General features: G+C 68.3%; 65 protein-coding genes, 1 tRNA gene and 1 pseudogene (2 of these 67 cut by a window edge). 37 read left to right on the forward strand and 30 right to left on the reverse strand.

The window, feature by feature from the left end:
• From ASG63_RS20140 to ASG63_RS20150, 3 genes are all read right to left on the reverse strand, one after another.
• On the reverse strand, window positions 1-243 hold the 5' portion of the coding sequence (locus tag ASG63_RS20140; RefSeq protein WP_056220791.1) for a hypothetical protein. 198 nt of this gene lie to the left of the window's left edge; 243 of the gene's 441 nt are visible here — the first part of the coding sequence; it begins with the start codon at window positions 241-243; its stop codon lies off the left edge, out of view.
• 12 nt (window positions 244-255) lie between these two features.
• Window positions 256-1,014, reverse strand: coding sequence for an SDR family oxidoreductase (locus ASG63_RS20145; protein WP_056220794.1), 759 nt, complete (start codon window positions 1,012-1,014; stop codon window positions 256-258).
• A gap of 312 nt (window positions 1,015-1,326) precedes the next feature.
• Entirely contained in the window at window positions 1,327-2,274 is a 948-nt protein-coding gene (locus tag ASG63_RS20150; protein ID WP_056221261.1) for an MBL fold metallo-hydrolase, read from the reverse strand.
• Window positions 2,275-2,629: 355 nt separating this feature from the next.
• Between ASG63_RS20150 and ASG63_RS20155 the strand changes: the two genes are divergently transcribed.
• Genes ASG63_RS20155 through ASG63_RS20165 form a run of 3 tightly spaced genes read left to right on the forward strand, consistent with a single transcriptional unit; the run spans window position 2,630 to window position 4,773 of the window.
• On the forward strand, window positions 2,630-3,409 hold the full coding sequence (locus tag ASG63_RS20155; RefSeq protein WP_056221263.1) for a DUF4394 domain-containing protein: 780 nt from the start codon (window positions 2,630-2,632) through the stop codon (window positions 3,407-3,409).
• 60 nt (window positions 3,410-3,469) lie between these two features.
• Window positions 3,470-4,009 (forward strand): sigma-70 family RNA polymerase sigma factor, encoded by a 540-nt coding sequence (locus ASG63_RS20160; protein WP_056220797.1) that lies wholly within the window; start codon window positions 3,470-3,472, stop codon window positions 4,007-4,009.
• Window positions 4,006-4,773 (forward strand): anti-sigma factor, encoded by a 768-nt coding sequence (locus ASG63_RS20165; RefSeq protein ID WP_056220800.1) that lies wholly within the window; start codon window positions 4,006-4,008, stop codon window positions 4,771-4,773. The genes ASG63_RS20160 and ASG63_RS20165 overlap by 4 nt, the downstream gene beginning before the upstream one ends.
• A gap of 210 nt (window positions 4,774-4,983) precedes the next feature.
• Here the strand turns inward: ASG63_RS20165 and gcvA are convergent, their stop codons facing one another.
• The gene (gene gcvA, locus ASG63_RS20170) at window positions 4,984-5,871 is read right to left on the reverse strand and encodes a transcriptional regulator GcvA (RefSeq protein WP_056220803.1); all 888 of its coding nucleotides are present in this window, start codon (window positions 5,869-5,871) and stop codon (window positions 4,984-4,986) included.
• Window positions 5,872-5,965: 94 nt separating this feature from the next.
• On the opposite strand from gcvA, the gene ASG63_RS20175 reads away from it, so the two are divergent.
• Window positions 5,966-6,922: a zinc-dependent alcohol dehydrogenase family protein gene (locus ASG63_RS20175; RefSeq protein WP_056220806.1), complete on the forward strand. Its 957-nt coding sequence runs from the start codon at window positions 5,966-5,968 to the stop codon at window positions 6,920-6,922.
• Window positions 6,923-7,274: 352 nt separating this feature from the next.
• Window positions 7,275-7,658 carry a nuclear transport factor 2 family protein gene (locus tag ASG63_RS20180; RefSeq protein ID WP_056221266.1) on the forward strand — a complete coding sequence of 128 codons (384 nt, stop codon included), beginning with the start codon at window positions 7,275-7,277 and terminating at the stop codon, window positions 7,656-7,658.
• 484 nt (window positions 7,659-8,142) lie between these two features.
• On the opposite strand, the gene ASG63_RS20185 is transcribed toward ASG63_RS20180, so the two are convergent.
• Window positions 8,143-8,883: an SDR family NAD(P)-dependent oxidoreductase gene (locus ASG63_RS20185; protein WP_056220809.1), complete on the reverse strand. Its 741-nt coding sequence runs from the start codon at window positions 8,881-8,883 to the stop codon at window positions 8,143-8,145.
• Window positions 8,884-8,964: 81 nt separating this feature from the next.
• Here ASG63_RS20185 and ASG63_RS20190 point away from each other — a divergent pair, with 81 nt between their 5' ends.
• A complete protein-coding gene (locus tag ASG63_RS20190; RefSeq protein ID WP_056221268.1) occupies window positions 8,965-9,636 on the forward strand; it encodes a TetR/AcrR family transcriptional regulator in 672 nt (223 codons plus the stop codon).
• Window positions 9,637-9,780: 144 nt separating this feature from the next.
• Here the strand turns inward: ASG63_RS20190 and ASG63_RS20195 are convergent, their stop codons facing one another.
• From ASG63_RS20195 to ASG63_RS20250, 12 genes are all read right to left on the reverse strand, one after another.
• Window positions 9,781-10,524, reverse strand: a complete 744-nt coding sequence (locus ASG63_RS20195) for a dienelactone hydrolase family protein (protein ID WP_056220812.1) — start codon at window positions 10,522-10,524, stop codon at window positions 9,781-9,783.
• A gap of 184 nt (window positions 10,525-10,708) precedes the next feature.
• Window positions 10,709-13,867, reverse strand: coding sequence for an efflux RND transporter permease subunit (locus ASG63_RS20200; protein ID WP_056220814.1), 3,159 nt, complete (start codon window positions 13,865-13,867; stop codon window positions 10,709-10,711).
• Complete coding sequence (locus ASG63_RS20205) at window positions 13,864-15,369, reverse strand: efflux RND transporter periplasmic adaptor subunit (RefSeq protein ID WP_056220817.1); 1,506 nt, start codon at window positions 15,367-15,369, stop codon at window positions 13,864-13,866. Before ASG63_RS20205 ends, ASG63_RS20200 begins: the two co-directional genes overlap by 4 nt.
• Entirely contained in the window at window positions 15,366-15,761 is a 396-nt protein-coding gene (locus ASG63_RS20210) for a FixH family protein (protein ID WP_056220820.1), read from the reverse strand. Before ASG63_RS20210 ends, ASG63_RS20205 begins: the two co-directional genes overlap by 4 nt.
• Window positions 15,762-15,843: 82 nt before the next feature.
• Window positions 15,844-16,239 (reverse strand): hypothetical protein, encoded by a 396-nt coding sequence (locus ASG63_RS20215; RefSeq protein ID WP_056221271.1) that lies wholly within the window; start codon window positions 16,237-16,239, stop codon window positions 15,844-15,846.
• Window positions 16,240-16,527: 288 nt separating this feature from the next.
• A complete protein-coding gene (locus tag ASG63_RS20220; protein ID WP_056220823.1) occupies window positions 16,528-17,508 on the reverse strand; it encodes an arsenic resistance protein in 981 nt (326 codons plus the stop codon).
• Window positions 17,505-17,891, reverse strand: a complete 387-nt coding sequence (locus ASG63_RS20225; protein WP_056220825.1) for an ArsR/SmtB family transcription factor — start codon at window positions 17,889-17,891, stop codon at window positions 17,505-17,507. Before ASG63_RS20225 ends, ASG63_RS20220 begins: the two co-directional genes overlap by 4 nt.
• Before the next feature lie 114 nt (window positions 17,892-18,005).
• Window positions 18,006-19,178 (reverse strand): MFS transporter, encoded by a 1,173-nt coding sequence (locus ASG63_RS20230; protein WP_056220829.1) that lies wholly within the window; start codon window positions 19,176-19,178, stop codon window positions 18,006-18,008.
• A gap of 7 nt (window positions 19,179-19,185) precedes the next feature.
• Window positions 19,186-20,481 carry an arsenic transporter gene (locus tag ASG63_RS20235; protein WP_056220832.1) on the reverse strand — a complete coding sequence of 432 codons (1,296 nt, stop codon included), beginning with the start codon at window positions 20,479-20,481 and terminating at the stop codon, window positions 19,186-19,188.
• Window positions 20,482-20,517: 36 nt separating this feature from the next.
• Window positions 20,518-20,943 (reverse strand): arsenate reductase (glutaredoxin), encoded by a 426-nt coding sequence (gene arsC / locus ASG63_RS20240; protein ID WP_056220835.1) that lies wholly within the window; start codon window positions 20,941-20,943, stop codon window positions 20,518-20,520.
• The gene (locus ASG63_RS20245) at window positions 20,943-21,470 is read right to left on the reverse strand and encodes an arsenate reductase ArsC (RefSeq protein WP_056220838.1); all 528 of its coding nucleotides are present in this window, start codon (window positions 21,468-21,470) and stop codon (window positions 20,943-20,945) included. The genes arsC and ASG63_RS20245 overlap by 1 nt, the downstream gene beginning before the upstream one ends.
• Window positions 21,463-21,822, reverse strand: coding sequence for an ArsR/SmtB family transcription factor (locus tag ASG63_RS20250; RefSeq protein ID WP_056221274.1), 360 nt, complete (start codon window positions 21,820-21,822; stop codon window positions 21,463-21,465). The genes ASG63_RS20245 and ASG63_RS20250 overlap by 8 nt, the downstream gene beginning before the upstream one ends.
• Window positions 21,823-21,872: 50 nt before the next feature.
• Between ASG63_RS20250 and arsH the strand changes: the two genes are divergently transcribed.
• Window positions 21,873-22,625, forward strand: coding sequence for an arsenical resistance protein ArsH (gene arsH / locus ASG63_RS20255; RefSeq protein ID WP_056220841.1), 753 nt, complete (start codon window positions 21,873-21,875; stop codon window positions 22,623-22,625).
• 2,059 nt (window positions 22,626-24,684) lie between these two features.
• Here the strand turns inward: arsH and ASG63_RS20260 are convergent.
• Entirely contained in the window at window positions 24,685-25,266 is a 582-nt protein-coding gene (locus tag ASG63_RS20260) for a hypothetical protein (protein ID WP_200957570.1), read from the reverse strand.
• 428 nt (window positions 25,267-25,694) lie between these two features.
• Here ASG63_RS20260 and ASG63_RS20265 point away from each other — a divergent pair, with 428 nt between their 5' ends.
• From ASG63_RS20265 to ASG63_RS25650, 13 genes and pseudogenes are all read left to right on the forward strand, one after another.
• Entirely contained in the window at window positions 25,695-27,683 is a 1,989-nt protein-coding gene (locus tag ASG63_RS20265; protein ID WP_056220844.1) for a hypothetical protein, read from the forward strand.
• Between the two features lie 289 nt (window positions 27,684-27,972).
• On the forward strand, window positions 27,973-28,179 hold the full coding sequence (locus tag ASG63_RS20270; protein WP_056220848.1) for a hypothetical protein: 207 nt from the start codon (window positions 27,973-27,975) through the stop codon (window positions 28,177-28,179).
• The gene (locus tag ASG63_RS20275; protein ID WP_056220853.1) at window positions 28,176-28,448 is read left to right on the forward strand and encodes a hypothetical protein; all 273 of its coding nucleotides are present in this window, start codon (window positions 28,176-28,178) and stop codon (window positions 28,446-28,448) included. The genes ASG63_RS20270 and ASG63_RS20275 overlap by 4 nt, the downstream gene beginning before the upstream one ends.
• Window positions 28,445-28,897, forward strand: a complete 453-nt coding sequence (locus tag ASG63_RS20280) for a hypothetical protein (RefSeq protein WP_056220855.1) — start codon at window positions 28,445-28,447, stop codon at window positions 28,895-28,897. Before ASG63_RS20275 ends, ASG63_RS20280 begins: the two co-directional genes overlap by 4 nt.
• On the forward strand, window positions 28,894-29,235 hold the full coding sequence (locus tag ASG63_RS20285; protein ID WP_056220857.1) for a hypothetical protein: 342 nt from the start codon (window positions 28,894-28,896) through the stop codon (window positions 29,233-29,235). Before ASG63_RS20280 ends, ASG63_RS20285 begins: the two co-directional genes overlap by 4 nt.
• Before the next feature lie 2 nt (window positions 29,236-29,237).
• Window positions 29,238-29,507: pseudogene (locus ASG63_RS26895) on the forward strand (glycosyl hydrolase 108 family protein); the annotation flags it as partial.
• Entirely contained in the window at window positions 29,508-30,284 is a 777-nt protein-coding gene (locus tag ASG63_RS20290; protein ID WP_056220860.1) for a hypothetical protein, read from the forward strand.
• Entirely contained in the window at window positions 30,284-30,517 is a 234-nt protein-coding gene (locus ASG63_RS20295; protein WP_056220863.1) for a hypothetical protein, read from the forward strand. The genes ASG63_RS20290 and ASG63_RS20295 overlap by 1 nt, the downstream gene beginning before the upstream one ends.
• A gap of 2 nt (window positions 30,518-30,519) precedes the next feature.
• A complete protein-coding gene (locus ASG63_RS20300) occupies window positions 30,520-31,044 on the forward strand; it encodes a hypothetical protein (protein ID WP_056220866.1) in 525 nt (174 codons plus the stop codon).
• Complete coding sequence (locus ASG63_RS20305; protein WP_056220869.1) at window positions 31,041-31,358, forward strand: hypothetical protein; 318 nt, start codon at window positions 31,041-31,043, stop codon at window positions 31,356-31,358. The genes ASG63_RS20300 and ASG63_RS20305 overlap by 4 nt, the downstream gene beginning before the upstream one ends.
• Window positions 31,355-31,576, forward strand: coding sequence for a hypothetical protein (locus ASG63_RS20310; RefSeq protein WP_056220874.1), 222 nt, complete (start codon window positions 31,355-31,357; stop codon window positions 31,574-31,576). Before ASG63_RS20305 ends, ASG63_RS20310 begins: the two co-directional genes overlap by 4 nt.
• A gap of 82 nt (window positions 31,577-31,658) precedes the next feature.
• Window positions 31,659-31,829, forward strand: coding sequence for a hypothetical protein (locus tag ASG63_RS26080; RefSeq protein ID WP_200957571.1), 171 nt, complete (start codon window positions 31,659-31,661; stop codon window positions 31,827-31,829).
• A complete protein-coding gene (locus tag ASG63_RS25650; RefSeq protein ID WP_162248659.1) occupies window positions 31,816-31,971 on the forward strand; it encodes a hypothetical protein in 156 nt (51 codons plus the stop codon). Before ASG63_RS26080 ends, ASG63_RS25650 begins: the two co-directional genes overlap by 14 nt.
• Here ASG63_RS25650 and ASG63_RS20315 read toward each other — a convergent pair.
• Window positions 31,954-32,409, reverse strand: coding sequence for a hypothetical protein (locus tag ASG63_RS20315; RefSeq protein ID WP_056220879.1), 456 nt, complete (start codon window positions 32,407-32,409; stop codon window positions 31,954-31,956). The two genes, ASG63_RS25650 and ASG63_RS20315, sit on opposite strands and share 18 nt — an antisense overlap.
• Entirely contained in the window at window positions 32,406-32,918 is a 513-nt protein-coding gene (locus tag ASG63_RS20320; RefSeq protein ID WP_056220881.1) for a hypothetical protein, read from the reverse strand. Before ASG63_RS20320 ends, ASG63_RS20315 begins: the two co-directional genes overlap by 4 nt.
• Before the next feature lie 188 nt (window positions 32,919-33,106).
• Here ASG63_RS20320 and ASG63_RS25655 point away from each other — a divergent pair, with 188 nt between their 5' ends.
• Genes ASG63_RS25655 through ASG63_RS20340 form a run of 4 tightly spaced genes read left to right on the forward strand, consistent with a single transcriptional unit; the run spans window position 33,107 to window position 34,767 of the window.
• Window positions 33,107-33,565, forward strand: coding sequence for a hypothetical protein (locus ASG63_RS25655; RefSeq protein ID WP_056220885.1), 459 nt, complete (start codon window positions 33,107-33,109; stop codon window positions 33,563-33,565).
• Window positions 33,565-33,771, forward strand: coding sequence for a hypothetical protein (locus ASG63_RS25660; protein WP_056220888.1), 207 nt, complete (start codon window positions 33,565-33,567; stop codon window positions 33,769-33,771). The genes ASG63_RS25655 and ASG63_RS25660 overlap by 1 nt, the downstream gene beginning before the upstream one ends.
• Window positions 33,755-34,126, forward strand: a complete 372-nt coding sequence (locus tag ASG63_RS20335) for a hypothetical protein (RefSeq protein WP_056220892.1) — start codon at window positions 33,755-33,757, stop codon at window positions 34,124-34,126. The genes ASG63_RS25660 and ASG63_RS20335 overlap by 17 nt, the downstream gene beginning before the upstream one ends.
• Before the next feature lie 2 nt (window positions 34,127-34,128).
• The gene (locus tag ASG63_RS20340; protein WP_156394285.1) at window positions 34,129-34,767 is read left to right on the forward strand and encodes a hypothetical protein; all 639 of its coding nucleotides are present in this window, start codon (window positions 34,129-34,131) and stop codon (window positions 34,765-34,767) included.
• On the opposite strand, the gene ASG63_RS20345 is transcribed toward ASG63_RS20340, so the two are convergent.
• The 4 genes from ASG63_RS20345 to ASG63_RS20360 form a co-directional block, all read right to left on the reverse strand.
• Window positions 34,764-34,961 carry a hypothetical protein gene (locus ASG63_RS20345; protein WP_056220898.1) on the reverse strand — a complete coding sequence of 66 codons (198 nt, stop codon included), beginning with the start codon at window positions 34,959-34,961 and terminating at the stop codon, window positions 34,764-34,766. The two genes, ASG63_RS20340 and ASG63_RS20345, sit on opposite strands and share 4 nt — an antisense overlap.
• Window positions 34,962-35,819: 858 nt before the next feature.
• Window positions 35,820-36,032 carry a hypothetical protein gene (locus ASG63_RS20350; protein WP_056220901.1) on the reverse strand — a complete coding sequence of 71 codons (213 nt, stop codon included), beginning with the start codon at window positions 36,030-36,032 and terminating at the stop codon, window positions 35,820-35,822.
• On the reverse strand, window positions 36,029-36,346 hold the full coding sequence (locus ASG63_RS25665; protein WP_156394286.1) for a hypothetical protein: 318 nt from the start codon (window positions 36,344-36,346) through the stop codon (window positions 36,029-36,031). Before ASG63_RS25665 ends, ASG63_RS20350 begins: the two co-directional genes overlap by 4 nt.
• Before the next feature lie 213 nt (window positions 36,347-36,559).
• On the reverse strand, window positions 36,560-37,396 hold the full coding sequence (locus tag ASG63_RS20360; RefSeq protein WP_056220908.1) for a hypothetical protein: 837 nt from the start codon (window positions 37,394-37,396) through the stop codon (window positions 36,560-36,562).
• A gap of 706 nt (window positions 37,397-38,102) precedes the next feature.
• On the opposite strand from ASG63_RS20360, the gene ASG63_RS20370 reads away from it, so the two are divergent.
• From ASG63_RS20370 to ASG63_RS20380, 3 genes are read left to right on the forward strand one after another with little or no spacing between them, the layout of a single operon-like run.
• The gene (locus ASG63_RS20370) at window positions 38,103-38,573 is read left to right on the forward strand and encodes a hypothetical protein (RefSeq protein WP_056220914.1); all 471 of its coding nucleotides are present in this window, start codon (window positions 38,103-38,105) and stop codon (window positions 38,571-38,573) included.
• Window positions 38,574-38,608: 35 nt separating this feature from the next.
• On the forward strand, window positions 38,609-38,905 hold the full coding sequence (locus tag ASG63_RS20375; RefSeq protein ID WP_056220918.1) for a hypothetical protein: 297 nt from the start codon (window positions 38,609-38,611) through the stop codon (window positions 38,903-38,905).
• Window positions 38,905-39,156 (forward strand): hypothetical protein, encoded by a 252-nt coding sequence (locus ASG63_RS20380; protein WP_056220921.1) that lies wholly within the window; start codon window positions 38,905-38,907, stop codon window positions 39,154-39,156. The genes ASG63_RS20375 and ASG63_RS20380 overlap by 1 nt, the downstream gene beginning before the upstream one ends.
• Here ASG63_RS20380 and ASG63_RS20385 read toward each other — a convergent pair.
• Window positions 39,125-39,496: a hypothetical protein gene (locus ASG63_RS20385; protein WP_056220925.1), complete on the reverse strand. Its 372-nt coding sequence runs from the start codon at window positions 39,494-39,496 to the stop codon at window positions 39,125-39,127. The two genes, ASG63_RS20380 and ASG63_RS20385, sit on opposite strands and share 32 nt — an antisense overlap.
• Before the next feature lie 74 nt (window positions 39,497-39,570).
• Window positions 39,571-40,425, reverse strand: coding sequence for an ArdC family protein (locus ASG63_RS20390; RefSeq protein WP_056220928.1), 855 nt, complete (start codon window positions 40,423-40,425; stop codon window positions 39,571-39,573).
• A 345-nt stretch (window positions 40,426-40,770) separates the two neighbouring features.
• Here ASG63_RS20390 and ASG63_RS20395 point away from each other — a divergent pair, with 345 nt between their 5' ends.
• Window positions 40,771-41,223, forward strand: a complete 453-nt coding sequence (locus ASG63_RS20395; protein ID WP_056220931.1) for a hypothetical protein — start codon at window positions 40,771-40,773, stop codon at window positions 41,221-41,223.
• Window positions 41,224-41,228: 5 nt separating this feature from the next.
• Here ASG63_RS20395 and ASG63_RS20400 read toward each other — a convergent pair whose 3' ends face one another.
• Together ASG63_RS20400 and ASG63_RS20405 are read right to left on the reverse strand one after the other, a co-directional pair.
• Window positions 41,229-41,492, reverse strand: a complete 264-nt coding sequence (locus ASG63_RS20400; RefSeq protein ID WP_056220934.1) for a hypothetical protein — start codon at window positions 41,490-41,492, stop codon at window positions 41,229-41,231.
• A 279-nt stretch (window positions 41,493-41,771) separates the two neighbouring features.
• Window positions 41,772-41,847 (reverse strand) — tRNA-Ile (locus tag ASG63_RS20405).
• Between the two features lie 365 nt (window positions 41,848-42,212).
• Between ASG63_RS20405 and ASG63_RS20410 the strand changes: the two genes are divergently transcribed.
• The 4 genes from ASG63_RS20410 to ASG63_RS20425 all read left to right on the forward strand — a co-directional run bounded on the left by ASG63_RS20410 (window position 42,213) and on the right by ASG63_RS20425 (window position 46,366).
• Complete coding sequence (locus tag ASG63_RS20410) at window positions 42,213-43,304, forward strand: alkene reductase (protein ID WP_056220937.1); 1,092 nt, start codon at window positions 42,213-42,215, stop codon at window positions 43,302-43,304.
• Between the two features lie 178 nt (window positions 43,305-43,482).
• A complete protein-coding gene (locus ASG63_RS20415) occupies window positions 43,483-45,381 on the forward strand; it encodes a PAS domain-containing protein (protein ID WP_056220940.1) in 1,899 nt (632 codons plus the stop codon).
• A complete protein-coding gene (locus ASG63_RS20420; RefSeq protein WP_244479987.1) occupies window positions 45,378-46,100 on the forward strand; it encodes an HAD-IA family hydrolase in 723 nt (240 codons plus the stop codon). The genes ASG63_RS20415 and ASG63_RS20420 overlap by 4 nt, the downstream gene beginning before the upstream one ends.
• Window positions 46,101-46,141: 41 nt before the next feature.
• Window positions 46,142-46,366 (forward strand): hypothetical protein, encoded by a 225-nt coding sequence (locus ASG63_RS20425; protein WP_056220943.1) that lies wholly within the window; start codon window positions 46,142-46,144, stop codon window positions 46,364-46,366.
• A gap of 5 nt (window positions 46,367-46,371) precedes the next feature.
• On the opposite strand, the gene ASG63_RS20430 is transcribed toward ASG63_RS20425, so the two are convergent.
• Window positions 46,372-48,825: a PAS domain-containing protein gene (locus ASG63_RS20430; protein WP_056220945.1), complete on the reverse strand. Its 2,454-nt coding sequence runs from the start codon at window positions 48,823-48,825 to the stop codon at window positions 46,372-46,374.
• Window positions 48,826-48,949: 124 nt separating this feature from the next.
• On the reverse strand, window positions 48,950-49,447 hold the full coding sequence (locus tag ASG63_RS20435) for an outer membrane protein assembly factor BamE (RefSeq protein ID WP_056220949.1): 498 nt from the start codon (window positions 49,445-49,447) through the stop codon (window positions 48,950-48,952).
• Between the two features lie 238 nt (window positions 49,448-49,685).
• Between ASG63_RS20435 and ASG63_RS20440 the strand changes: the two genes are divergently transcribed.
• The 5 genes from ASG63_RS20440 to ASG63_RS20460 form a co-directional block, all read left to right on the forward strand.
• Window positions 49,686-50,285: a ubiquinol-cytochrome C chaperone family protein gene (locus tag ASG63_RS20440; protein ID WP_156394300.1), complete on the forward strand. Its 600-nt coding sequence runs from the start codon at window positions 49,686-49,688 to the stop codon at window positions 50,283-50,285.
• Complete coding sequence (locus ASG63_RS20445) at window positions 50,282-50,806, forward strand: YceD family protein (RefSeq protein WP_056220951.1); 525 nt, start codon at window positions 50,282-50,284, stop codon at window positions 50,804-50,806. Before ASG63_RS20440 ends, ASG63_RS20445 begins: the two co-directional genes overlap by 4 nt.
• Window positions 50,807-50,993: 187 nt before the next feature.
• Entirely contained in the window at window positions 50,994-52,028 is a 1,035-nt protein-coding gene (plsX, locus tag ASG63_RS20450; protein WP_056220954.1) for a phosphate acyltransferase PlsX, read from the forward strand.
• Between the two features lie 28 nt (window positions 52,029-52,056).
• Window positions 52,057-53,064 (forward strand): beta-ketoacyl-ACP synthase III, encoded by a 1,008-nt coding sequence (locus tag ASG63_RS20455; protein WP_056220957.1) that lies wholly within the window; start codon window positions 52,057-52,059, stop codon window positions 53,062-53,064.
• 116 nt (window positions 53,065-53,180) lie between these two features.
• Window positions 53,181-53,473 carry the 5' portion of an integration host factor subunit alpha gene (locus ASG63_RS20460; RefSeq protein ID WP_056220962.1) on the forward strand. Its footprint extends 28 nt past the window's final position, so only the first 293 of its 321 coding nucleotides appear in the window; the start codon lies at window positions 53,181-53,183; its stop codon lies beyond the right edge, outside the window.

The following is a 53,473-nucleotide window of genomic DNA, read 5'->3' on the forward strand; positions in this document are numbered from 1 at the left end:
GATGGCATAGAGCGCCACCAGCTTGGCCGGGTCGTCGAGTTCGTGCCGGAAGGCATCGCCGAACAAGGTCGACGCCTCCCGGATGAACTCGCCATAGAGAGCTTCCCGTCGCGCGCGGTCCTGCACCAGGAGGGTTGCGCGCTCCTGGCTGTGTTGGGTCAGCCACGTGGTCGCGAAGGAGGCCATCGCGCCGATGGCCGACCCCGCAAGCGCGGAGAGCGCCGAGATGTAGGCCGCATCCATTGGCGGCAGGTCTCAGGCCGCTCGCTTCGGCTGTCCCGCCAGCCATTCGCCGTAGCGCCGCTGCGAGAGCCACGCGTCACCCGTGGGCGTCAGCCAGGGGCCTCCGAGAACCACCCCGAAATACGCGGCCGTATCGTCCGTGATGACGTCCCGGGGCTCGCCGATGCCGTCGAAGTGGCGCCTCACCAGCTCGGCCATCGGCAAACGCTCAGGGCCGGCGACTTCGATCATGCCGTTTCGGGGTGGCGCCAACGCGGCCTCCGCGACCTTCGCCGCAACGTCGGCCGACGCGATGGGCTGGATCGACGCGGAGGTCACGCGCGCGGTGCCGTCGATGATCGAAGCTCCGGCAATCGCCGCGACGAACTCGAAGAACTGCGTGGCGCGGACCAACGTCCAGCGCACACCCGCCGAGGCGATCAACTCCTCCTGAGCGAGCTTGGCGCGGAAGTAGCCGCTGTCGAGCAGGCGCTCGGTTCCGACCACCGAGAGCGCGACGTGGTGCGAAACGCCCGCGGCCTTCTCGGCCTCAGCCAAATTCTGTCCAGCGCGGACGAAGAAGTCCATTGCTGCGTCGTCGGCGAAGGAGGGTGAGTTGGCGACGTCGATTACGACATTCGCGCCCTGCAGGGCTTCCGCCAAGCCCTCGCCCGTCACAGCGTTCACCCCCGTATTGGGCGAGGCCGCGAGCACCTCGTGTCCAACGCTCCCTAGGGTGGTGACGACCTGCGAGCCAATCAGCCCGGTGCCGCCGATGACGACGATCTTCATGTGACGCTCCTTTCAAGTCCGACCCCAGCGGGCCGGTTGTAGCGATGACGAGGAGCGCACTTGTCGTGTGACATAGACGGGCGGATTCGATGCTATCGACTTCGACCCGGCGAGGGCTTGACCTTCCGGGATATTCCGGCAGTCGACGGCCCAGACTAAAAAAGCCGTTCCGGGATGAGCCTTCCGGAACGGCACGCGACCTCACGGAAGCGCGTCCTCGGAAGGAATTTCGGGGATGAACAAGTGGCGATGGGTCATCCGTGTGCCGGTGCTCGTCGAATGGAGCGCCGGGCCAGCACGGACCCCTTGCAGTCAGTAGTCCCAGAAAACGGGAATCCAGCGAAAAGCGTCGCCATCGACCGCGACCCGACCAACCGACGGGAACGGCAGGTGCGTGGCGATCAACTGCTCGCCGGTCGCCGCCAATTCTCGCAGGAGCCGAACGCGAACACGCTCTGCCTCCTCGGGATCGTGTTCGAAGCCGTTGTGCCAGTCGGGATGCTCGAACCCGACCGAGAACACGGCGTCACCGGCGAACGTCAGCCTGTCGCCGCCGGATGCCAGGCGGACCACGCTGTGTCCCGGGGTGTGGCCGCCGGTACGAAGCACGACGACCCCTGGCGCGACCTCGTGTTCCTCTTCGAAGAGATGAATTTGACTACGATACTCTCGCGCAAACCGCTGGGCTGCCGCTCGAAGTGCCTCAGGGAAACCCTCTGGCATGTTGACGTGAGTGAAATCCGGCGCCTCCCAGAACCTGACCTCGGCAGCCGCAACGTGGATCCGCAGGTCCGAGCGCAGTCGCTCTTTCACGCCATCGACGAGGAGCCCGCCGACATGGTCCATGTGCATGTGGGTAAGCACCACGTCGGTCACGGACCCTAGGTCAATGCCAACGGCGTCCAATCGCCTGACCAATTGTCCAGCCCGCGGCAGGTTCAGGTTCGGATCCAGCCCCAACCCAGCGTCTATGAGAATAGTCTGGTCTCCACTGCGAACCAGGACCACGTTCAACGACCAGTCGAACGCGTCCTGCGGCAGGAACATGTCCTTCAGCCAGACAGCCCTTACGGCCGGTTCGACGTTGTGCCCCAGCATCTTGGTCGGGAGCGGCAGCACCCCATCGCTGACGACCAGCACGTCGATTTCGCCGATCCGGACCGCGTAGCGCGAGGGCACCAGCTCCTCGCTCCCCGTACGCGAAAGGCCACTCGGTTCCGGATCGGTCCGCCCAGCGTTGGCAGGTGTCACAATAGTCATCGTCATCCCTTCTGTGATACGCGCGTGCATCTGTTTCGGCGGTCGCAAAACGCGCGTCATGCCACAGGGACGAGATTGGGTTGGCAGATGTTACATGAGCGATGGAAAATAGAATTTAGAGGCGATCTTCGCTTCCATGCATCGCCACCCCAAAATGGGCCGGCAGAAACTCGACCGTCACGGTCGCAGACCTGACCGGCAGGTCTCGACCCAACCGCGTCGTAGCCGACGGCCTGAGTGGCTCTCGAAAGCGGACGGTTGCTGGTGGGCGAAAATACTTGAGTTGGGCTGCATCCGATCCTCCGGCTCATGGCTAGCGCTCTTGATGCCGCCTTCGCGGCAGATGGAGAACGCCATGCGACTGAGCCTCATCGCCGTTACCCTGATGGCTGGCACCTGCCTTGGAACTGCCGCGCGTGCCGAGACCGTCGCGGCCCTCGTCGGCGATGCCACGCTGGCGCATGTCGACACGGCCGCGAAGACGGTCACGAAGACGGTGACGATCACCGGGATCGGCGGCAGCGTCCTCGGCATCGACGTGCGGCCGGCCGACGGCATGCTCTACGCGGTGATCTCGGATGGCAGCGTCGTCACGATCGATCCGATGTCCGGCAAGGCCACGGCCAAGTCGAAGCTCGACACGATGCTGGCCGCCGGCACCGCGGCAACGGTCGACTTCAATCCCGTCGCCGACCGCCTGCGCATCATCGGTTCGGACGGCACCAACCTTCGCGCCAATGTCGATGACGGCAAGGTGACGAAGGACGGCCAGCTCAAGTTCGCCGAAGCCGACAGCATGAAGGGTAAGACCCCGAAGGTGACGGCTGGCGCCTACACCAATGCCTTCAAGGGCACGAAGGAGACGGCCCTGTTCGACATCGACGCTGCCGGCGCGCTGCTGAAGCAGGCTCCGCCGAATGACGGCATCCTGAACACCGTCGGCATGCTCGGCATGTCGGGCGAGGCCGTGGCCTTCGACATCCTGTCCGATGGCCAGGGCGGCAACCAGGCCTGGGCGATGGCCGGCGACACGCTCTACAAGGTGGATCTCGCCACCGGTAAGGGCGAGATGGCCGCAAAGATCACGGGTGTGTCCGGCAAGGTCCGTGACATCGCCATTCTGCCCAAGATGTAGCATCGCTCCGCCACTGCAGGACCGGCCCGGCGGCCGGTCCTTCCAATCGCCGGGAGGGTCATGGAGCCGTTCGATCACGCCTCCGCGTTGGAAGGCTGCGCCCGTGGGGATCCGACGTCTCTGCGGCGTCTCTACGACCGGGAGGCCGGGTTCCTGCTCGCCGTCGCGCTCAGGATCGTGCGGCGGCGTGATGCTGCGGCCGACGTCCTGCACGATGCCATGATGGACATCTGGGAGCGCGCCGGCACCTTCGACCGCAGCCGCGGCGCGGGCCGTGCCTGGATCACCAGCATCGTGCGACACCGCGCGCTCAAGCACATCCGGGCCGTCAGCCGGGAGACGGACCTCGACGCGGCCGCGGCGACGGAGATCGCGGACGACGCGCCCGATCCGTTCGCCGCGCTGGCGACATCGCAGGACGGGAGACGCCTCCAGGGTTGCCTCGCGCAGCTTGGCGCAGACAGGCGGGCGGTGATCCTGCTCGCCTATGTCGATGGACTGTCGCAGTCCGAGATCGCCGAGCGACTGGGGGCACCGCTCGGGACCGTGAAGGCATGGGTCCGCCGCAGCCTCATCGCCTTGAAGGATTGCCTGTCATGATCCCGAGCCGGCCGGAAGACCGCGACGTCCTGGCGGGCGAATACGTCCTCGGCCTGCTTGATTCCGCAGCCATGGCGGAGGTCGAGCGGGCCCTCGGTTCGGATGAAGATCTAGCCCGCCGCATCGCCTTCTGGGAAGAGCGGCTGCTGCCGGCCTCCGCGGCCGTCGGGAAGGCCGATGTCGATCCGGCGCAATGGGCGCGGATCGAGCAGGCCCTCGCGACGCGCCGGCAGGCGCTCGGCCCGACCGCGGCGCTCGCCCTCACACCGCCGCGAGGCGGGATGTTGCGGGCGGCGTGGCGGAGCCCTGCGCTGTGGCGGGCCACCACGGGGCTCGCCACGGCCGCGGCGATCGTTCTGGCGATCCTGCCGAGCCGCGTCCCGGCGCCGGCCGAGAGCCCGACGCGGTTCTACGCGATCCTGCAGAGCCGCGACGCCTCCGGGCAGGAGAGCGGACCGGGATGGCTCATCCAAGTTGCCCAGAACGGCACCGTGCGGTCCCTGCCGCTGGCTGACGTGCAGCCGGGAAGCGGGCGCGCGTTGCAGCTTTGGACCCTGTGGGATCAGGCGCGCGGTCCGGTCTCCCTCGGCGTGCTGCCCCCGGGCGGAGCGATCCGTCTGCCGCCGGAAAGGCTGGAAGCCATCGGCGACGGGCAGCTTTTCGAGATCACCCTGGAGCCCGAGGCGGGCTCGCCCATCGGTCGCCCGACGGGCCGGATCCTGTTCATCGGCCGCGCGAAGGGGGCGGCAACGCAGGCTCTGTAACGGGGCGATCGAGGTGCTCGAAGGAGTTCGTTCGCGTTCGAGGTGAGCTCTTATAATTCACGGCCGAGATCGCTTTCGCATTCTGATCAGAAGCGAACCATTTCAAATTCACCCGATGCTATGGTGGATGGACCGGTAACGGACCAACTTAGTCGTACAGGTTGCTGCGAGTGTCACCCAAAACAGACCATGGGTAGTAGGATTGCCTGATCAAACGGCGGTGGATCGTAGCCAGTCGACCAGCTTCCCGACATCCTCTGCCCGGGCCGGATGTCGTGCATGGACGACCCAGTAGGGATGGGCGTCGAGCACCGGCCCGAAGGGTTGAACCAGCGCGCCACTTGCCAAGTCGTCAGCGGCAAGCACGAGGGACAGGAGCGCGATTCCCTGACCCGCGATCGCGGCCTGGATGACGTGACCTTCGTCGCTGAAACGAATACCCGCGCCACCGTCGACGTCGCCGATCCCGGCCTGCCGCAGCCAAGCGGCCCAAGTCGGCGTCTCGTCGGTTACGTGAGCCCACTCGAAATGCAGCAGCGGGTGGCTTGGCAGATCGCGCTCGGATCGAACAGCGAGGCGAGGATTGCAAGCGGGCGCGACCCGGTCGACTACCAGTCTGTGGACGTCGAGGCCCGGATAGGGCCCCGGCCCGTATCGGACAGCAACGTCGACCCCGTCGCAAGCGAAGTCCACCAGGCTGTCGGACGCGTGCAGACGCAGATCGTAGCCCGGATGGGCGGCGCGAAAGTCGGCCAGCCGAGGCACGAGCCACTTGGCGACGAAGGCGGTCGGCGCCGAGATCGTAAGAACGCCGGCCGGTGGTCGGCCGCGGATCTGGTCGATGGCCTCGGCGAAGGCGTCGAAGCCATCGCGTAGCACGGGCAGCAGCACGGACCCCTCTGCGGTGAGCCGGACCCTGCGCGTCTCGCGGTGGAAGAGGCGAAGCCCCAGGGTCTCTTCGAGGAGCCGGATCTGATGGCTAATGGCGGTCGCCGTGACGCCAAGCTCGTCGGCGGCACCGCGGAAGCTCAGGCGGCGCCCGGCGGCCTCGAAGGCCCGCAGCGCGGCGAGCGGGGGAAGCGATCTCCGCATCGTCATGGCTGAACGTAGCTCATCTGTCGCGTGAGGAGAACGCGTTCGTCATCCGGCACCTCGGCTGACACAAGGGCACCTGCCACAGCAGGAGGCCGACATGAAAGCGATGGTGTTGACGCGGTTTGGCGGGCCCGACAGCTTCGAACTCCGAGACCTTCCCGACCCCCGTCCGGGATCGCGGCAGATCCGCGTGGCGGTGCATGCGACCTCGATCAACCCGCTCGACTACCAGATCCGCCGCGGTGACTATGCCGACCAGGTCGAACTGCCGGCCATCATCGGGCACGACGTCTCCGGGGTCGTCGACCAGATTGGATCAGAGGTGACGGAGTTCCGTGTCGGGGATGAGGTCTATTACACGGCACGGATCTTCGGCGGGCCGGGATCGTACGCGGAATACCACGTGGCGGACGTCGACATCGTGGCGCGGAAGCCCGTCAACATTTCTCATGCCGAGGCCGCGAGCGTCAGCCTCGTCGGCGTGACCGTCTGGGAAGGGCTGGTCGAGCGCGCCCGATTGCAGGTGACCGAGACCGTCCTGATCCATGGCGGCGCCGGTGGCGTTGGAGCCATCGCCATTCAGGTCGCCAAGGCCATCGGCGCGCGGGTCCTCGCGACAGCGCGCGGCAGCGACGCGGCCCTCGTCGAACGGCTCGGTGCCTCGGCGGTCATCGATTTCGAGCGCGAGGACTACGTGGACGCCGTCAATCGCCTGACCGACGGCAGGGGCGTCGACGTCGTCCTGGATACCCTTGGGCGCGATACGCTTTCGCGTTCCCCACGCATCCTACGCGAGGATGGGCGCGTCGTCACTTTGGTTGACACCGCGACGCCCCAGAACCTCATCGACGCCTGGGGCCGGAACGCGACCTACCACTTCGTCTTCTCGCGCCAGAGCAGCAGCAAGCTCGACGCCCTCACGCGCCTCATCGAGCGAGGCTTGGTGGTGCCGCAGGTCGGCTTGGAGTTTCCCCTCGACGAAGTCGCACTCGCTCACGCGCGCTCGGAGAAGGGCCGGATCAAGGGCAAGATCGTGCTTCGGGTCAGATCATGACGCGGCAAAATTCCTATCGGAGCCTCGGACCTGAGTAGGTCGCAAGGTCCTTGTAGTCGGAGCCAAAGACGACAAGTCCGCCTCTCCCTCTCCTGAGGCGGTACCTGTACGAGGGGAAACTTCGGTACCACCACGGTCGCGCTATGCCGCAACCTGCGCGGTCGCGCTATGCCGCAACCTGCGCGGTCGCGCCTACCCAGCGGCCGTCACGCCCGGACACGTACTCGTCGTCCGGTCCAACTTGGCGAAAGCCGGGCGGAACTGAGTACCAGGCTTGGCTGGTGCAAGCGGCTGCAGCTCGGCCTACGACGATGTCTTTACGGCGTCCAAGCCCATGCTCACGGGGGAGCGCATGACCGATCTTGCAAAGAACAAGGCGAACGTAATCGCCTTCTACGAGCTGATGTTCAACGATTGCCGGCCGCGTGAGGCGATCGAGCAGTATGCCGGCGCCGACTATATCCAGCACAACCCGCATGTGGCATCCGGCAAGGATGGCTTCATCAACTATTTCGAACGGATGGCACATGAGTGGCCGGGCAAGCGGGTCGAGGTGAGGCGGGTCGTCGCCGAAGGCGATCTCGTCGTTCTTCACTGTCTCCAGCACTGGCCAGGCAACCACGATTACGCGGCCATCGACATCTTCCGGCTCGACACCGATGGCAGGATCATCGAGCACTGGGACGTGCTGCAGATCCTGCCAGAGACCTCCGCCAACGCGAACGGAATGTTCTGAGCGACTGGGATGGAGCCGCTGTGTCAGAGACAGTCTACGATGTGCTGCGCACAGTGCTCACGCTCATTCGATCATCGAGGTCGTCCCGGGCTAAGCCGGAGCTTTGGTTCGAGCCCATAGCCGTGCCGATGCGAATCGAGAGGCGGACGGGCACGATTCTAGCTCTACGTACGCACGGTGTTTCTAGCTTGAGTGTGCTGTAACCGCTGGGCCTTCGCTGGTTTGACGTCCCCGAACGAGGCGGCCTTCGTGAGATCGAAAGTAAAGGTTCGTTAAAGGCGCGAGACTGCCTGACGCCGCCCTTGGAGCCAGCGTCCGCTTTTCCATTTCGTAGAGCTGACGGACGGCCCCCGACCCATACGAGCCTTACAAAGAATTGCCTGGGCATTCCGAAAGCGGCCGTTGTTGGCAGGTCGGTGGTCGCTGAGGTGGAGCGATCGACACCGACGGCACTCCACCTCAGCGTTACACCGAAATCCTGCTCTTACGTCGTCTGTCCACCGTCCACATTTAGGATGGCCCCGGTGACATGTCGGGCTGAAGGACTCGCCAGGAAGGTGACGGCGGCGGCGACGTCTTCTGGCGTTCCATACCGGCCGAGCGGACTGAGGCTACGCTGAAAGTCGGAGAACTCGCCGTTTGCCGGGTTCATGTCGGTATCGGTGGACCCAGGTTGGACTAGATTGACCGTGATGTCGCGCGATCCAAGTTCGCGCGCGAGGCCGCGCGTGAAGGAGTGCAGGGCGGATTTCGTCATGAAGTAGATCGCACCCGTGTCGCCGACGATGCGTTCGGCACCCGCTGAGCCGATCGTCACGATGCGCCCACCTGCGGGGAGATGAGGAATGGCGGCCTGCGCCGCGAGTAGGGGTCCCCGCACGTTGACGTCGAATAGGGCATCGATCGTCTCGACGCTGACATCCGCAAACGTTGAGTAGAGAGCGATCCCGGCATTGTTGACGAGAATGTCCAAGCCCCCCAGCGCCTGGGCAGCTCCGGCAACCGCACGTTTGACAGCGAATGGATCTGCAAAATCCGCCTGGATGGCAAATGCCCTATGGCCCTTGCTTTTGATCGATTTGACGACTTCCGCGGCACGGTCTGCCGAACGCTCGTAGGTGATCGCCACGTCAGCGCCCTTCTCGGCGAGCGCGACCGCAATGGCAGCACCTATCCCGCGCGAGGCACCGGTGACGAGGGCGCGCTTTCCAACCAGTTCCTGCATTGCCGGACCTTTCTGTATCGCTCGACACAGAAATTGCTACGCATGTTGGCGATTGGGGTCAAGGGATTTATATATCGAGCGATGCAGAAACCGGATCAGAGACCAGAGCCCCCCGGAGCGCCCCAGGTTCGAGGACGCGGACGCCCTCGTGCGTTCGACCGTAAGGCGGCACTTGCCCAGGCGATGCGTCTGTTCTGGTGCAAAGGCTACGAAGCAACATCCATCACCGAACTCACGGAGGCGATGGGGATCGGATCGCCGAGCCTCTACGCCGCCTTTGGTTCGAAGGAAGCGCTCTATGCCGAGGCGCTAAGCCACTACGTCAACACCTACGAGGCGCTCGTATGGGGTCGGTTCCGGACGGCGAGGACGGCCCGCGAGGCTGTCGAGGCTTTTTTGAAGGACTCCGCCGCGGCCTTGACGGGGTCGGTCACCGACATTCCGCGCGGCTGCATGGTGACGCTGTCCTCCGTCGGGAATGAGGGCCACGCCGAACTCGGGGATCTTGTGCGCTCGGCACGCGCCGGTACGCTTGAGAGCCTGCAGGCGTGCCTGGAGAGGGCTATGGGTGCAGGCGAGCTCCCGGCCTCCACCAACGTTCGCGCTCTTTCCCGCTTCGTGCAAACCGTTCAGAACGGCATGTCGATCCTGGCCCGTGATGGCGCGAGCCGGGAAGAGTTAGACGCGGTCGCCGATATCGCGATGGCTGGCTGGGACGCCCGAGTTGCCAAATCTGTGGTCGACGACGTCTGATCTACTGGCCTCTTCCCGAAAGAAGACCGGAGACAATTCACCCATCCTGGCCATAGAGCGGTCCGGCCGATGCCGACCCGACCTCGCCGTTGAGGCCATTTCACGGCCTGCCGGTAAGCGGACGCTGGATCAGCCTCCATGTCATCACTCGCCGCCGTGCAGGGTCCGGCCGAAGAGCGCAAGCATTGCGCTCCAACCCTGCTCTGCCGCAGCAGGGTCGAAAACAGGGAAGTCCGGCATCATCCAGCCATGCGCGGCCGGATAGGTCCGCGTTGTAAACTGCACGCCAGCCTCCGTCAGAGCCCCCTCCAGCCGCTCGGCCATTGCAGGCGAGTAGCTGCCATCGTTCTCCGCCGCGCCGATGTAGACTTCCGCCTTTAGCTTGTCAGTGAACAGGTGGGGGCTCTTCGACGCATCGGTCGCAAGATTGCCCCCGTGAAAGCTTGCAGCCGCGGCGAACCGCTCGGGATAAGTTCCCGCTGTGGCCAAGGCCATGCCGCCACCCATGCAAAAGCCCACCACCCCGATCTTGTGGCCTTCAACGTCGGCACGCGTATCGAGGTAAGCCAGCATGGCCCCTGTATCTTCAGCGGCCTTCAAGGGACTTGTTGTGGCCATCAGCGGCCCGAGGACTGCGCGAAAGTCGCCCGCGAACACTTCCTTCGGCACGAACGGCCCGTAGGGTCCGTAGCGGTAGAAGAGATCCGGCAGCAGGACGATGTAGCCAGCCTCAGCCAGCTGCTGAGCCATGTCGAGCATCGCCGGCCTGATTCCACCTGCGTCCATGTAGAAGACCACCGCGGGCCACGGTCCGCCGCTTGCGGGGGTCACGACGTGTGAAGGACAATCGCCGTCGCGCGTCCGGATCGTGACTTGCTCGATCGGCATGGGATGCTCCTCAGCCGGACAATTGCAGTGCCCGCTTCGAACCCTTTACGACCGGCAGCGGACCGACCGCAAACCACCCATCCCGGTCGTTGACCTCTGCTTCGACAGCCTGGGAGCGGACCTTCCGAGGGTCTGAGAAGGATCGGGAGTGGGCCGTGGGCATGGGTTCCATCCGTCAGATTGTTCATAACGTTACAAGTCGGGCCTCGGGGTCGATGGCATTCGGTTCGGACCGCGGCAGGCCCCATCCTTTCACGAGGCCGTACACCGCCGGGATCACGACCAGTGTCAGGACGGTCGACGAGACCATGCCGCCGATCATGGGTACCGCGATCCGCTGCATAACCTCAGAGCCCGATCCGGTGCTCCACAGGATCGGCAGGAGCCCGGCCATGATGGCGACCACCGTCATCATCTTCGGACGCACCCGCTCGACCGCGCCGACCATGATTGCCCGCCTCAGGCCGTCGCGGGTGAACGTCCGCCCGTCGCGTTCGCAATCCGCGCGCACCTCGGTCAGCGCGTGATCGAGGTAGACCAGCATGATCACGCCGGTCTCGGCCGCGACGCCGGCCAGCGCGATGAAGCCGACCGCGACCGCCACCGACAGGTTGAAGCCCATCCACCACATCAGCCAGACCCCGCCGACGAGAGCGAACGGCAGCGAAAGCATGACGATCAGGGTCTCGGTCAGCCGTCGGAAGTTGAGGTACAGCAGCAGGAACACGATCAGCAGCGTCAGGGGCACCACGATCTTGAGTCGGGCGGTCGCCCGGTCGAGGTACTCGACCTGCCCGCTCCACTGCACGAAGGTTCCTTGCGGCAGGCACACCTCGTTGGCGACCGCCGCCCTGGCCTCGGCGACGTAACCCCCGAGGTCGCGACCGGCGACGTCGACGTAGATGAAGACCGCGAGCTGGCCGTTCTCGGTCCGGATCTGGGTTGGGCCGCGGTTCAACTGCACCTTGGCGACCTCGCCGAGCGGGACCGTCCCCCCGCCGGCGATCGGCACCTGCACCTCGGAGGCGATGGATCGCGGGTCGGAGCGGAAGGCGCGCGGGTAGCGCACGTTGACGGTGTAGCGCTCGCGGCCCTCGATGGTGTTGGTGACGCTCTCGCCGCCCAGCGCCATCCCGATCACGTCCTGCACGTCGCCGACGGTCAGGCCGTACCGGCCCAGCGCCTCGCGGTCGGGGGTGATGTCGAGGAAGTAGCCGCCCTGGACGCGCTCGGCATAGGCGCTCGACGTGCCCGGGACCGCCTTCACCACCGCCTCGACCTGGCGGGCGACCTTCTCCATCTCCGTCAGGTCCGTCCCCAGCACCTTGATCCCGACCGGCGTGCGGATGCCGGTCGAGAGCATGTCGATGCGGGCGCGGATTGGCTGGGTCCAGGCATTCGATACCCCGGGGAACTGGAGCGCGGCGTCCATCTCGGCCTTCAGGCTCGCCGTCGTGACCCCGGGGCGCCATTCCGCCTTCGGCTTCAGGTTGACGATGGTCTCGAACATCTCGCTCGGCGCCGGGTCGGTCGCGGTGTTGGCCCGTCCGGCCTTGCCGTAGACCGAGGCCACTTCGGGGAAGGACTTGATGATCCGGTCCTGGGTGGCGAGCAGGTCCCCGGCCTTGGTCACCGAGATGCCCGGCAGGGTGGTGGGCATGTACATCAGCGTGCCCTCGTCGAGGTCGGGCATGAACTCCGAGCCGAGACGGCTCGCCGGCCATGCCGTCGCCGCAAGGACGACCAAGGCCAGCAGGATCGTCAGCACGCGCGCCCGCAGCACTCCCGCGATGACCGGCCGGTAGATCCAGATCAGGAGTCTGTTCACCGGGTTGCGGTGCTCGGGGATGATCCGGCCGCGGACGAACAGAACCATCAGTGCCGGGACGAGGGTCAGGGACAGCACCGCCGCCGCCGCCATCGCGAACGTCTTGGTGAAGGCCAACGGTCCGAACAGGCGCCCCTCCTGGCTCTCCAGCGTGAAGATCGGCAGGAAGCTGACCGTGATGATGAGGAGCGAGAAGAACAGCGACGGCCCGACCTCGCCCGCCGCCTCGATCAGGATCTCGACCCTGGGTTTGTCCGGCGGTGCCCGTTCCAGGTGCTTGTGGGCGTTCTCGATCATCACGATGGCGGCGTCGATCATTGCGCCGACGGCGATGGCGATGCCGCCGAGGCTCATGATGTTGGCCCCGAGCCCCAGGGCCTTCATGCCGGCGAACGCCATGAGGATGCCGACCGGCAGCATCAGGATCGCGACCAGCGCGCTGCGGACGTGGAGCAGGAACACGACGCAGACGAGGGCAACGATGGTGCTCTCCTCGATCAGCGTGCCCTTGAGAGTCTCGATGGCCGCCTCGATCAGGTGCGAGCGGTCGTAGACCGGCAGGATCTCCGTGCCCTTGGGCAGGCTGGCGGCGACCTCGGAAAGGCGGGCCTTCACGTTCTCGATGACGTTCAGGGCGTTGGCCCCGAAGCGCTGCAGGACGATCCCGCCGGCGACCTCGCCGTCGCCATTCATCTCGGTGATGCCGCGGCGCTCGTCGGGGCCGAGCTCGACCTTGGCGACGTCCTTAACCCGGAGGGGCGTGCCCGCATCCGTTTTGAGGACGATGCTCTCGATGTCGGCGACGCTCTTGAGGTACCCCCGCCCCCGGACGACGAACTCGAACTCGGAGAGCTCGACGGTGCGGCCGCCGACATCGGCGTTGCTCGCACGGATCGCTTCCCGGAGCTTGGACAGGGTGATGCCCTGCGCCCGCAGCCGGTTCGGATCGACCACGACGTTGTACTGCTTGACGAAGCCGCCGACGCCCGCGACCTCGGCCACGCCCTCGGCACGGGACGCCCCGAACCGGACGACCCAGTCCTGAAGCGAGCGGAGCTCGGCCAGCGTGCGTTCCTTGGCGACCACGACGTACTGGTAGACCCAGCCGACCCCGGTCGCGTCGGGTCCCAGGGTCGGGGTCACGCCGGCCGGCAGGCGCTTGGCCACGGTGTTCAGGTATTCGAGCACCCGGCTGCGGGCCCAGTACGGGTCGGTGCCATCCTCGAAGATGACGTAGACGAACGACACCCCGAAGAACGAGAAGCCGCGCACGACCTTCGACCTCGGCACCGTCAGCATGGCGGTGGTCAGGGGGTATGTGACCTGGTCCTCGATGACCTGGGGCGCCTGCCCGGGGTACTCGGTGTAGACGATGGTCTGCACGTCCGAGAGGTCCGGGATCGCGTCGAGCGGCAGGGTTTTCAGGGCGTAGAGCCCCGCTCCCACCGCGAAAACGGTCCCGATCAGGACCAGCATCAGATTCCTCGCCGACCAAGCGATGAGACGGGAAATCATGGCGCCTTCCCCTCGGTGGCGGCCTGTTGCCCGGGATCGGGCTTGGGCTCGGAAAGCCCCTGCAGCGCCGTCTTCAGGTTGCTCTCGGCATCGATGAGGAAGTTCGCCGACGTGACCACGCGGTCGCCCGCGGCGATGCCGTCGCGGATCTCGACGTAGCCGTCGCCGCGGGTGCCGAGCCGGACCGGCCGCGGTTCGAAGCGGCCCACGCCCCTGTCGAGCAGGACGACCTGTTTCGTGCCGGTGTCGATGACCGCGTCGTCGGGCACCGCCACCACCGGCTTGTCGCTGCCGGTGGCGATCGTCACGTCGGCGAACATACCCGGGCGCAGGTCGCCGTTCGGGTTCGGCAACTCGATCCGCAGGCGGGCGGTCCGGGTCGCCATGGCGAGGTGCGGGTAGATCCGGGTCACCGTGCCGGTGAAGAGGCGATCCGGGAACGTCCGGACGCGCACCGTCGCCGTCTGGCCTTCGGCCACAGCGGCCAGGTCGCGTTCGGTCACGTCGGCCAGGACCCAGACCCTGGAATGATCGACGAGCTTGAAGAGGGTGTCGCCGGACTTGGCGCGCATGCCGTCCGAGACGTTGCGCTCGACCACGACGCCGTCGCGAGGCGCCGACCACGTGATGGTGGAAGGCACTTTTCGGGATCGCTCGATCTCGTCGATGACCTCGGGCGGGATGCCGAGGTTCTCCAGGCGACGGCGGGCGCCCTCGTAGCCGATGCCGGTGAGGTACTGCGCGGCGGCCGCGTTCATCTCCGGCGAGAACAGGCGCAGGAGCGGCTGGCCCTTGTGGACGTGGTCGCCGGTGGTGACGGCCTCGACCTTTTCGATGAAGGCGTCGGTGCGCATCGCGATGACTGAGATCCGGCGCTCGTCCTCCTCGATGGCGCCGGGCGCGCGCACCGGCATCGACAGGACGCGTCGCTCGGCGACCGTCGTCCGGACCCCGGTGCGCTGGAGCTTGCCGGGCGAGATTTTCACGGTGCCGTCGTCGGTGTCCTCCCCCTCGTAGACGGGGAGGTAGTCCATCCCCATCGAGTCCTTCTTCGGAATCGGCGAGGTGTCCGGAAGGCCCATCGGGTTGCGGTAGAACCGCACCTTGCGGGCGCTCGCGGGCATCGTGGCCTGACCCATGGCCATGTCGCCGTGCCCGGCGTCGGGCATCGCCTCCGCCTCGTCGGGTTCGTCAAAGCGCACGTCCTCGCTCGCGCGGACGGCGCGATAGTCGCGACCGTCCGCCGTGCGCCTCGGCTCGGAGGCGTAGTCCGGCTTACCGTCCGGGTCCTGGTAGTAGACGACCGGTCCCGTCGCCTTCGCCGCGACCGATGCCTGTATCGGGGAAGCCGGCAGGGGCGTGCTCGGCAGCCAGTGGGCGAACCCGGTCCGCGCCTGCTGGACGAGCGCCGGCACGGGGCTGCCCTCATGCCCCGCGCCATACCCCAGGCCTCCCGCCGCGAGCGCAGCGAGGGTCCCGGCCAGCCATGCTCTCCGGCTCACTTGGTGGCCTTGAACACCAGCTTGTTCTCGACGGTACCGGTCTCGCCCTGCACCTTGGCCCCGAGGGAGAGGCGCCAGCCGCCGGCCATCGTCAGCTTCGCCTTGAACCGGTAGAGGCCCGGCTCCGGCGACGGCAGCTGCTCGATCTTGGAGGTCATCTCCTCCATGCTGTCGGGCGCCATGTCGATGCGCTTGGCGAAGATGACGGCGTTCGGCACGGGCTTGGACGTGCGCTTGTCGACGAGGCGAACGTCGAGGATGGCCTCCCCCTGCTTGGCCTCGTCCTTCACCAGTTGGAACTCGTAGTCCTTGGTGTCGGCCCGGGCCGCGGCGGTGAGGGCGAGGCCGAGCAGCGCAGCCGTCAGGGCGCGCGAAAACGATGTCTTGGACACGGTCGTTGATCTCCTGAAAACGATGGGACCCGGGCCTTAAGGCGCGTGGGATCGACCGGCGCAGGCGCCGGCGGCATCGAATTCAGGCTCGGGGAGGCTCGGTGGGCGGCCCTTGGGACAGGCTGTCGAAGGAGGCGATGACGCCCCAGGTCGGCCCCTCGACGCCTGCGATGCGCCCTGGAAGTCCGAGGGCGACCGGCAGGCCGGTGGCGACCTTCGCCAGGCAGAGCGCCATCAAGGGGCAGCCCTTCGAGCAGTCGGGCAAGTCCGGCCGCTCCTTGGGACAGCACGGCATCTCGTCCATGGCCATCCCGGCCATGTCGTCCATGGCCTCATCGGACATCGCCATGGCGTGACCTTGAATGGCCATCGGCGCGCGCATGCCCGCGGCGGCCGCGGATGCGGTCACCGGCGCAAGGGCGAGGCTGAGTACCGCCAGGAGCGGGAGCAGCCGCCGAAGGGCGAGCCAGAAGGTCACGAACGGACGATGCCACATCGCGTGTCGGCGAGGAAGGGACAGGGACTACCTGACGAAAGCCCCACCGGCGGAGAGACCGAACCCGCGACGAGGAAGCCGAGGGAAAGGCCCCCAATGACCCATATCAGAGGCCACCCCGTGTCCTCCGATATCAGGTTGGCGAGCATGCACAGCAGGTAGAACGAGGCCCCCTAGGTCAGGATTTGGATCGAGCCAAGGGCCGAGATCACCACGAGACGGTGGCGATGCGGGATCACGGGTACGCTCCGTCGTATCATCGGGGGCGACCTAGACGGCCGGAACCGGCGACGCCGACGTTCGGCCGAGCCTGGGCATGACACGGACGTAGACGAGCTCGCTCAGGAGCTCGACCAGCGTCTGGGTGACGATGACGGCCGGCAGCAGCGGGACGGCGCCGGGGACGGCGAAGGCCAGCGGCAGGACCACCAGGGAGTTGCGGGTGGCGGCGCTGAAGGCCAACGTCCGCACCGTGGGGGCGTCGAGGCGGAACGCGCGCCCGACCGCCCAGCCCAGCAAGGGGGCCGCCACCGCGAAGGCGACGTAGACAGGAACCACCCGCAGGGCATCGTCGAGGGCGGGTCCGAGTTGGGGCAGGACGGACGCGATCACCACGAACAGGACCAGCGCCGTCGCCGGCACCGGCAGGAGCCCGAGGCCCGTAATCACCCGTTGCCCGGCCGGGCGGCGTCCGGCCCAGATCTGCACGGCCGCAGCAAGTCCGAGGGGAACCGCGATGAGCCAGATGAACGCGTGCACGAAGGGACCGACCTGGACGAACCTGGCGGCATCCTCGCCGAGGAAGACGTTCAGATAGATCGGCAGCATGAGCATCTGCGCGATCAGCAGCGCCGGGGTGGAGGCCAGCAGCACCTTGGCGTCGGCCCGTCCGAGATGGGCGAAGGTCACGACGTAGTCGATGCACGGCGTGAGAAGGACCATGAGCACGCCCAGCCGCAGCATCGGATTGGCGGGCAGGAACTGGATCAGGCCAGCCACCAGGATCGGCAGCACCACGAAGTTCGTGACGAGGAGCGCCGCCAGGAAGCGGACCCGCGTGAAGGCCCGGCCGAGTTCCGGCAACGGCACCTGCAGGAAGGTGACGAACAGCATCAGCGCCAGGGCCGGATTGATCCCGACCTCCAGGGCCGTGGTGCCGGGCAGCGTCAGGGCGATCAGCGCCGCCGCGCCGATGGCCGCGAAGTAGATCGCGATCTGGTTGCATTCGAGGGTGTCGCGCAGGCCCGTCATGCTTCCTCGCAGGCGATCTTGGATGGCTGAGCGACCTGCTGGGGCCGACCGGTGCACCGGGCGAACAGGGCGATGGCTCGGTCGCAGACCTCGCAGTGTCCCTCGCAGCAATCGCGCATCAGGAAGGCCACCAGGTCGGAAAGGGCCGGGAAGATCGCGCTGTAGATGATCGACCGCCCCTCCCGGCGGCTGACCACGAGCCCGGCGTTCTCAAGGTGGCTGAGGTGGAACGAGATGCGCGGCGCGGACGCCCCGGCGATGGCCTCGGTGATGGCACCGGCCGCCATGCCCTTCGCCCCGGCCGTGACCAGCAGGCGGATGATGCGCAGGCGGGTCTCCTGCGCGATGGCCGCGAAGCCGTCGAGCGCTTGCTTCTCTTGCACGACACTTAAACCATTATGGAATCGTTTAAGGGTCAGTAGGCTCGCGACGGGTCGGAGGCAACGACCGGATCTGGAACTGGATCACGGCGGACGTCCTAGGCAGCCTCCGCTTTCCTAGCTTCGCGGCCGGACACGCCAGAGAGATAGGGCAAGCGCAACGTTCGCCACGGCGAGCACGGTGAGCAGGGCATAGGTCGCGTCCGCGCCCGCGTGGGTCAGGACCACGGCTCCGACGGAGGGTGCAAGCGCCTGAGCCACCAGCCCCGGGCGGGCGAGCCGACCGACGAGCGCGGCGTAGCGCTCGGGACCGAACAGGGCCAGGGGGACCGTACCCCGTGCAATCGAGTAGATCCCGTTCCCGGCCCCGTAGAGGACCAGCGCCAGCCCGACCAAGGGTAGGCCGGCCGTCAGCATCGCGATCCCGAGGACCACCAGGACCATGGCGGCGGTCAGGGTCCAGAGGGGGTGATGCCGTCCCTTGCCGGCCATCTCGATGATGCGGGCGCCGACCTGGGCGGGTCCGATCAGCGCCCCGTAGGCCACGGCCGAGGAGAGCGCCACGCCTCGGGCCTGGAGCAGCGTGATGAGGTGCACCGAGACCATGGCCATCACCGTGCCGCCGAGGGTCAGCACCCCTGCCATGAGGAGGAAGGCACGACGCTCCCGACCATCGAGCCGGACGCCGGGGATCGCGCCTTCAGATCGCGTGACCGGATGTGCGGGCGGTCGGGGGATCGCGATCAGGACGAGCGGCAGCGTGACCGAGAGGTGCAGCCCGGCATAGGCGAGGCAGGTCCCGCGCCAGCCGACCCGCTCGATCAGGAAGGCCGACAGCGGCCAGCAGACCGTGCTGGCGAACCCGCCCCAAAGGGTCAGGGTCGTGATGGCGGGCCTCGCCTCGGCACCGTACAGGCGTCCAAGCGTGGCGAAGGCCGGATCGTACAGGCCAGTCCCCATGCCGAGGCCGATGAGGAGCCACCCCGCCAGGTAGATCGGCAGGTTCGGGGCCAGCCCAATGATCGTCAGGCCCAACGCCAGGGCGATGGCGGCGAAAGCCAGGACGGGCCGACCGCCGTGCTCCCCGATGAAGGCTCCCACGCGCGGCGAGGCGATGCCAGCGACGAGGAGGCCGAGGGACAGGCCCGCGATGACCCAGCCGAGGGGCCATCCAGTATCCTTCGACATCGGCGCGGCCAGCACCGACAAGAGGTAGAACGAGGAGCCCCAGGTCAGGATCTGGACGACGCCCAGGGCCGGGATCACCGGCCAGCGGCGCGTCGGGGCCATCGGCGCGCTACCGAGCCCCCAGCACGGGGAGCCACAGCGCCAGGGCAGCCAGTGTGACGAGCAGCACCGGCGGCGTGATGACCAGGCCGACCCGCATGTACTGGCCCCAGGTGATGCGCTGGCCCTTGGTGTCGAGGACGTGCAGCCAGAGCAGGGTCGCCAGACTCCCGATGGGGGTGAACTTCGGGCCGAGGTCGCAGCCGATGACGTTGGCGTAGACCATGAGCTCACGCATCAACGGCGAGAGATCCGGGGCCTGCTGGATCGAAAGCGCACCCACCAGCACGCTCGGCATGTTGTTCATGACGGAGGAGAGGATGGCGGCGGCGAACCCGGTCCCGATGGTGGCGACGAACGGACCATGGCCCGACAGCCAGACGAGCCCCTGCGCCAGGTGGTCGGTCAGGCCGGCGTTCTTCAGGCCGTAGACGACGAGGTACATGCCGAGGCTGAACAGCACGATCTGCCAGGGCGCCCCCGTCAGGACCTTCCGAATGGGGATGACGCGGCTGCGGTTGGCCAGCGCCAGCAGGACCAGTGCGCCGGCGCAGGTGACCACCGAGACCGGCACGCCGAACGGGGCCGTCACGAAGTAGGCGACCAGAAGCAGACCGAGGAGCGGGAAGGCCGCCGTGAAGACCAGCGGGTCCTTGATCGCGTGGCGAGGCGCTTCAAGCTCGGCCACGGGGTACGTGGCCGGAAGGTCGCGCCGGTAGAACAGCCACAGCACCACGAGGGTCGCGGCGAGCGAGACGAGGTTCACCGGCACCATCACGGCGGCGTAGCGGCTAAAGGAGATGTCGAAGAAGTTCGCCGAGACGATGTTGACGAGGTTCGAGATCACCAGCGGCAGGCTGGTCGAGTCCGCGACGAACCCGCAGGCGACGATGAAGGCCAGGGCGGCCGCCGGCTTGAAGTTCAGCCGGAGCAGGATGGCCAGCACGATGGGGGTGAGCAGCAGTGCCGCGCCGTCGTTGGCGAACACCGCCGCGATGGCCGCCCCGAGGAGGATCACCAGGGGGAACAGCCGGCGCCCCCGGCCGCCGCCCCAGCGGGCGATGTGGAGCGCCGCCCAGTGGAAGAAGCCCGCCTCGTCGAGCAGCAGCGAGATGATGATCAGCGCGACGAAGGTGAAGGTGGCGTCCCAGACGATGTGCCAGACCACCGGGATGTCCCCGGGATGGATGACCCCGGTGGCGAGCGCGACCGCGGCCCCGATCAGGGCGCTCCATCCGATCCCGAACCCCTTCGGCTGCCAGATGACGAAGACGAGGGTGACCACGAAGATGGCGAGGGCGAGCATCGGGACCGTTTCTTGTTCTTGGGCTTTCAGGGCGGGTCAGGCGGTGGCGACGCGCCGGCCGTGCTCGTCGACGACGCGCTCGCCGTCCTCCTTGACGAACTCGCCTTGCTGGGCCGGCAGGAGGTCGAGGACGGCCTCGGAAGGTCGGCAGAGGGCGACGCCCTTCGGGCTCACCACCAGCGGGCGGTTCAACAGGATCGGGTGTGCCTCGATGGCATCGAGAAGCCGGTCGTCTGACAGGGACGTGTCGGCGAGGCCGAGCTCGGCGTAGGGCGTCCCCTTCTCCCGCAGGAGGTCACGGACCGTGACGCCGGCGCGATCTGCGAGCTGGCGGATCAGGATACGGTTCGGCGGCGTCTTAAGGTACTCGACCACGTGCGGCTCGATGCCGGCATTGCGGATGAGGGCCAGGGTGTTGCGGGACGTGCCGCAATCCGGGTTGTGGTAGATGACGACGTCCATCACGCGACCTCCGGACGGGGCGAGGTGGCGCCCGCCTGCTGGCCGATCTCGCGAACCCTGGACGTCAGGGAGACCTGGTCGAGGCTCGCCATCGGCAGGGCGAGGAAGGCCGAGATCCGGTTCTTGAGGTAGCGCTGGGCGGTGACGAAGGCCGTCTTGCGCGCGATCTCGCTACCCTCGACCGCTGCAGGGTCCTCGATGCCCCAGTGCGCCGTCACCGGCTGGCCGGGCCAGAACGGGCAGGCCTCGCCGGCGGCGTTGTCACAGACCGTGAAGACGAAATCCATGACCGGTGCGTCGGGCTTGGCGAACTTGTCCCACGACTTCGAGTGCATGCCCTCTGTTGGATAGTTGCTCTCGCGCAGGACCTGGAGCGCCATCGGGTTCACCTCCGGCTTCGGCTGGCTGCCAGCGGAGAAGGAGCAAAAGCGACCCTTGCCGTCCTTGGCCAGCATCGCCTCGGCGAGGATCGAGCGGGCGGAGTTGCCGGTGCAGAGGAATAGGACGTTGTAGACGCGGTCAGGCATTGGCGGTGTTTCCCGTGGGTAGGCAACAGGCGGACAAGGCCGCGACGGCGGGGGCGCAGACCTCGGGTCGGCCCTGGCAGCAATCGCGCATCAGGAACTGGATTAGCTCCGACAGGTCCGGGTAGGCGGCGCTGTAGATGATCGAGCGCCCCTCCCGCCGGGAGGTGACCAGCCCCGAATGGCTGAGCTCCTTGAGGTGGAACGACAGGTTGGTGCCCGAAACGCCGACCGCCTCGGCCAGCATGCCGGCCGCCATGCCTTCCGGCCCGGCGGTGACGAGCTGGCGCACGATGCGCAGGCGATGCTCCTGGCCGAGGGCCGCGAAGGCGGCCACGGCTTGCCGTTCGTCCATCATGATGTCAATATCTCAACCATCGTTGAAACGTAGAGGAACGAAACGTCTTGGACAAGCCCCTCCAACCCTCCGCCGATGGATTGCCCAACCTCAGCCAAGGGCATTTCGTGGTCCCGACGGCAGCCGACCTGCACGTGGAGACGCCGTTCACCCACGCCCCGCGTTTCCTGATCCTGTACGGCTCGCTCCGGGAGCGCTCGTTCAGCCGCTTCCTTGCCTACGAGGCCGCACGCCTCCTGGAGGCGATGGGCGGCGAGGCGCGGATCTACGACGCGCACGGCCTGCCGCTGCCCGACGACGCCACGGCCGACCACCCCAAGGTCCAGGAACTCCGGAACCTCTCGATCTGGTCCGAGGGGCATGTCTGGGTCAGCCCCGAGCGGCACGGCGCCATGACCGGGGTCATCAAGAGCCAGATCGATTGGCTCCCCCTGTCGGAAGGGTCGGTGCGCCCGACGCAAGGGCGGACCCTGGCCGTGATGCAGGTCTCGGGCGGTTCGCAGTCATTCAATGCCGTCAACGGCCTGCGCGTGCTCGGGCGCTGGATGCGGATGATCACCATTCCGAACCAATCCTCGGTCCCGATGGCCTACAAGGAGTTCGACGAAGCCGGGCGGATGAAGCCGGGGCCGCTCTACGACCGTGTCGTCGATGTCTGCGAGGAACTGGTGAGGTTCACGTTGCTGACGCGGGAGCGCGCCGACTACCTCGTCGACAGGTACTCGGAGCGGAAGGAGCGCGAGCCCGAGCGGCTTAAGTCCGTGGCCGCCGACATCGGGTTCGTGAAGCGACCTTCATGAACCGACCGGAGCGGGCACCGACGCATCGTCAGCATGACGAGGTATTGGCAGGGGACGCCGCCATCCTCGCCATGATCTCCCCCAGGGTAACCGGCCGCCAATCCCAGCAATCGCCCCCAACGTCCAGGCTCGTCCGGGTGGCCGGGATGCCGCCGTGGGAATGCCCATAGACGTGAAGGTCGCCGTGCCAGGCATTAGGCCACGTCACGTGCGCATAGTGGCTGGCCCATAGGGCGACGCGTTCTGGCATCCCCGGGTCCTGGACGTAGATCCTTTGGACGTCGACGACGGGGCCGGCCCATTTGAAACGTTCGCCCAGGCCGTGGTCGTGGTTGCCCCGAATTAGGTGAATTCGGCCATGCAGGCGCGCCTGGATCGATGCGGCGTAAACCAGGATGCACTTATAGGCGAAGTCGCCAAGGTGCAGATGATATCGTCCGGACGCAGTCCTCTTTCCAGGCGGCAACCAAATCTGCGTTACTTTCCTCGATGATCGCGATCAGCCCGTAGGCGATGCATTCGGACACCGATCATGCTCCGATCCATGTAATGGCTGTTAGCGGCGAAAAGAGCGGTACGTACTAGTTCCTTACCAATCGCAGCCTAAGACATTTTAAAAAATTATCACCCTATTTTTACTCTATCGATTGCCAAGTTGACCTATCAAATGCAGCTCATTGATCAGGTTTTAGAAAACCGTACCGTCTTCTTTTTTTCTTTCATAATAACCCTCAATACAATCAGCGAGCTCGTCCCGTTGGTCTTGGCATAGATTATCGACGATGTCGCACCCTTTAAAGGATTATACGAGAGCTTCCCCTGATGCCCATGTTGACATGACGCCAGGTATCTGTTGGGTCTTTACCATGTGCTCTGCCGCTTCAAGAACCGCATCAAATGCTGCTTCAACGTCAATGTCCCAACCGTTGCTTCCAATGTTGAGTGGCATGCTTTTATCCTCTTCGCTCCTGCCTTCTGATATCGTCACCATATTAACAATCGATATCATCGCAAAGAAGCGCGGGCTAATCCGGTCGCGCCGGTGAGAGAATGTGCGCCTCCCGATCGCCAGTAGGCTGCCGAATTGGCGATACTAGAATGGGTGCCGACCGTACCGACGCCGGAGAAGCATCTCACGACCGGTATTGATATTTTCCGCAGCAACTCCCGGATGCTCGCGGAATCAAATTCGGCTACTTTGTCGATAATATTGGATAAATCCTTGCGGTCAAATAGATAGGCCTGGGAGACTAATTATGTCCCTCCACTCGGGCAGCTTTGATCACGCGGATGACGTTCCAGCTGCTGTAGCTGGAATGCATGTTTATGATTGGGGCGCCGAACAGCAAGCCGACGTCCGCGATCCCGGACATGTTGAGCACCTCCTCGACCTCGACGTAGTCGTAGGTCTCGGGCGAACACCGGTATGACCGGCAGGGGGGTTCGACGCCAGTACTAACTCAAAGCTCAGGATCTCGGCGTCCAAAGAGGGAATGCCGCCGTCGCCCTGCGAGATCGATGCGGCCCTGTACCCGCGCGCGCACCGGACGTCCACGACGGCAGCGGCTGCGGGTGTCCTGCTCGTGCTCGTAATGGCAGTGGCTTGGGGCAAAAGAGCTTCTCCGGTGACTTAAAGAGGCTGCCTATCGGTGCGTGTCCCAATCTAGGCCACGCGCCTGCGGGGACCTATGGTGAAGTGGTTGGAAGCCTGGGGATGCGTATGACGGTCGGTGGAACCTTGCCTTGGCTGGTGGCCGTGACGGCCTTCGTTGCCGCCGCCTGCTGGTACAAATCGACGGTCGTGAGCGTACCCGCCCCCCCAGAGACTAGCGGAGTAGGAGCTATGCCGGGGGGCTACCTCATCTCCAAGGACGCGAGCGGGAACCGGATCGACCTTCACGACACCCTGAAAGAACAGACGAAATGGAACCGATGGGCGGCGTTGGCAGCCGCCGCCAGCGCGGTCCTGACGGGGCTGGCCGCACTGATCCCGCCGCCTCCAATCTAGGCCTCGACGCCGGTCTCAAACGAGTTCATCGCGGCGTCGGCGACAAAGGCGTTATCGACGTGGTTGCGCTCTGCCTGCTCCTGGACTGTAGATGCTGCAGCGGCTCTGCGTGCCGGAGCGCTTCGGCGCTTTGGTGCCCTGCACCTCGCGGGCGAGGCGTGCGAGGAACCCGGTGGGCACGCCGCCGTACTGGGTCGGGGTGACGCCCTGCGTCAGTTTGATGTTTTCCCACCAGGGGATCAGGATCCTGTCCTGAGCCAAGCCGACGTCGCCGGGCAGGCGGGTGTTGTCGCCGACCCCGAACAAATATTTCAGGTAGGTGCTCTGCTTCGGCATCACCTCGACGGACGCCCAGACTCCGTCGCCGGCGTCGTTGCGTTCGATCTGGTTCAGGCCGACGACGCCCGACCTCGTGTACTTGATCGCGCTCTGCGTCCACGGCGTGTTCCGCTTGAGCGTCTTGTGGAACTGCTTGCGGATGCCGACGACGGCGGCCTTGGCGGTCTCGTCCATGGCCCAGCCGGCAGCGCGCCGGTACTTGGCGATGCCGACGGTCGAGACAAAGGGGTCGCGCCAGTCCTCGATGAGGGGGCCGACGTCGGACGCGATGCGGACTTTGAACGGGTAGGCCATGCGCGCGACGATGCCGGGACGGGCGTGGCGCGATCTAGGCTACGCGCCATGAAGGTCTAGATAGCCATTTCGGAGGCTCACAGCCTCATTGCTTAGCAGGTAGGCAGCCAAAACTGGACTGCCTGTAATTTGCGCACGTTCTTTTTATCGAACGACCCGTCCGGCGGCCTCCTGAGGGGCGGGGGAGGGCTTGGGGCTGGGCCTCAGATAGGTTTTCACCTTCGGCGAGGACGAACGGCAATCCCTTGCGCCTGATGGGCGCTGTGGTTGCTCGGCTCAACCCCTTTCGCCAACCCTCCGACGCCTATGCGACGGTTCGCGTCCGGCCGGCGGCAAGGCCCGTCTCTGGCGGATTTCGAGGTCGGGTGGGACAATCCTCTAGTCGCTTCGGGTCGTGCTGCCCCGATGCCGCCATTGGACCGTCGCGCTTGTTCCACTTCCCCGCCATCGCCCCTGCTCGCCTCGACCCGTTCGCACCGATGCTGCGTCCGGAGGCCGAGATCGTGGCCATGCGCGCGGAGTACCAGACTCGCGTCAACGCTAGCCCGCGCGGCGCCCATGCCCGCGTGCTCCACCCCGACCTGCCCGGCGTGAAGGGTAAGGTCTCGCTGATGCGAGTTACCCAGGGCAGCGACGGCGGGCATCGTTGGGAGACCAAGGTCGTCAGCGTCAGCGAACTCGCCACCTCGGACGCCCTGCTTTGGGCGACCCACATCTCGATGCAGCGCTTCTACGGCGCCCGGGGCTCAACGTCCCTTGTGCAGCTTCAAGACCTGATCGCGGACGTCGACTGCCACGACAAGGCCGAGTTTCGCGGGCGCAGCCCCGAGGAGATGGCCGGCATCCTGATCCAGCGCCTAAGGGATGCCGGGAAGCCTCTGCCGAGCTACATCGTCTTCAGCGGACGCGGCCTGCATTGTGTTTGGCTTCATCAACCTCTGCAGGCGACGCCGGGGGTCACCGGACGGCATCGCGCCGTGCAGCGCTGGTTGGTCGGGCCGAAGGAAGGCAAGCCGTCCAGGACCGTGAGGACCTCCAGCGGTACCCGTCGGCAGGACCCTAAGGTCGTCGCCCACGAGGAGGTCATGGCGACGGTCTGGCGGGGTACCGGCATCGACCGCGGCGCCATCGACACCGCCCGCGTCCTGCGACTGGCCGGCAGCTACAACGGTAAGAGCGGCCAGGTCGCCAGACTTGTGTGGCCGGCGAGTTGGACGGACGTCGAGCGTCACGATTTCGAGGATCTCGCGTCGTCCTTCCTCCCTTTCACCCGCGACCAGATGGTCTGCCTCAAGGCCGAGCGCCAAGCGGAGTACGAGATCCGCGAGGCCGGTCGCCAGGCCCGTCGCGCCGAGGCCGAGGCCGCCGGCATCAGGGTCGTCGAGGATCAGGCGCCTGTCCGCCGGATTTCCGGCGGTTACTGGCCGTCCGTCGTGCAGGCCCTCGATGCCGTGCGGGTGATGTGGGGCGGCACCCCAGAGGTCGGGAAGCGGGACCTGTGGGCGTTCCTGAGCGCCTGCGCCCTCGCGCAGTCCGAGGGCGGGACCGCCGCCTCGTGGGCGGAGCGTCTGGCCGGTCCCGCGGGCCTGCCCGAGGCCGAGCTCCGGACCAGCCTCGGCGCCCTGGAGCGGGTTCTGCGGCGCCATGAGACCGGGGAGACCCGAGACCATGACGGCGTCGAGCGGCCGGTCATGTACGTCTACAGCAAGGCGCGGATGCTGAGCCTGCTCGGCCTGAACGACGTCTCCGAGGAAACCCTGCGCGGCGCCGGCGCCGGAGCCCTGCTGCCGGGTGGCGTGGTGCGGTCGGAGAGGCAGCGGTCCGCGGATCGCCGGGCCGAGGCCGGTGCCACGCCCCTCGTCGTGACGGTGTCCGCCAGACTCGCCAACGGTCGCGAGGCCCTCGCCATGAAGGCGGCCGGCAAGGCGATGCGCGAGATCGTGGCGGCATTCGCCGGGCGCCGTGGCGAGACCAGTCTGCGCCGGGCCATGGCCGAGGCCGGAGCCGAGGTTCCGACCGAGACCGTGACCGAGGCCGCCGTCGAAATCGCTTGCGAGACCTCGAAGGACGGGTCCATCTCCTCTCCTCACGGTTCGACCACTTCTATAGTGGCTGTGCCGGGGGCTTTGCCCCCCTCAGGCGAAACGCCTGCCGCCGACACCCCCGGAGACGCCATTCCGGCCCGTCCCGCCGCCATCTCGGTCCTGTCCCCGACCCTCGATCCCCAGGGAAGCCCGAGAATGGCGTCCGGTGCCGCGATGAACACGGATAGCGGGCCTCGCACCGGGGGTGCCGTGGCGACCTTCCCTGGGCTTCGATCCGTCCCGTCCGCCTCGTCACTCCGGCCTCCGCTGCCGGCCTTCATCGCCCGTCTCCTGGCTGCCGGAACCTGCTCCGCCGACGCCGTATCCGCTTGAACGGGAAGGGATAACGGGGGTATAATCGCCTTCGCCGACAGGTCCTAGATGCAGCACATCCAGGGAAGCCCGTTCAACCGTCAGGTTGGGCGGGCTTCGTCGTTTGGTTCCATTGGTTCCCTCGATCCGGGACCATCGGGCCAATGACATGGCGCGGGTGACCTATCCGAATTGGTCCCGCTCCCTGACCCTCTCCCTGCCACCCCAGGGACCGTCACCGTGTCGTTGAACTACCGCCACCTGCTCATCCGCCTGCCCCGTAGCCTCCGCGTCTGGGCCGCGTGACGCCATGCGCGCCAACCCCCACTCCGTCCGGGCCCGCGTCACCGACCACGCCGTCCGCCGGTACGCCGAGCGGGCCCTTGGGGTGACCGTCGATGGCGCCGTCGTGACCGTCCTGGCGAAGAAGCTGCGCGTCGACCCGGAGCCCTCCGGACCCACCGCGCCCGTCCAGCGCCGCCAGCGGACGTGCCTCGACGCGGAGTACCTCCCGTGACCGCCACTGCCTTCTCCTTCGATGAATGCGCCGACGCCGATGCGTGCCGGGCCGGCATCCGCCCGCTCCTCGCCCCGGGGATGACTTGGTCCGAGGTCCACTGCGGCCGGTGCGGCAAGACCGGCATCGTCCGCCACGCCGACCTGGTGCCTGCCCTGGCCGCGGCGCCCGAGCCCGCCCCCGAGGTCGAGGCGCCTTCCGAGCCCGAAACCGAGTCTGTGGCCGAGGCCGAGGCGCCCCGGGCTTCCGGCAAGGGGAGCGGTCGATGAACAGGTACGGCTTGCCCTTCCAGGGGCACCACCAGCGGCGCGAGGCCGAGTGGGTCGGCGCCTTGGTTCTCTTTGGCGTCGCGGTCGCCCTGCTGCTGCCGGGCGCCACGTTCAGCCGCCCGACGTTCGACGCCTGGTCCGCCATCGCCCCCGAGGGCACGTGGGGCGCCGCCCTCCTCGGCGTGGCGCTGATCCGCATGATCGGCCTCTGGGTCAACGGATCGAAGAGGCACTCGCCAAGCCTGCGCTTCATCACCGCCGCCGTCGGCGCCTGCGTCTGGAGCGGCCTGGCCTTCCTCCTGTCCCGTGACGGGTACCCCGGCTGGAACACCGGCGTCGGGGCCTACGGGGTCCTCGCCATCGTCGACGCCTACTGCGCGCTCCGGGCCATCTGGGACCAAGGCCGCAACGACGCCAGAGCCAAGATCATTTCGAGGGCCGCCCCGTGACCGAGTGGCTCGACGCGATCATCAACCTCCCGGCCGACGCGCTGAAGGCCATCGGGACCATCGCGGTCGGCGGCACCCTGGCGGGCGCCACGTACGTCGTCTCCCGCATCAAGGAGGCGCGACGTCCGGCCGACACGGTCCCCGGCCTCCCGCGCTTCGCCTTCGATCCCGTCGACCGGGACATGGGCTTCTCGCTCATCAGGACCGGCACCGACCTTACCCGGGCGCTCCACGACCACGGCGAGATCCTGCGCCGTTCGTTCCGGCCCGACGACGGCGACGGAAACCCGCCGCCCGCCCCGGCTCCCATTCATCGCCGCACCCGCACGAGGTCCTGACCGTGTCCGCCACCAACGCCACGACCTCGATCACCCGCATCCTGGCCCACGAGGCCGGCTACGTGAACAACCCGAAGGACCCGGGCGGCCCGACCAACTGAGGCATCACCCAGGCCACCCTGTCGGCATGGCGCGGCCACCCCGTCACCAAGGCCGACGTCCGGGCGCTGCCCGAGGCCGAGGCGGTCGCCATCTACAAGGCTGAGTATTGGGCCCGCGTCCACGGCGACGACCTGCCGGGCGGCCTCGACTACGCGGTCGTCGACTTCGGCGTGAACTCCGGCGTCGGCCGGGCCAACAAGTACCTCCAGACCGTTCTCAAGGGGCGGAAGCTGTACGCCGGCGACATCGACGGCGTGATCGGGACCAAGACCCTGGCCGCCATCGCCGCGCTGACGCCCGCCGTGGTGGCCGCCGTCATCCGCGACCTCTGCACGATGCGGCTCCAGTACCTGAAGAAGCTGGAGGGCTGGCCGTCGTTCGGGAAGGGTTGGGGGCGCCGCGTCGCCGAGGTTCAGGCCGCCTCCCTGGCGCTGGCCGCCGGGACGTACGACCACGCCGAGGCCGACCTGCCGGACCCGGCCCCCACCGTCCGCGGCGCGCCCGTGCAGGTCGCCGCCTCCCGCACCGGTGCCGATAAGGCGACCGCCCTTGCCGCGGTCGGCGTCATCGGCGACCAGGCGTCGACCTACGCCGGGACCTTCCAGTCCCTCTCCGACATCGCCCCAGTGTTCCGGTACGTGTTCGCGGCCCTGACGGTCATCGGCGTGCTGGCCGGCCTGTACAAGGCGGTCCAGCTTGCCAAGGGCTCCGAGGCGTCCGCGCCCACGCCCACGGCGCCCGAGGCGGGCAACGACAACGCCGCCGGGATCTCGGACACCGTCCCCGGTTCGGCCTTCGAGCTCCCGCCCGGGACCGTGATCCCGTCCGCGATCTCGGACGATGCGCGCATCGTGGCCATCCACGAGCAGGCCCTGCCCGATGCCGATCCGGTCCTCGTGGCCGGCGACGAGGGCCCGGTCCCCGCGACCGTCGGGCAGGCCGCCTGATGTTGGGCCCCGCGATCTGCGTCGTCGCCGTCTGCGCCCTCCTCGGGTGGTGCGCCCTCGTCGAGTCCGTCAAGGCGGTCCTCGTCGCCCGGGCGGCCTGCCCGTGCCGGAAGCTCACGTCCCTGACGGTGGATGCCCCTTCCGTCTTGATGACCCGCTTCTCCACCGACGGCGCCGCCGCCGTCGAGAAGGCGTTCCGAAACGTCAAGCTGTCGCCCGGCGAGGGTCACTGATCATGCTGCCCATCCTTTCCCTCGTCGCCCTCGTCCCCGGCCTCGGCGGACTCGTCGAGCACGCCAAGGCCGGGATCATCGAACTGGTCCTGTGGGTCGTCCTCGCGCTGGCGGTCGCCGTCTCCGGTGCCGTCGCCTACGAGCACGTCTACGACCGCGGGGCCGCATCCGGCCGCGCCAAGGTCTCTGCCCTGACGCTGGAGGTCGGCACGCTGAAGGCGCAGGTGGCGCAGGCCGCCGCCGCGGCCGAGGAAAGCGCCTCGACGGCCGAGGGCCTCGCGCAGCAATTGACCGACCTGGCCGTGACGACGAACGCCGAGGGCGCACAGGCCCATGCCGACGCCGACCGCTACACCGCGGCGCTCCATGCGGCCGAGACACGCTGCGGGCACGCGGAGGGCGCGTCCACGATCCCGGACGCGGTCCACGATGCCCTGACGGGACGGGCGGTTCCGTCCGAGGACGCCCCGATCCCCGGAAGCCTGCGCGACGCCGTCCGGGCGCTCCGCAAGGGCTCGCACCGGTGAGGCGACTCCTCTCAGCCGCCTTCGTCGCGGCCGCCTGCGTCCCGCTCGGCGCCTGTCCGGATGCCAAGCCGGATCTCGCCGCGCCGGCGCCGGTCATCGTCCGCCGGGTGGAGGTCCTGATCCCCAAGGTCCCGACCCGGTTCCGTCACTGCCGGAACGAGCCCGAGATCCTCGGCGAGGACGCGACCCAGGGCGACGTCGCCCCGGCCTACGTCGACGCCCTCGCCGCCGGGCAGGACTGCCGCCGGAAGCTGGCCACCGTCGACGCCCTGCTGGCGTCGGCCGAGCGCCGGTCCAAGGGGAGCGCGCGATGATGTCTGAGACCCCCGCCACCGTCCGCGAGACCCTGAGCGCGGAGACGACCCGCCTCATCCTCGACGCCGACGGAACACTCGGCGAGCCCGTGCCGACCGGGCGCACCTTCCGTCTCCGGACGGTCGATGTCCCGGGGCGGCCGCCCGAGGTCCTCTCCGTCGAGATACAGGACGTCCCCGACGGGCCGTGGATGCGCCAGATGGTCTCCGCCCCGTGAGCGTCACCATCGCCTTCGTCGTCGGCATGCTGATCGGGCTGTGCCTGGCCGACCCGCCCCGCCGGCCGCCGTGGAGAGCGGCATGAGCCCGGCCGCCCGCGCCGTCGTCGAGGCTGCCCGCGAGCTCGTGGCGCGCCGGCGCTGGTTCCTGGAGCTTCCGCCTGACCGGCCGCTGCCCGCCCGCCTGGAGGAGGCGCTCGACCGTGCCATCGCCGCCCTCGATGCCGAGGAGGCCGACCGTGTCCGAGGCTGATCCCTGCCGCCGGGCCCTGACGCCCACCGAGGAGGCCGCCCTGTTCGCCGGCGACGCGTTGCGGGCCGCCAACAGCGTGATGTCCGGGAAGCCGGCGTTCGAGGCCGCCATGGCCGCTCGGTCGTCAGTCGCCGGGCGATAGCTGCCCCACGCCGGAGGCGCAGCGCGAGTCCGTGAATTGGGACGCCAGGTCGAGGCTCGCGTCCCCGGGTTCCTGCCCGATCAGGAACGAGAGCCGAGCGCCGTCCGGGAATGCGGCCGCACCGCCGATTGCCGGCATCCGCCCCCGGCCGGCGGTCCCCGCCGCCACGATGCGCGACGTCTCCTTTCCCGTCGTGGCGATGTGCTCGCCGCAGGTCACGGTCACCGTCCAGCCGGCGCGGCCGTCGGGGACGGCATCCACGTAGGCGTAGCGCGTCCGCCCCGGTCCCGCGGGAGTCTGCACGGCGTAGGACCAGCGGTCCCCCGACGTCGGCCACTGATCGCCCGTCGAGTACGGGGGCGGCGCCGATCCGGGACCGGTCTGCGCCGATGCCGGTGCAACCGCCAGCGCGGCCGCGAGGATGATGACCCGCCTCATGATGCCAGGACCTCCGCCCTAAGCGCGGCCGCCTCGGCTGCCCGGGCGCGCTCGGCGCCGGCCCGGGTCCGGTGTTGAACGCCTCTCCAGTACCAGCGCGAAGAGAACCAACCCCTCTCGTCGAGGGGCGTCGCGAGGACCGCCGCCTCCGCCCGGGCCGCATGCTCCTCCCTGGTCAGGGCGAGCTCGGTCTGCGGGACGCCGTCGCGCCGGGCTCGGGCGGACTGCGCGTCGTCGTAGATCCGCCAGATGCCAGTCTCGGCACCGCCTTTTCGGTAGTAGCGCCCCGTCGGGGAGATGAGCGGATGTCCCGGGGAGGCCTCCCGCAGAGCGGCGGTGAGGGCCTCGACCATCGCGATGCGGCCGACGAGCGCTGCATTCCCGATGCAGATCTCCCTGTTGGCCGCGTTGATCGTCCCGGTCGCCTGGGCCTGCAGCATCCTGACGTCATGGGCGTAGCCGGCCGCCACCCCCATGCCTTCGAAATCCATCCCCCGCCCCTCGAACATGACCCCCTCCTCGCGAGCGTACTAATACATGCGCATCCTACGTCGGCCTGGCTGAACGCGAACCGGACACGGCGGCGGACCCACCACAAATCCTCGGGGCATGGTCACTAAATCACGTACCAACTATTGCAAACTATGGAATTCGTGAGCACACTGTAACAGTGTCCACCGAGCCCAGGCCCGCCACCATGTCCTACCGCGTCCCCAGCGTCACCATCGACGGTGACACTCGCAATGTCTTCAACAAGCCGCTGATCGCCGCCTACAGCGTCCTGCTGGCGACCGGCGACGCTGTCGTCGAGACCCACGAGGACCTAGCCGCCGCCCACCCCGGCCTTGCCGACTACGAGGCCCGCCACCGGGCCGCGAGGATCGCGCACGAGGAGGCCCGCATGCACGACCACGCCGCCCAGGTCCTCCTGGCGGAGACGATCCGGATCGAGTGGCTGGAGACCGGGGAGAAGACGCTCGACGAGTGCCTCCAGGCTTGCGAGGGGTTCCACGTCGACGAGGCCATCCTGCGCCGCGTCGTGGAGAGGCAGCAGGCGGTGCAGGGGTTCATGGCGCGCCTCAATGCCCCGTTCACCGTCCCCGCCCCCGCCCCGGTCAAGGACGGTTACACCGGCGTCCTCGAAGGCACCCGCTGATGCCGTTCGTCTCGCGCCGCCCCCGCCCCGCCCCGTCTTCCCGGCAGCCCCATGAGGACGCCCTCTGGGCGGTCCTCGCCGAGACCTGTTCCACCGATCACGAGGCGCTCCTCAACCGGGAGCGCGCCATGGTCCAGCTGCGCCGTGCCCGCCTGCAGGCCGGCCTCGCGAACGCCAAGGGGAGCCCCGATGACCGCCGCAACTAGGGACCAGGATTTCCGCCGCGAGCTCGTCCAGCGCCTCGGCACGCTCATCCACGGCGGCCGGTGGATCGCTCCTCTGGCGGCGGACATGTCGCGCGTCACGGGACGCGCCATCGGCGGACCCCAGATCAGCCACTGGATCGCCGGTACGAGGCCGTATCCGGAGTGGGTCGAGAGCGCCCTGCTGCAGATCACGCAGGACCGCATCGTCGCGATCCTCGACGAGGGGAAGCGGCTCAGCACCGAGGCCCATTTCCTCAAAGCGCGCCTCACCTCGCGCCTCGTCGCCTCGTCCGAGCCCGATCCGGCCCCGGAGCCCGAGCCGGACGACGCCCCCGTCCCCTCGATGGGGATGTGAGCGTGCGCCCGCCAAGACCCATCCCGCCCGTCCCGCGCGCTGCCCCGGCCCGCGAGCCCGAGCCGGTATACCGGCAGACCGACATCGAGGAGGCCATCGCCGCCCATTCGGCGACGGCTGCCATGGAGGCCGTCGCCGAGGTGCAGCCCGACAGCGTCGACGATGTCGAGGACGGCCTGTTTTACTCCTACCACGCCGTGCGGGCGGCGCCTCGGGACGCGAACGGGAAATTCCTCCCGCGGCCGGTGCCCATGGTCAGGCCGGCCCTGATCCTGCAGATCGCCGCGCTCGGGCAGGCCCTCTACGGGAAGTACTGGATGGGGCGCGTCGGACGCGACGTTCACGAGCACGAGCGCCAGATCCGCCGCTGGGCGAACTGGGAGGGACGTCCGACGCCCGATGTCTTTACGAGGCTCAAGGCCGCCGCCGAGCGCCAGATCGCCCGCATCCGGAATGCTATCGATGCGGTCGGGGGAGCGCCCCCGACCAAGGTCGAGGCCTCAAAGCCGGCCGACGCCCCACATGTCCGCGACGGCGACGCCGTTGCCCAGGCGTTGGCGCGCCATGTCGAGCTCCGCAAGGCGGCGCGCGTCGAGCGCGCGAAGTCGTCGCGCAAGGGCACGCCCGTCGACGACACCTAGGCCGCGGAGACGAGCGAGCGCAGGCCGCGGATCTCCTCGCCCTGCATCTCGACCGCCGTCGTCAGGGCCTGCAGGGCCTCGATCAGATCCCCCAGCCCCGGCCCCGTTTCCTCCTCCGCCGGCGCCAGCGCCGACAGGATCGCCTGCAGCATCCGGTCCTGCGCCGCGAGGCGCTCCATGATCGCCTGATCCATCTGTGTCTCCTGCCTGAGTGAGGGGGTGTCCTTCGAGGCGCGCCCGGACGTCCGCCGCCGGGATGCGCTTGCCGTCGGTCGCCTTGGACGCGGCCCCGATGACGCGCGTGAGGAGGTGGGCCGTTCCGGATGCGTCGACGACGATGGGCCCGGACCGCCCGGCATGAAGCCGGAGGCCGCGTTCGCGCAGCGCGGCCCGGAGGGCTTCGCCATCCTCGGACGCGTGCCATGCGGTGAGGGCGGCCGCCCGGACGGAGGCGAGGGACACGCCCGTCCGTTCCTGGACGAGGCGTTCCTGCGGCGAGAGGGCCGCCACCGGCCGTTCGGCGTCGAGCGTCCCGGAGGCCTCCAGCCACGCAGCTACGTCGGCGCGCCCTTCCTCGCGCAACGCCTTGGCGATGGCGCGTCCGTGCTTGGAGGGCACCGGCGCAAGGCCGAATTCGAACTCGCAGATTCGGGAGACCTTCTCGCGCCGAGCGAAATCCCAACTGATGTCGATGACCGATCCGTTCGGACGCACGAGGCTGTAGACCCGATGCTCGTGGCGCCTCGAATGTTTGACATGCTCGGCCCCGCAATAGGGCTGCGTACGCAACCGGAACTCCGCCTCGAACAAGGACCACCACCGGGCCCGGGCACCGGCGTTGTCCGAGATCTCGATCTCGGGGTCGACATGCACGTGGTAGCAGGTTGCGTCCGTCCCGCCCCCGAGCGACATCGCGACGAGCTCGCGTACCTGGTTGAGGAGATCGGGGCTGCCGAGGCCACGCGGGGCGATCACGTGGACCGAGTCGTTCTCGTCCTTGAGCAAGTGGCGGGCGAGGGCGTCGCCGCCCTGGCCCCTCATGGCGCCGCTGATCACGTGCGCCTCCGTTTGACGAGTTTAGGGGGAGACGCGGGCTTCTCGTATGTGAGGTCCACAACCCGCGTCTGGCCCGCCTCTGGACGCGGGCCGAGTAGGCTGCCCGCGGTGGCGATGAGATCGCCGATGTCGACGGTCCCATGGGCCTCGATGATGACGAGCCGTGAGGTATCCGTCGCCGCCGCCCGGATGCGAACGCGCGACGTCATGACGGTCTCCTCTCGAAGCCCAACACGATTGGGATGATGACCCGCCGCATCCGATCCAGCGCCTCGACGGCTTCCCCCGAACGGCTCGACTGGATCGCTAGCGTGGCCTCGCCGAGATCGCGGACGCACGCGGCGAGGGCCGCCTGATCCTCGGGGGCCACGCGCACCCGCCGGCCCGAGGCGGAATCCACGGGGCTCTCGACGCCCAGCGCCTCCAGGGCGACTTGCCGGAGCCAGGCGCTGTCGGACGCCCCCGCCGCGATGGCCGCCTCGGCGACGCGGGCGCGGAGGTCGGGCGTCAGGCGGATACCCAAAACCTGCCCTAGAGCCGTCCGCACTGTAGGAATCGGCCTCTTCGCCGGAGGCTTTTTCAGGGGGTCCACGGGGCGAAGCCCCTGGTCAGCAGAGACCGCCGGGGCGGGCTCGTGGGTGCGTTGCGCACCCATGGCTGGCTTAAAGTCTGTTTCCGTTTGAGTGCGCAACGCGTCGTGCGCAACGTCGTTCGAGACCATGGCGTAACGCTCCCCTTACTTCGGACCAGCGGGGACGGTCGGGACGTCGGTATTCGGGGCCTCGGCCGTCGGGAGGCTGACGACGGTGCCCCCTGCCTTCCCGGTGGAGCCCCCGGCACTCTCGGCCCGGCGCTTGAGGGCGGCCGCGGCGGCGACGGCCCGTCTCGCGATGATGATCTCAACGGCATCGGGGATGCGGAATGGCTCCGGCTGGGGGAGGCCGGCCGCCTGGGCGTCGGCGCGCTGGCGGTCCCGAGCCCGCGCCGCCGTCTCCCAGAGCTCGACATCGTCCTCCATCGCCCTCCGCAGGTGGAGCCTGTAGAGGGCATCGCCCTCCGTCTCGGTGTCCGGGCTGATGCCGAGGAGCTTCGTCCCGGACGAGAGGCAGAGCTCGACGTATGCGACGAGGTCCCGCCCGAGCGACATCTCCGCATCCCGGCGCGTCACGCGTCCCAGTCCGTCCTGGGACGGGGCGCACCCGGCCTGCGCCTGGAAGTACCGGACCGCCAAACCGGCCGGGATCGCCCTGACAGTTTCCGTCGTCCTCAGGCCGAGGGCGTATGCGCGCTCCTGCGCCTCGCGCAGGGTCGGCCTGTTGCGCAGCGCCGCGGCTGGCTTGGGCTGCGCAACGGCATGCACAACGGGCTGCGCAACGCGGTGGATGGCGTGACGACGCCCGCCGGGACCGGGTCCCGTCGAGGGCGCGCTGACAACGGCGGGCGTCGGGTGGATCGCATGACGGCGCCCCGTCGGGCCGGGGCCGACGCGGACGGTCTGGGACGTCGCCGGCGAGAAGCCGAGGAACGCGAGGATGGCGAGGAGCAGGTTCTCGAACACGGTGTCGACCTCCATGGCGGCTGGGATTTCGTTGTGCCGCCATTGGATTGAAGCACTCGGGCTTCCCCGCTGCCTGGACGCGACCCCCGAAATCGACACCCCGAGATGAGTCAGATTGACACAGCCAAGCTTGGGTCTCCCGGAGCGTGCGCACGACGTCGTGCGCACAGGTGCTGACATCCTCTCGGGGCGAGGCCAACGCCCTGACCGGGATCGTGAAATCCTAGATTTCCGATGCACGGAAGGCCTGCGGGGCTGGTGGCTCGCATGCCCGAGGCGGACGATCTCCTCTTTCAAGAGGAGGACGGATTCGCATGACCACATGGCGCTGGGGGGAGCCTCCTCAGGAGGTCCAAGACGACGGCCACTCCGATGCTGACATCGCGCCTCATGGATGGAGCCCCGGCGGCTACATGGGCCCCTGTCGCGAATGTGCGGGCCATGCGTTCGGGGCGAAGCGGGTGAGGGTCTGCCGGCCGTGCGCGGTGAAGGCGCTCAATGCGGTGCGTAACCTGCAGGCGATACGGCCTCGTCCCGTCGACCCCATCGCCGCGGCGGTCGCGGCCGAGCGCGAGGCCTGCGCCGTCCTGGTCGAGCCCAAGGGACCGCGGCCCTGCGACTGCGACCGGTGCACCTGCATGAACACGGGCGACCTCAGGGACGTCACCGACTGGGACACCTCAGCGGCCCTCGCCGCCGCGATCCGAGGGAGGTCAGCCCGATGACGACGAACGACGAAGCGGTCGCCAAGATGGTCGCCGCCCGCGCGGCCGTCGAGAAGGCCGCCGATGACCTGCTCGCGCACGCCGAGGGTATCGGGCTGCTAGCCATGGTGGAACGTAGCCGGAGCAAGGCCGACCTGCGGGAGGCATCCCTCACGCCGTCCCTCTACCTGCATGGGTCTGGTGCTTGGGACGATCTCTTCTCGCGAGCCGACGAGGACGCTCGCTGGGAGACGATCAAGGCGGCCGTCGCCCTGGCCGGATGCCGGGAGGCCTACCTCCGGGTGGTCGATGTCTGGACTAATCCCACCACCAGGATGGCGCTCCGACGCGCGGTGGAAGACGTCGTCGGACACGGTTACGGGCCGCCACCACCGGTTCGCACCGTCGCCGAGATGATGCGGGATCGCTATCCTGAAGTGTCCCCGGCGCAGGTTCACGATCAGGGCTGGAGGGATCACCTCGCCTGATCGGCGTCGCCCTCGGCCATGACGAGGGCGCTGACATGAGCAGTCAGTACATCGTCCACATACGCGATGGGATCGAGATCTGCCTCAACGAGATGTCGAACGAGTTCCGCCTCATGCTTAAGTCGGCTGACGAGACCGACGTCCGCCACATCGCCGTCTGGCCGCATGGCAGCGGGTCTCAAGTGAGTACGGCGGGCGCCTGCGCCAAGCATGACATGACGGTGGATGAGGTCGTTGCGATGGCCGTCGAGATGATCCGTGTCGCCTCCTGCTGGGTGTCCGACGAGCGCGCCCTGATCGACGCGGCCGCTCTGAAGGTGATGGAGCTCTGATGAGACGCCGCGGCGAGGATGCCTCGATGCAGGCTGGAGCCTTGGGTAAGGCCGCGTCGCAGATCCGGGCGGCCCGTCGGAACCTGGCGGCCGCCCTCGACCTGGCGGAGGATGCCCGGGCCCGGGCAGCCGTCACGTCCATGATGGCGGACATCGAGGGTGTCGCGAGGCGGGCCGACGCGATGCGATTGCGCATGAACGCCAAGGCTGCGTCCGCCATCACGGACGCGGCGCCGTCGCCGGATTCTTGATCGCCCCGCCGTCCTCCTCGTAGACGCACGGGACGTCGCTCCGCCAGAACGCGCAGTGCCTCGACAGGTTGTCGAGCATGGCCACGCACCAGTCGCGCACCGTGCAGTTCGTCCGCGTCCCCGCGGCGACGTCCCGGCATCGCTGCTCCACCACCATCGAGGCGCGCCGCCCGATGGCCTCCCTGCAGGTGGGCTGGGCCTTCAGCGGCGAGTGCGCCCGGGAATAGGCCTGGGCCTTCCCGTAGGCCGCCAGATATTCGGCGGTCGTGTGTTGGACGGGGTACTCGGGCGCGGCCGCGGCCGGCGTCGCGAGGAGGATGAGGATGATGGCGCTGCGCATGGCGGTCTCCGATCTGATCGGTAGCAGGTCCTCGCGGGGTGCGAATCGGGCACCCCGCGGATTTCGGGGGACGGCTAGGCCGCCTCCGCCATCTCGGCCTGGAGGGCGGTCAGGAACCCCGCCGCCCGGGAGGCCGCGGATGCCGCGGTGAAGATCGCCTTGGGGTCGCTCCGGAGGAGTTTGAGCCAGCTTGCCAGGTAGGAGGCGTGGGTCGGGTGCGGCTCGGCCTCCAGCCCGAGCTCAGCCATCAGGAAGGCTGATCCCAGTTCGGCGACGAGCTCCTCGGCGGCGTAGGCCTGCGTCTTGAACCGGCCGGTGAGATCCCGGTCGAGGCGTCCCTTGGCCCCAGACCAGTGCGTGAGCTCGTGCGCCATCGTCGAAGCGTAGCCCTGGGCGGTCGGGAACCGGTCCCGGGGCGGCATGACGATCCGGTCCTCGGAGGGCTGGTAGAAGGCGGCGTCCCCGCCATGGATCACCCGTGCGCCGGTGCGCTCGACGAACCCGTCGAACACCTCGGGCAGGTTCCACTCGCTCGCCGGGAAGGGCTCTCCGGCCTCAGGCGCGCCCTCCACCTGCGCGGCGTTGAACCCGTAGCTGGCCCGGGCCACGATCCGCTTCCGGCCGTCCTCGTCCTCGGCGTCGAGCTCCTTGAAGAAGACGATGATGGTGCTGCGCTCGCCTCGCTTCACCTGGGCCCCGAGCTCGCCCCACTGCTTGTAGGTGGCCCAGCGGTCGTCCGAATATCCGGCGGCCTGCGCGCCGACCCAGAGGCTCAAGGTGTTGATCCCGCGATAGGCCTTCCCGGTCAGGGCGTTGCGGGGGAGGCTTCCGCCGGTCCGGTGCCAGGGGCAGGTCCACTGTCCGGCCGCGCCGGCTTCCATGGTCGCTACGATCTTGTCGGTGACGATCTGGTGGATGTCCTGGGCCATGGTGCTCTCCTGCTGGCCGCCCGATGCGGCCTCGATGGGAGGGCCTGGAGACGGTCGAGGGCGACCCGCACGCGCAGCGCCGGAACGGAGTGGAGGACCCCGACAGGGGTTGAGGGGAATAGCCACGGCTGTCGTATGACCCCAATTCGAGAGGCCGAACGGAGCGCGCCGTGGGAGGGCCTGGCCCGTCCCGTTCAGGCCGGTGGCGACGAGTCCTAGATCCGGGACGGAGAGGCGGGCCGTAACCTCGCCCCCAAGACCAACCCACGATGGATAACTCCCGATGCGGAAAGGGGAGCGTAACCGCGATCCGGCACGGTCCCTCCCACGAGGGAGGGCATACGCATGACACCGGACCACGTGCGAACCGCCAACGCGATCCTCAGGCTGGAGGCGACCCTGAAGCCTCAGGTCGAACTCGTGGAGGAGATCGAGGCTGTCCTCGCCGGCATCGAGGCCGACGCACGCCCGGCGAAGGGGGTGGCGGCCCTGACGGAGGCGACCGCCCTGCGCGACAAGACGCAGGCCAAGCTCGACCGGCTCTACCGCGCCACCATGGTCATCCCGGAACTGCCGCACGAGTGGCTCCACGGCGTGCTCAAGGCACGGATAAAGCGGGACTCCCTGCTGGGGTGGCTGGCGAAGATCGGCTCGCTGAGCGGCCCACGAACGGGCACGCTGCTGATACGCGTCCGAGACATCGGACGTGACGGCGCCGCTCCGATGGGGCCGGATTGCCCGGTCGTGATCGCGATGATGCTGGAGGACGAGGCCCGCCCGAAACGGGGTGCAACCTAATCGGCTCAGGCGGCCGCCCTCCGGCGGAATGGGACGACGCCCTCGGCGCGCGCCCACCTGGCCTCCAGCACCACACGGATCGCCGCGTCGCTGCGCATGAAGCTGTCGCAGGGCGTCGGGAACCGCGGGTCCCAAACATCGAGGCAGAGGCCTCGCTCGATCTCGCCCGCGGTGCGTCGACCCTCGTCGTCGGTAGTAACCTCAACGGTGCCGGTGATCAGCACGTCGCGGATTACGACGTCGTCGAAGGGCTCGATGGTGGTGGTCATGCGGGGTCTCCCAGGGTCCCCGGCATGATGCCGTCGGCGGCGAAGCGACGCCATCAAGTGACTTGATGACTCCCCCCGGCGTGGCCTGGAACGGGACACGGGGCCGGTGGCACCATGGACCCGTGATGCCCGAAGGCCCGGTCCCGAACCGAGATCCCGCATCGCCGACCACCCCGCCGGACACCGTCCGAGTGGGGCCGAAACACTTCAATCTGTACCCATAACTGTACCCCTAGTTTCGGGGCGGGCCGCGAGAAGCGAGACTACAGAGGGGAAAAGTGGTGGGCCCGGCAGGACTCGAACCTGCAACCAGACCGTTATGAGCGGTCGGCTCTAACCATTGAGCTACAGGCCCTCTCGCTTCCGCAGCGATGGAAGGAGCGATACCCGAGTGGGAGACGCGCGTCACCCCGGATTTCGAGGCGCGACCGTGAACCGAGGCCGGCTTGGGAGCGGCCATGCGGAGGCTCGCGTCCCGACCGGATCTCACCGATCGCTCTGTCGGCGCACCGTCGTAGGCGGGTGAGCCGCCCCTTCGCTCCTTAGAAGCCGCGCGAGTCGATTGAGATCGAACGGCGCGTGCGCGCCCGCACGGGCGGGGTGCGTCAGTGGACGCCGACGTCTGGCGGTGCCCGGCGCGACGACCACATGAGGACATCGACGGGCGCGGCGAAATCCGCGCGCCGTCCGTTCGTCCTTGAAACAACGTGAGCTTCCTCCATGCCTTCCCTGTCCGACCCGATCCGCATCGGCGCGATCGACGCCAAGAACCGCGTCTTCATGGCGCCGCTGACCCGCGGCCGCGCCTCGCGCGAGCACGTGCCGACGCCGATCATGGTGGAGTATTATCGCCAGCGGGCCAGCGCCGGCCTGATCCTCACGGAGGCGACCGGCATCTCGCAGGAAGGGCTGGGCTGGCCCTTCGCGCCGGGCATCTGGTCTGATGAACAGGTCGAGGCCTGGAAGCCGGTGGTGAAGGCCGTGCACGACGCCGGCGGTAAGATCGTCTGCCAGCTCTGGCACATGGGCCGCATCGTACATCCGGACTTCCTCGGCGGCCAGAAGCCGATCTCGGCCTCGGCGACAACGGCCCCGGACGCCGCGCACACCTACGCGGGCAAGAAGCCCTACGCCGAGGCGCGGGCGCTGTCCGTCGACGAAATTCCGCGCCTGCTGGCCGACTATGACCGCGCCGCGCGCAACGCCATGACGGCCGGGTTCGACGGCGTGCAAATCCATGCGGCGAACGGCTACCTGATCGACCAGTTTCTGCGCGACGGCACGAACCTCCGCACCGACGCCTACGGCGGTTCCATCGAGAACCGTCTGCGCCTGCTCACGGAGGTGACGCGCACCGTGGCCGAGGCCGTCGGCCGGGACCGCACCGGCGTGCGCCTCTCGCCCAACGGCGCGATCCAGGGCGTGGATGATTCGAACCCCGAGGCCCTGTTCGGCGCTGCGGCGGCGGCCCTCTCGAAGATCGGGATCGCCTTCCTCGAGTTGCGGGAGCCGGGCCCGAACGGCACGTTCGGAACGTCCAATCATCCCCCGATCGCCCCGGCGATGCGGGCGGCCTTCGACGGCCCCCTGATCCTGAACTCGGATTACGACGGCCCGCGGGCGCAGGCGGCACTCAACGAGAGCCAAGCCGACGCCATCGCCTTCGGGCGGCCCTTCATCGCCAACCCCGACCTGCCAGAACGGTTGTTCACGAGCGCCCCGCTGAACAACGACGAAATGAAGACCTGGTACAGCCAGGGTCCGGAAGGCTACGTCGACTATCCGACCCAGGGTGCCGCCAAGGCGGCCTGAGCCGCCAACGCGAGCCGATAGGAGCCGTCTACTGTATAGTTCTATACAATCGACGACTCCTCGACTGTCGTGAGACCCGGACCATCGCGGATTCACCTCGATCAACATCGAAGACCGTTAGCGCTATCGCTCGGACGGGAGACATCCTATGTGTTGCGACCGACGAGGATAGCCGCTTTTGCCATCGACCGATGCCTGCTCAGTCGCGCCGACCGGATGGACCGAGTCCGATCGGCTGGCGGAGCTCGCCAGCCTGGATCTCGCCGCGACCGGCCGGGAAGCCGTCTACGACGACTTGACCCGCATCGCGGCCCTGCTCTGCAATGCGCCGATCGCACTGGTCAGCCTCGTGGAAGCGGACCGGCAATGGTTCAAGGGACGCGTCGGGTTCGAGCTGCCCGAGACACCACGGCGGATGTCGATCTGTGCGCACGCCCTCAAGGCCGAGGCACTCCTCGTCATCCCGGACCTCACCCTCGATCCGCGCACCCGCGACAACCCCCTCGTCACGGGGGAGCGGCAGCTCCGTTTCTACGCCGGTGCGGTCATTCGCTCGCGCTCGGGCTATCCCCTCGGCACTCTCTGCGTCCTCGACGGCATCGCGCGTCCCGAGGGCATCACCCCGGTGCAGGCCGAGATGCTGGAGGCGCTGGCCCGGCAGGCCGCGACGCTGATCGAGCTGACCCGGACCCGCCGCGAAGTCGATGCGCGCGAGGCGGAGTTGGAGGCGAGCGAGCGTCGGTTCCGGGTGATGACCGGCGCGATGCCGCAGATGGTCTGGACCACCCGGCCCGACGGCTATCACGACTTCTACAACGACCGCTGGTACGCGTTCACCGGCGTCCCGCCGGGCTCGACGGACGGCGAGGCCTGGAACGGCATGTTCCATCCCGACGACCAGGACCGGGCCTGGTCGCGCTGGCGCCACAGCCTGGCCACCGGCGACCCCTACGAGGTCGAGTACCGCCTGCGCCACCATTCCGGGGCCTATCGCTGGACCCTGGGGCGGGCGATGCCGCTCTTCGATGCCGAGGGGCGGATCGAGCGCTGGTTCGGCACCTGCACCGATATCGAGGACCTGAAGCGGGCGGAGGCCGAGGCGCTGAAACTCGCCGCCATCGTCGAGCAGTCACAGGACTTCATCGGCATGGCCGACCGGGAGGGGTTCGTCCAGCACATCAACGAGGCCGGACGCCGCCTCGTCGGACTCCCCGACGTCACCGCGGTGGCCGGCACGCAGCTCCTCGACTATTTCATGCCCGAGAGTCAGGCGCTCGTCACCGGAACGGTCCTGCCCGCCGTCGAGCGGCAGGGCTGGTGGGAGGGCGAGCTCGCCTTCCGGCACTTCGGGACGGGGGAGGGGATCGCGGTCCTCTACAACATCTTCCCGGTGCGGGACGACGAGGGTCGGTTCGTTGGTTACGCCACCGTCACCCGCGACCTGCGCGAGCGCAAGCGGGCGGAGGAGGCTCAGGACCTCCTGATCAAGGAACTGTCGCACCGGATCAAGAACATCTTCGCCGTGGTCGGCGGCATCGCCGGCCTGTCGGCCCGGACCGATCCGGCCGCCCGTCCCTTCGTCTCGGCCTTCCGGGAGCGCCTCGGCGCCCTGGCGCAGGCCCACGAATACGTGCGCCCGCACTCCCCGGCGAGCGCCCCCGCGGTGAAGGGCCAGACCCTGTTCGGCCTGATGCGCCTGATCATGGCGGCCTACGTGCAGGACGGGCGCGCGCGGATCGTCGTCGACGGGGACGACGTGGCCGTAGGCGAGCGCGCCGCCACGGCGCTGGCGCTGATCATGCACGAGCAGGCCACCAACGCGATGAAGTATGGCGGCCTTTCGACCGAGACCGGCGGCGTCCGCCTCACCGGCCGGCGTGACGGCCCATCCTACATTCTGACCTGGGCGGAGAGCGGCGGCCCCACGGTGACCGGTCCGCCGACCCGGCAGGGCTTCGGCACGGTCCTGGCGCAGCGCAGCGTCGTCGGGCAGCTGGACGGTACGCTGGAGCAGGACTGGGCCCCGAGCGGTCTCGTGATGCGCCTCGTCATCCCGGTGGATCACCTCAAATCGTGAGTCTCCCTCCGTATCGCCTCGTCGTCTTCGATTTCGACGGGACCCTGGCCGACAGCTTTCCCTGGTTCGCTGGTGTCATCAACGGCGTGGCCGACCGCTACGGCTTCGCCCGCATCGCAGAGCACGAGACCGAGACGCTCCGGGGCATGGATGCGCGGGGCATCGTCCGGCATCTCGGGATTCCGGCCTGGAAGCTACCGCTGATCACCCGGCACATGCACCGGCTCGCGGCCCGGGATATTGGGGGGATCCGGCTGTTTCCCGGCGTGCCGGACCTGCTCGCCGACCTCGACGGAGCGGGCCTGCGCCTCGGCATCGCGAGCTCGAATCGGGAGGCGACGATCCGGCGGGCGCTGGGACCGGCGGCCCGGCACTTCACTCACTACACCTGCGGTGCATCGCTGTTCGGCAAGGCCCGGCGCCTGCGTGCCCTGATCCGTGACGCCAGCCTCGCCCCGTCCGCGGCGCTCTACGTCGGCGACGAGATCCGCGACCATCAGGCCGCGACCGAAGCGGGCTGTGCCTTCGGGGCCGTGACCTGGGGCTATACCCGCGCCGACGCACTTGCGGCGCGAACGCCGGAGCACCTCTTCGCCGACCCCGCAGCGATCGGCCGGACCGTCGTGTCGACCCCGCCACAGGGGATCGGAAAGTGCACAGCGCTCCGGCCGGCCGGATTGCCTATTGCTCCCTCCGCACGCCACGTTAACATCCGTTAGGTGAGGCGTTCGGAGCGACGCTACACTTGGAAAGCTTGTGCATGGACAAGACGCAGCGATCGCAGCCGATCGGACCGGCCGTCTCTTCGGATCGGGAGCCGGGGGTCCGCCGGTCCCGCGCCCGCGGGGCGCGATCGCATTTCCTGGTCGCCTGCCTCGCCGGCGGCCTGCAGGCGACCTATGCCCCTCAGCCCGAATCCGAGGTCTCCGACCTGTTCGCGAGCCTGATCGCGCAGCTCGATTCCAGCGAGCCGGGAAGCCGCTGAAGCGGTCAGAGTCGATCGCGCCGTCCGCGACGACTGCCGGCCACCGCCTTCCGCAGGACCCGTGAGAGCTGCTCCACCGAATAGGGCTTGTGCAGCAGTTCGAACCCGTGGGCCCCCTCCTCGGCCAGGACATGGCTGTACCCGCTGGCCAGTACCACCGGCAGGTCGGGCCGCCGCCGGACGATCTCCTTGGCGAGCTCGATCCCATTCATGCCCGGCATGACGATGTCGGAGAACACCACCTCGAAGCGGAAGGGAATCTTCTCGAGCTGCCGCAGGGCATCGGCGGCGGAGGTCGCCCAGACCGTGTGATAGCCGAGTTCGGCCAGGGTCTGGGTCGCGAAGCGGCCGACCTCCGGGTTGTCCTCGACGACGAGGACGCAGGTGCCGTGCCCCTCCGTCAGCGGCTCGGCCTCCTCGAGCGGCCTGGCGGTTTCGGATAGGCCGGACACGCGCGGCAGATAGAGGGTGAAGGTCGAGCCGCGCCCCGGCTCACTCTCGACGAGAACCTCGCCCCCCGACTGCTTGGCGAAACCGAACACCTGGCTGAGGCCGAGGCCGGTCCCCTGACCGACGCCCTTGGTGGTGTAGAACGGCTCGAAGATCCGGTGCAGGTCCCCCGCGGCGATGCCGGAGCCGGTATCGGTCAGCGATACGGCCACGAAGGCGTCCCCGCGGATGTCGAGGGGCGGGATCCCCGAGACGGCGCCGACGCGGATCGTCAGGCGGCCCTCGCCCTCCATGGCGTCGCGCGCATTGACCGCCATGTTCACCAGCGCGGTGTCGAACTGGCTCGGATCGGCATGCACGTAGCAGGGCGTCTCCGGCACCTCGACCACGATGGCGATGCGGGCCCCCGTCAGGGTGCCGACCATCTCGCTGATCGCGGCGACGCCCGCGCCCACGTTGAAGGTTTCGGGCTTCAAGGCCTGGCGCCGTGCGAAGGCGAGGAGCTGGCCCGTGAGCTTGGCGGCCCGCGCAACGGTGTCGGAGATCGCATCGACGTAGCGGCGGCGGCGATCCTCGGCGAGGCCCGGCCGCTTCAGGAGGTCGGTGGAGGACTTGATGACGGTCAGAAGGTTGTTGAAATCGTGGGCGACGCCGCCGGTGAGCTGACCGACGGCCTCCATCTTCTGCGCCTGACGCAGGGCCTCCTGGGCCTGGGCGAGGGCGGCCTCCCGCGCCTTCTCCTCGGTGATGTCGCGGCCGCTGCAGTAGGAGCGCCCGCCCTCCGGCACCGCCGTCCAGGACAGCCAGCGATAGCCGCCGTCGCGGGTGCGATAGCGATTCTCGAAACGGAAGACGGGCGTGCCGCCCGCCAGGGCTCCGACGACCTCGGCGGTGCGCTCCACGTCGTCCGGATGGATCAGGTCGAGCACGGACCGGCCGGCGATCTCGGATTCGGACCAGCCGAGCACGACCTCCCAGGCCGGGTTCAGGCGCTCGAAGTAGCCGTCCGGGTGCAGCACGCCGAGCAGGTCCGGGCTGACCAGCCAAGTCAGTCCGCGCTCGTTGGAGCGCAGGATGACCTGGCGCTCCAGATCGGCGTTGAGGAAGCGCAATTCCGCCTCGTTCCGGCGCAGGGCGATCTCGGCAAGCGCCCGGTCGGTGACGTCGACGCCCTCGACGAAGACGCCGGTAACGGCGCCGTCATCGTCGAAGATCGGCTGGTAGACGAAGTCGAGATAGAGCTCGACCTCCGCCCCGTCCGCCACGCCCTGCAGGGTGAGCTTCGAGGCCGTCGCCGTGAAGGCATCGCCGGAGCGATAGACCGTGTCGAGAAGGTCGAGATAGCCCTGGTTTACGGCGTCCGGAAGAGCCTCGGCGACGGTCCGACCCAGAAGCGGCCGGTCACCGACGAGGCGCCGGTAGGCCGGGTTGGCGAGTTCGAAGCGGTGTTCGCGCCCGCGCAGGACGGCCATGAAGCTCGGAGCCTGGGCGAACAGCTGCTCGAGGCGCTCGCGCTCGGCGCTCGCCCGCCGTTCGGCCTGCACCCGGCCCGTCGTCTCGGCGCACGCGCAGAACATGCCGACGACCTGCCCGGCCTCGTCGCGCACCGGCGTGTAGCCGAAGGAGAAGTAGGTCTCCTCCGGATAACCGTTGCGGTGCATGATGAAGGCGATGCCGTCCATGTGCGTCGCCTCGCCCGCATAGGCGCGGGCCAGGATCGGCTCCACCTGATCCCAGATGTCGTGCCAGAGGTCGCGGAACGAGCCGCCGAGGGCGGCCGGATGGCGGGCGCCGCACATGGCGGCGTAGCCGTCGTTGTAGAGGGTGATGTAGTCCGGCCCCCAGACGATCAGCATCGGCTGCTGCGAGCCGAGCATCACGCCGACGAGCGTCTTCAGGGCCTGGGGCCAGCCGCCCGGCATGCCGAGCGAGGTCGCCGACCAGTCATGGCTGCGCAGGAGCGCGCCGGTCTCGCCACCCTCGACGAGAAAGGCTTCGCGAAACGGCATCCTCGGGTCCTCTGCCCGCCTGGCGTCGAGCCCGGGCGAGCCATTCACGGTCCGCGCCACACGCGCGCCCCCTCAGTCGGCCGGTCGCCCAGCCCCTCGGTTCCCGAGGGGTGGACCGCGATGCCTACAGACCGCGATTGGCGCCGGGCACGACGCTGGTGCCGGACCCGCTGCCGAACGGCTCGTACTTGGTCAGGCCGCGGAAGAGCTGGCTGAGGAAGGCGCGATCGGCGCCGCTGGTCGGCGTGGTCCGCTCGATGAAGTCGAACACCTTACCGTCCTGCAGGCCGTAGAGCGCCACGCGCTCGACCTTGAAGGCGCCGTTGAAATAGACGGCGGTGACCTTCTGGTCCTCGACCCGTTCGCCGAGGAACAGGACGGTACGGCGCGTGTTCTGGCTGATGTAGTACCACGACTTGTTGCCGACGGTAGAGACGGTGGACGGCGTGCCGAGGATCTGCAGCACCTGCTCGGCGCTCATCCCGGGCTTCACGGTGGCGAGGGCGGCCTGGTCGATCTGGTAGCCGTGGCGGATGTCCTCGCCGATGCAGCCGGACACACCGGCACCGATCACGCCGAGGACGGCGAGGCGAGCGAGCGACGAGACGAGACGGCGCGACATCGGCCACCCTTGCTGACAGTGAGAAACTGGACGCGACTTCCGGGAAGGCGTCTTCCGTGACGGTGTCTTGCGGCCCCGATCCCGACCCGACACCGAGGCAAGAAGTATCCCGATGGAGGTTGCACCTTGACCGTTCGCTGCCGTAACGCGGGGTTATGGTTTTGACAAGGCAAGCCCGGCCACACCCGCCGGCCGTCCGCGCCGGCTTCGCGCCAGGCGAGCCCGGGAGATGCGCATGATGACGGGGCTCCTCGACCGGCTCCGCGCCTGGGGCCGGTCGAGCCCGCGCGAGCGGGTGATCGAGACGCTGCACGGGCGCATCAACGAGGCGGCCCGCCAACCGGACCTCTACCTCCACCTCGGCGTACCCGACACGCTGGAGGGACGGTTCGAGTGCCTGATCCTGCACGTCATCCTGGTTCTGCGCCGCCTGAACCGCCTGCCGGAACCGGCGGCCGACGTGGCCCAGGACCTCGTGAACGCGGTGTTCCTGCAGCTCGACTCGTCCCTTCGGGAATCCGGCATCGGCGATTTCGGGGTCCCGAAGCGCATGAAGAAGCTCGGATCCGCCTTCTACGGCCGGGCCGAGGGCTACGATGCCGCCCTCGATGCCGGGGATACGGCGGCGCTGACGGCAGCGCTCGCGCGCAACGTCCTCGGGGTCGGCGCACCGGCGGCGGCGGCCGGCCTCGCCCGCTACGTCCTCGCCAGCGATGTCGCCCTGGCCCGGACCGACCTCGACGGGCTGATCGCCACCGGCCCGGCATTCCCGCCGCCGCAATCCTTCGCCGCTCCCCCGGCCGGACCGGACGGCACCACGACACGGATCGTCCCATGACCCGCCACGATACGCCCCGTCACGGAGAGACCGGACCGCTCGCGCGGATCGTCAGCGTCGACCGCCTGCGCCGCAGCGATGGGCGGCTCGTCGTCACCGCGAGCCCGGAGGAGTGTGCCGCTCTGGCCGCCGACTTCGAGATCCCGGCCATCCGGGACCTCGTGGGCACCTTCGAGACGAGCGGCCCACCCTCGGCCTTCCGGGTGCGCGGAACGGTGACGGCGCAGGTGACGCAGGTCTGCACGGTGTCCCTGGAGCCCTTCGAGGGGCCGGTCTCGGAGCCGGTGGACCTGCTGTTCACGGACACCGACCGGCTCGCGGGGACCGACGCGGAGGATGCCGACGTCCCCGACCCGATCGTGGGAGGCAAGATCGATTTCGGCGCGATCACGGGCGAGTTCCTGGCGCTCGGGCTCGACCCCTATCCGCGCAAGCCCGGCGTCGCGTTCGAGCCCCATATCGAGGATCTGGACGAGCCGCCGCTGGCGGCCCTGCGCGGGCTCAAGCCCGCCAACGATTGAGATCCGCGACCGGCACATCGGACAGGCTTTGGGCGAAACGCTCAGATTTCGTTTGCCCACCGGGCCTCAATCGCTATTTTCCGCCCCGCCGGGCAGGGGGCCGGTCGTCCGCCGCCACCCCGCCCACCGTGATGCCTCCCGCCGGGAGGCCGTTCCTTCCGCGATCAGAGGCCACCGGCCACCCACCATGTCCCAGAGAGTGTGCATCTCGCTCGACGCCATGGGCGGCGACCACGGCCCCACGACCGTGGTGCCCGGCGCCGCCATCGCCCGCGAGCGCCATCCCGAGATGACGTTCCTGATGTTCGGGGATGAGGCAATCCTCACGCCACTGGTGGCCGCCGAGCCGCGCCTGAAGGGCGCTGTCGAGATCCGCCACACGACGATGGCGATCTCCATGGACGAGAAGCCGAGCCAGGCCGTTCGCTCGGGGCGCGGCAAGTCCTCGATGTGGCGCGCGATCCAGGCGGTGAAGGACGGCGAGGCCGATGCCGCCGTCTCGGCCGGCAATACCGGCGCCCTGATGGCGATGTCGAAGATCTGCCTGAAGACCCTGGCGGGCATCGAGCGCCCGGCCATCGCCTGCCTCTGGCCGACGGTGCGCGGCGAGAGCGTGGTCCTCGATGTCGGCGCCACCATCGGCACCGATGCCGAGCACCTCGTCGAGATGGCGGTGATGGGTTCGGCCATGGCCCGGATCGTGTTCGACCTTGACCGGCCGACCGTCGGCCTCCTCAACGTCGGCACCGAGGAGATGAAGGGCAACGAGGCCGTCAAGGAAGCGGCGCGCTACCTGCGCGAGACCGACCTGCCGAACCTCGCCTATCACGGCTTCGTGGAGGGCAACGACCTCGGCAAGGGCACGGTGGACGTCGTCGTCACCGAGGGCTTCACCGGCAATATCGCCCTGAAGACCGCTGAGGGGACGGCCAAGCAGATCGGCAGCTACCTGCGCGCCGCCATGAGCCGGACCCTCTCGGCCAAGATCGGCTACTTCTTCGCCCGCCAGGCCTTCAAGGCCCTGCGGGACAAGATGAACCCGAGCCGGGCCAATGGCGGCGTGTTCCTCGGTCTCGAGGGCATCGTCATCAAGAGTCACGGCTCCGAGGACGCGCACGGCTTCGCGGCGGCGGTCGACCTCGCCCACGACATGGCCCGGCACGACCTCATGCGTACCATCCGCGACATGCTCGACCTGACGCCGGCCGCGGTCGCGTCATGAGCCGATCCGCGCACAGAAGGACGGCCCCATGACGGTCACGACCGGGACGGCCCATTCCGGAAAGGTCCTGCGCTCCGTCGTGGTCGGCTGCGGCTCCGCCCTGCCGGCCCGATGCGTCACCAACGACGAGCTCAGCCGCACCGTCGACACCTCCGACGACTGGATCGTGCAGCGCACCGGCATCCGCCAGCGCTACCTCGCGGATGCCACCGAGACGACCTCCGTCCTCGGCGCGCGCGCCGCCCGGGCGGCCCTCGACGAGGCGGGCCTCGGCGCCGACGACATCGACCTCATCATCTGCGCCACCTCGACGCCCGACCACACATTCCCGTCGACCGCCACCGAGATCCAGGCGGCGCTGGGCCTGCGCGGCGGTTTCGCCTTCGACGTCCAGGCCGTCTGCGCCGGATTCGTCTACGCCGTGACCACCGCGGACAAGTTCTTGAGCACGGGGAGCGCCAAGCGTGCCCTGGTCATCGGGGCCGAGACCTTCTCGCGGATCCTCGACTGGGAGGACCGCACGACCTGCGTGCTCTTCGGCGACGGCGCCGGGGCGGTCGTGCTGGAGGCCCGGGAAGGGGAGGGCACCAGCGCCGATCGCGGCGTGCTCACCGCGAGCCTGCGCTCGGACGGACGGCACCGCGAAAAACTCTACGTCGATGGCGGCCCGGGCTCCACCGGAACCACCGGCCATCTGCGGATGACGGGCAAGGACGTCTTCCGCTTCGCCGTCGGCTCAGTGACCGACGTCGTCGACGACGCCTTCCGGGCGTCCGGGACCACGGCCGAGGATCTGGCCTGGTTCGTGCCGCACCAGGCCAACCGGCGGATCATCGAGGCGTCGGCCGACAAGCTCGGCATCGCCCGCGAGAAGGTGGTCCTCACCGTCGACCGGCACGGCAACACCTCGGCGGCCTCGATCCCCCTGGCCCTCGACGTCGCCCGCAAGGACGGCCGGATCCAGCCCGGCGACCTCGTGATGATCGAGGCGATCGGCGGCGGATTCACCTGGGGCGCGGCCCTCATCCGCTGGTAGGCGCGACCGGTTTCCGAAACGGGGCCTCACGCACTGTTGACCCCGGCCTGAACGCCGATTAGCGTGCGCAATCATAGAGATACTAAGAAAACTCGAATCGCCTTGGGGAATATCGCATGACGGGAAAGACGGTCACACGCGCCGATTTGAGCGAGGCCGTCTACCAGCAGGTCGGCCTCTCGCGGACTGAGTCCTCCGCCCTGGTCGAAACGGTGCTGTCCGAGATCTGCGCCTGCCTCGCCAGCGGCGAGACGGTGAAGCTGTCCTCGTTCGGGTCCTTCGTGGTGCGCAGCAAGGGCCGTCGGGTCGGGCGCAACCCGAAGACCGGTGTCGAGGTGGCGATCGAGCCCCGCCAGGTCATGGTGTTCAAGCCCTCGAACGTGCTGAAGGCCCGGATCAACGGCCTGAA

The organism is Methylobacterium sp. Leaf94, from assembly GCF_001426045.1.
Classification (GTDB): Bacteria; Pseudomonadota; Alphaproteobacteria; order Rhizobiales; family Beijerinckiaceae; genus Methylobacterium.

Excerpts from the sequence above, each read along its gene's own strand:
- gcvA (WP_056220803.1), bottom strand. The coding sequence starts at position 5,871 with ATGACGATGCGGAGATCGCTTCCCCCGCTCGCCGCGCTGCGGGCCTTC.
- ASG63_RS20320 (WP_056220881.1), bottom strand. The coding sequence starts at position 32,918 with ATGTTCGAGGGGCGGGGGATGGATTTCGAAGGCATGGGGGTGGCGGCC.
- ASG63_RS20400 (WP_056220934.1), bottom strand. The coding sequence starts at position 41,492 with ATGACCACCACCATCGAGCCCTTCGACGACGTCGTAATCCGCGACGTG.
- ASG63_RS20430 (WP_056220945.1), bottom strand. The coding sequence starts at position 48,825 with ATGCCGTTTCGCGAAGCCTTTCTCGTCGAGGGTGGCGAGACCGGCGCG.
- ASG63_RS20375 (WP_056220918.1), top strand. The coding sequence starts at position 38,609 with ATGAGCAGTCAGTACATCGTCCACATACGCGATGGGATCGAGATCTGC.
- ASG63_RS20385 (WP_056220925.1), bottom strand. The coding sequence starts at position 39,496 with ATGCGCAGCGCCATCATCCTCATCCTCCTCGCGACGCCGGCCGCGGCC.
- ASG63_RS25655 (WP_056220885.1), top strand. The coding sequence starts at position 33,107 with ATGTCCTACCGCGTCCCCAGCGTCACCATCGACGGTGACACTCGCAAT.
- ASG63_RS20160 (WP_056220797.1), top strand. The coding sequence starts at position 3,470 with ATGGAGCCGTTCGATCACGCCTCCGCGTTGGAAGGCTGCGCCCGTGGG.
- arsC (WP_056220835.1), bottom strand. The coding sequence starts at position 20,943 with ATGGACGTCGTCATCTACCACAACCCGGATTGCGGCACGTCCCGCAAC.
- ASG63_RS20370 (WP_056220914.1), top strand. The coding sequence starts at position 38,103 with ATGACGACGAACGACGAAGCGGTCGCCAAGATGGTCGCCGCCCGCGCG.
- ASG63_RS20235 (WP_056220832.1), bottom strand. The coding sequence starts at position 20,481 with ATGCTCGCCCTCGCCATCTTCGTGGTCACCCTCGTCTTCGTCATCTGG.
- ASG63_RS20440 (WP_156394300.1), top strand. The coding sequence starts at position 49,686 with ATGACGGGGCTCCTCGACCGGCTCCGCGCCTGGGGCCGGTCGAGCCCG.
- ASG63_RS20145 (WP_056220794.1), bottom strand. The coding sequence starts at position 1,014 with ATGAAGATCGTCGTCATCGGCGGCACCGGGCTGATTGGCTCGCAGGTC.
- ASG63_RS20295 (WP_056220863.1), top strand. The coding sequence starts at position 30,284 with ATGTTGGGCCCCGCGATCTGCGTCGTCGCCGTCTGCGCCCTCCTCGGG.
- ASG63_RS20260 (WP_200957570.1), bottom strand. The coding sequence starts at position 25,266 with ATGGCCTACCCGTTCAAAGTCCGCATCGCGTCCGACGTCGGCCCCCTC.
- ASG63_RS20315 (WP_056220879.1), bottom strand. The coding sequence starts at position 32,409 with ATGAGGCGGGTCATCATCCTCGCGGCCGCGCTGGCGGTTGCACCGGCA.
- ASG63_RS20190 (WP_056221268.1), top strand. The coding sequence starts at position 8,965 with ATGCAGAAACCGGATCAGAGACCAGAGCCCCCCGGAGCGCCCCAGGTT.
- ASG63_RS20155 (WP_056221263.1), top strand. The coding sequence starts at position 2,630 with ATGCGACTGAGCCTCATCGCCGTTACCCTGATGGCTGGCACCTGCCTT.
- ASG63_RS20150 (WP_056221261.1), bottom strand. The coding sequence starts at position 2,274 with ATGACTATTGTGACACCTGCCAACGCTGGGCGGACCGATCCGGAACCG.
- ASG63_RS20200 (WP_056220814.1), bottom strand. The coding sequence starts at position 13,867 with ATGATTTCCCGTCTCATCGCTTGGTCGGCGAGGAATCTGATGCTGGTC.
- ASG63_RS20165 (WP_056220800.1), top strand. The coding sequence starts at position 4,006 with ATGATCCCGAGCCGGCCGGAAGACCGCGACGTCCTGGCGGGCGAATAC.
- ASG63_RS20270 (WP_056220848.1), top strand. The coding sequence starts at position 27,973 with ATGCGCGCCAACCCCCACTCCGTCCGGGCCCGCGTCACCGACCACGCC.
- ASG63_RS20280 (WP_056220855.1), top strand. The coding sequence starts at position 28,445 with ATGAACAGGTACGGCTTGCCCTTCCAGGGGCACCACCAGCGGCGCGAG.
- ASG63_RS20435 (WP_056220949.1), bottom strand. The coding sequence starts at position 49,447 with ATGTCGCGCCGTCTCGTCTCGTCGCTCGCTCGCCTCGCCGTCCTCGGC.
- ASG63_RS20335 (WP_056220892.1), top strand. The coding sequence starts at position 33,755 with ATGACCGCCGCAACTAGGGACCAGGATTTCCGCCGCGAGCTCGTCCAG.
- ASG63_RS20310 (WP_056220874.1), top strand. The coding sequence starts at position 31,355 with ATGATGTCTGAGACCCCCGCCACCGTCCGCGAGACCCTGAGCGCGGAG.
- ASG63_RS20395 (WP_056220931.1), top strand. The coding sequence starts at position 40,771 with ATGACACCGGACCACGTGCGAACCGCCAACGCGATCCTCAGGCTGGAG.
- ASG63_RS20195 (WP_056220812.1), bottom strand. The coding sequence starts at position 10,524 with ATGCCGATCGAGCAAGTCACGATCCGGACGCGCGACGGCGATTGTCCT.
- ASG63_RS20230 (WP_056220829.1), bottom strand. The coding sequence starts at position 19,178 with ATGGCCCCGACGCGCCGCTGGCCGGTGATCCCGGCCCTGGGCGTCGTC.
- plsX (WP_056220954.1), top strand. The coding sequence starts at position 50,994 with ATGTCCCAGAGAGTGTGCATCTCGCTCGACGCCATGGGCGGCGACCAC.
- ASG63_RS20445 (WP_056220951.1), top strand. The coding sequence starts at position 50,282 with ATGACCCGCCACGATACGCCCCGTCACGGAGAGACCGGACCGCTCGCG.
- ASG63_RS20185 (WP_056220809.1), bottom strand. The coding sequence starts at position 8,883 with ATGCAGGAACTGGTTGGAAAGCGCGCCCTCGTCACCGGTGCCTCGCGC.
- ASG63_RS20345 (WP_056220898.1), bottom strand. The coding sequence starts at position 34,961 with ATGGATCAGGCGATCATGGAGCGCCTCGCGGCGCAGGACCGGATGCTG.
- ASG63_RS20390 (WP_056220928.1), bottom strand. The coding sequence starts at position 40,425 with ATGGCCCAGGACATCCACCAGATCGTCACCGACAAGATCGTAGCGACC.
- ASG63_RS20220 (WP_056220823.1), bottom strand. The coding sequence starts at position 17,508 with ATGACGGGCCTGCGCGACACCCTCGAATGCAACCAGATCGCGATCTAC.
- ASG63_RS20455 (WP_056220957.1), top strand. The coding sequence starts at position 52,057 with ATGACGGTCACGACCGGGACGGCCCATTCCGGAAAGGTCCTGCGCTCC.
- ASG63_RS20245 (WP_056220838.1), bottom strand. The coding sequence starts at position 21,470 with ATGCCTGACCGCGTCTACAACGTCCTATTCCTCTGCACCGGCAACTCC.
- ASG63_RS20250 (WP_056221274.1), bottom strand. The coding sequence starts at position 21,822 with ATGGACGAACGGCAAGCCGTGGCCGCCTTCGCGGCCCTCGGCCAGGAG.
- ASG63_RS20380 (WP_056220921.1), top strand. The coding sequence starts at position 38,905 with ATGAGACGCCGCGGCGAGGATGCCTCGATGCAGGCTGGAGCCTTGGGT.
- ASG63_RS26080 (WP_200957571.1), top strand. The coding sequence starts at position 31,659 with ATGAGCCCGGCCGCCCGCGCCGTCGTCGAGGCTGCCCGCGAGCTCGTG.
- ASG63_RS20175 (WP_056220806.1), top strand. The coding sequence starts at position 5,966 with ATGAAAGCGATGGTGTTGACGCGGTTTGGCGGGCCCGACAGCTTCGAA.
- ASG63_RS20300 (WP_056220866.1), top strand. The coding sequence starts at position 30,520 with ATGCTGCCCATCCTTTCCCTCGTCGCCCTCGTCCCCGGCCTCGGCGGA.
- ASG63_RS20180 (WP_056221266.1), top strand. The coding sequence starts at position 7,275 with ATGACCGATCTTGCAAAGAACAAGGCGAACGTAATCGCCTTCTACGAG.
- ASG63_RS20425 (WP_056220943.1), top strand. The coding sequence starts at position 46,142 with ATGGACAAGACGCAGCGATCGCAGCCGATCGGACCGGCCGTCTCTTCG.
- ASG63_RS20410 (WP_056220937.1), top strand. The coding sequence starts at position 42,213 with ATGCCTTCCCTGTCCGACCCGATCCGCATCGGCGCGATCGACGCCAAG.
- ASG63_RS25660 (WP_056220888.1), top strand. The coding sequence starts at position 33,565 with ATGCCGTTCGTCTCGCGCCGCCCCCGCCCCGCCCCGTCTTCCCGGCAG.
- ASG63_RS20350 (WP_056220901.1), bottom strand. The coding sequence starts at position 36,032 with ATGACGTCGCGCGTTCGCATCCGGGCGGCGGCGACGGATACCTCACGG.
- ASG63_RS20360 (WP_056220908.1), bottom strand. The coding sequence starts at position 37,396 with ATGGAGGTCGACACCGTGTTCGAGAACCTGCTCCTCGCCATCCTCGCG.